At 61.0% G+C, this 54855-nt stretch carries 60 protein-coding genes (2 of these 60 cut by a window edge); 38 read left to right on the plus strand and 22 right to left on the minus strand.

The genetic code is table 11. The features are described 5' to 3' along the window. The 6 genes from RHM60_RS24570 to RHM60_RS24595 all read right to left on the minus strand — a co-directional run. Positions 1–355: the 5' portion of a response regulator gene (locus RHM60_RS24570; RefSeq protein WP_209980530.1), read on the minus strand. It extends 41 nt beyond the left edge of the window; 355 of the gene's 396 nt are visible here — the first part of the coding sequence; it begins with the start codon at positions 353–355; the stop codon falls past the left edge of the window. Between the two features lie 170 nt (positions 356–525). Next, positions 526–1857 carry a deoxyguanosinetriphosphate triphosphohydrolase gene (locus RHM60_RS24575; RefSeq protein WP_322213098.1) on the minus strand — a complete coding sequence of 444 codons (1332 nt, stop codon included), beginning with the start codon at positions 1855–1857 and terminating at the stop codon, positions 526–528. A 71-nt stretch (positions 1858–1928) separates the two neighbouring features. Next, a complete protein-coding gene (locus tag RHM60_RS24580) occupies positions 1929–3092 on the minus strand; it encodes an EAL domain-containing protein (RefSeq protein ID WP_209980534.1) in 1164 nt (387 codons plus the stop codon). Positions 3093–3195: 103 nt separating this feature from the next. Continuing rightward, positions 3196–3537, minus strand: a complete 342-nt coding sequence (locus tag RHM60_RS24585; protein ID WP_003233325.1) for a hypothetical protein — start codon at positions 3535–3537, stop codon at positions 3196–3198. Continuing rightward, on the minus strand, positions 3534–3923 hold the full coding sequence (locus tag RHM60_RS24590) for a phage holin family protein (RefSeq protein ID WP_057008373.1): 390 nt from the start codon (positions 3921–3923) through the stop codon (positions 3534–3536). Before RHM60_RS24590 ends, RHM60_RS24585 begins: the two co-directional genes overlap by 4 nt. A 3-nt stretch (positions 3924–3926) precedes the next feature. Beyond that, on the minus strand, positions 3927–4241 hold the full coding sequence (locus RHM60_RS24595; RefSeq protein WP_057008372.1) for a DUF883 family protein: 315 nt from the start codon (positions 4239–4241) through the stop codon (positions 3927–3929). 219 nt (positions 4242–4460) lie between these two features. On the opposite strand from RHM60_RS24595, the gene RHM60_RS24600 reads away from it, so the two are divergent. From RHM60_RS24600 to RHM60_RS24610, 3 genes are all read left to right on the plus strand, one after another. Continuing rightward, a complete protein-coding gene (locus RHM60_RS24600; RefSeq protein WP_209980535.1) occupies positions 4461–4697 on the plus strand; it encodes a glutaredoxin family protein in 237 nt (78 codons plus the stop codon). A 74-nt stretch (positions 4698–4771) separates the two neighbouring features. Further along, positions 4772–5107: a transcriptional regulator gene (locus RHM60_RS24605; RefSeq protein ID WP_209980536.1), complete on the plus strand. Its 336-nt coding sequence runs from the start codon at positions 4772–4774 to the stop codon at positions 5105–5107. A gap of 68 nt (positions 5108–5175) precedes the next feature. Further along, entirely contained in the window at positions 5176–6066 is an 891-nt protein-coding gene (locus RHM60_RS24610) for a pseudouridine synthase (RefSeq protein WP_322213105.1), read from the plus strand. 54 nt (positions 6067–6120) lie between these two features. On the opposite strand, the gene RHM60_RS24615 is transcribed toward RHM60_RS24610, so the two are convergent. Further along, positions 6121–6342, minus strand: coding sequence for a YgdI/YgdR family lipoprotein (locus RHM60_RS24615; RefSeq protein WP_015371619.1), 222 nt, complete (start codon positions 6340–6342; stop codon positions 6121–6123). Between the two features lie 81 nt (positions 6343–6423). After that, positions 6424–7026 carry a molybdenum cofactor guanylyltransferase MobA gene (mobA, locus tag RHM60_RS24620; RefSeq protein WP_231423571.1) on the minus strand — a complete coding sequence of 201 codons (603 nt, stop codon included), beginning with the start codon at positions 7024–7026 and terminating at the stop codon, positions 6424–6426. A 76-nt stretch (positions 7027–7102) separates the two neighbouring features. On the opposite strand from mobA, the gene moaB reads away from it, so the two are divergent. Beyond that, positions 7103–7642, plus strand: a complete 540-nt coding sequence (gene moaB, locus RHM60_RS24625; RefSeq protein WP_057008368.1) for a molybdenum cofactor biosynthesis protein B — start codon at positions 7103–7105, stop codon at positions 7640–7642. Next, on the plus strand, positions 7626–8852 hold the full coding sequence (gene glp / locus RHM60_RS24630) for a gephyrin-like molybdotransferase Glp (RefSeq protein WP_322213106.1): 1227 nt from the start codon (positions 7626–7628) through the stop codon (positions 8850–8852). The genes moaB and glp overlap by 17 nt, the downstream gene beginning before the upstream one ends. A 374-nt stretch (positions 8853–9226) precedes the next feature. Here glp and RHM60_RS24635 read toward each other — a convergent pair whose 3' ends face one another. Then, the gene (locus RHM60_RS24635; RefSeq protein WP_209980545.1) at positions 9227–9556 is read right to left on the minus strand and encodes an EscU/YscU/HrcU family type III secretion system export apparatus switch protein; all 330 of its coding nucleotides are present in this window, start codon (positions 9554–9556) and stop codon (positions 9227–9229) included. Then, a complete protein-coding gene (locus tag RHM60_RS24640; protein WP_322213107.1) occupies positions 9553–11130 on the minus strand; it encodes a flagellar hook-length control protein FliK in 1578 nt (525 codons plus the stop codon). The genes RHM60_RS24635 and RHM60_RS24640 overlap by 4 nt, the downstream gene beginning before the upstream one ends. A 199-nt stretch (positions 11131–11329) precedes the next feature. Here RHM60_RS24640 and ccmA point away from each other — a divergent pair, with 199 nt between their 5' ends. The 13 genes from ccmA (at position 11330) to RHM60_RS24705 (ending at position 20207) form a co-directional block, all read left to right on the plus strand. Next, a complete protein-coding gene (gene ccmA, locus RHM60_RS24645) occupies positions 11330–11965 on the plus strand; it encodes a cytochrome c biogenesis heme-transporting ATPase CcmA (protein ID WP_322213108.1) in 636 nt (211 codons plus the stop codon). Next, the gene (gene ccmB, locus RHM60_RS24650) at positions 11962–12630 is read left to right on the plus strand and encodes a heme exporter protein CcmB (RefSeq protein ID WP_209980551.1); all 669 of its coding nucleotides are present in this window, start codon (positions 11962–11964) and stop codon (positions 12628–12630) included. The genes ccmA and ccmB overlap by 4 nt, the downstream gene beginning before the upstream one ends. Positions 12631–12700: 70 nt before the next feature. Next, the gene (locus RHM60_RS24655; protein ID WP_322213110.1) at positions 12701–13456 is read left to right on the plus strand and encodes a heme ABC transporter permease; all 756 of its coding nucleotides are present in this window, start codon (positions 12701–12703) and stop codon (positions 13454–13456) included. Further along, positions 13453–13629 (plus strand): heme exporter protein CcmD, encoded by a 177-nt coding sequence (gene ccmD, locus RHM60_RS24660; RefSeq protein ID WP_322213111.1) that lies wholly within the window; start codon positions 13453–13455, stop codon positions 13627–13629. Before RHM60_RS24655 ends, ccmD begins: the two co-directional genes overlap by 4 nt. Next, positions 13626–14087 carry a cytochrome c maturation protein CcmE gene (ccmE, locus tag RHM60_RS24665; protein WP_231423579.1) on the plus strand — a complete coding sequence of 154 codons (462 nt, stop codon included), beginning with the start codon at positions 13626–13628 and terminating at the stop codon, positions 14085–14087. Before ccmD ends, ccmE begins: the two co-directional genes overlap by 4 nt. After that, the gene (locus RHM60_RS24670) at positions 14084–16072 is read left to right on the plus strand and encodes a heme lyase CcmF/NrfE family subunit (protein ID WP_322213112.1); all 1989 of its coding nucleotides are present in this window, start codon (positions 14084–14086) and stop codon (positions 16070–16072) included. Before ccmE ends, RHM60_RS24670 begins: the two co-directional genes overlap by 4 nt. After that, positions 16069–16605: a DsbE family thiol:disulfide interchange protein gene (locus tag RHM60_RS24675; RefSeq protein WP_209980561.1), complete on the plus strand. Its 537-nt coding sequence runs from the start codon at positions 16069–16071 to the stop codon at positions 16603–16605. The genes RHM60_RS24670 and RHM60_RS24675 overlap by 4 nt, the downstream gene beginning before the upstream one ends. After that, positions 16602–17075 carry a cytochrome c-type biogenesis protein gene (locus RHM60_RS24680; protein WP_209980563.1) on the plus strand — a complete coding sequence of 158 codons (474 nt, stop codon included), beginning with the start codon at positions 16602–16604 and terminating at the stop codon, positions 17073–17075. The genes RHM60_RS24675 and RHM60_RS24680 overlap by 4 nt, the downstream gene beginning before the upstream one ends. Further along, positions 17068–18252, plus strand: coding sequence for a c-type cytochrome biogenesis protein CcmI (gene ccmI / locus RHM60_RS24685; RefSeq protein WP_209980564.1), 1185 nt, complete (start codon positions 17068–17070; stop codon positions 18250–18252). The genes RHM60_RS24680 and ccmI overlap by 8 nt, the downstream gene beginning before the upstream one ends. Before the next feature lie 16 nt (positions 18253–18268). After that, positions 18269–18664, plus strand: coding sequence for a hypothetical protein (locus RHM60_RS24690; RefSeq protein WP_209980567.1), 396 nt, complete (start codon positions 18269–18271; stop codon positions 18662–18664). A gap of 173 nt (positions 18665–18837) precedes the next feature. Then, a complete protein-coding gene (gene phnN, locus RHM60_RS24695) occupies positions 18838–19440 on the plus strand; it encodes a phosphonate metabolism protein/1,5-bisphosphokinase (PRPP-forming) PhnN (RefSeq protein ID WP_322213116.1) in 603 nt (200 codons plus the stop codon). A gap of 162 nt (positions 19441–19602) precedes the next feature. Then, positions 19603–19791 carry a type II toxin-antitoxin system HicA family toxin gene (locus tag RHM60_RS24700; RefSeq protein WP_209980571.1) on the plus strand — a complete coding sequence of 63 codons (189 nt, stop codon included), beginning with the start codon at positions 19603–19605 and terminating at the stop codon, positions 19789–19791. A gap of 11 nt (positions 19792–19802) precedes the next feature. Continuing rightward, entirely contained in the window at positions 19803–20207 is a 405-nt protein-coding gene (locus RHM60_RS24705; RefSeq protein WP_209980583.1) for a type II toxin-antitoxin system HicB family antitoxin, read from the plus strand. Here RHM60_RS24705 and RHM60_RS24710 read toward each other — a convergent pair. Further along, the gene (locus RHM60_RS24710; protein ID WP_209980585.1) at positions 20204–21400 is read right to left on the minus strand and encodes an MFS transporter; all 1197 of its coding nucleotides are present in this window, start codon (positions 21398–21400) and stop codon (positions 20204–20206) included. The two genes, RHM60_RS24705 and RHM60_RS24710, sit on opposite strands and share 4 nt — an antisense overlap. Before the next feature lie 140 nt (positions 21401–21540). On the opposite strand from RHM60_RS24710, the gene RHM60_RS24715 reads away from it, so the two are divergent. Further along, positions 21541–22155 carry a DUF5666 domain-containing protein gene (locus tag RHM60_RS24715; RefSeq protein ID WP_209980587.1) on the plus strand — a complete coding sequence of 205 codons (615 nt, stop codon included), beginning with the start codon at positions 21541–21543 and terminating at the stop codon, positions 22153–22155. 64 nt (positions 22156–22219) lie between these two features. On the opposite strand, the gene RHM60_RS24720 is transcribed toward RHM60_RS24715, so the two are convergent. The 5 genes from RHM60_RS24720 to gcl all read right to left on the minus strand — a co-directional run bounded on the left by RHM60_RS24720 (position 22220) and on the right by gcl (position 27822). After that, positions 22220–23224, minus strand: a complete 1005-nt coding sequence (locus RHM60_RS24720) for a sulfate ABC transporter substrate-binding protein (RefSeq protein ID WP_209980589.1) — start codon at positions 23222–23224, stop codon at positions 22220–22222. A 94-nt stretch (positions 23225–23318) separates the two neighbouring features. Then, positions 23319–24143, minus strand: a complete 825-nt coding sequence (locus tag RHM60_RS24725; protein WP_209980591.1) for an ion transporter — start codon at positions 24141–24143, stop codon at positions 23319–23321. 136 nt (positions 24144–24279) lie between these two features. Then, complete coding sequence (locus RHM60_RS24730) at positions 24280–25170, minus strand: 2-hydroxy-3-oxopropionate reductase (protein ID WP_322213118.1); 891 nt, start codon at positions 25168–25170, stop codon at positions 24280–24282. An 83-nt stretch (positions 25171–25253) separates the two neighbouring features. Beyond that, a complete protein-coding gene (gene hyi, locus RHM60_RS24735) occupies positions 25254–26036 on the minus strand; it encodes a hydroxypyruvate isomerase (RefSeq protein ID WP_322213119.1) in 783 nt (260 codons plus the stop codon). Between the two features lie 10 nt (positions 26037–26046). Beyond that, positions 26047–27822, minus strand: a complete 1776-nt coding sequence (gene gcl / locus RHM60_RS24740) for a glyoxylate carboligase (RefSeq protein WP_209980599.1) — start codon at positions 27820–27822, stop codon at positions 26047–26049. Between the two features lie 251 nt (positions 27823–28073). Here gcl and RHM60_RS24745 point away from each other — a divergent pair, with 251 nt between their 5' ends. Then, positions 28074–28514, plus strand: a complete 441-nt coding sequence (locus RHM60_RS24745; RefSeq protein WP_322213120.1) for a heme-binding protein — start codon at positions 28074–28076, stop codon at positions 28512–28514. A 454-nt stretch (positions 28515–28968) separates the two neighbouring features. Here RHM60_RS24745 and RHM60_RS24750 read toward each other — a convergent pair whose 3' ends face one another. From RHM60_RS24750 to RHM60_RS24760, 3 genes are all read right to left on the minus strand, one after another. Continuing rightward, positions 28969–29574: a TetR/AcrR family transcriptional regulator gene (locus RHM60_RS24750; RefSeq protein WP_057008345.1), complete on the minus strand. Its 606-nt coding sequence runs from the start codon at positions 29572–29574 to the stop codon at positions 28969–28971. 224 nt (positions 29575–29798) lie between these two features. Further along, positions 29799–30587, minus strand: coding sequence for a VacJ family lipoprotein (locus RHM60_RS24755; protein WP_231423585.1), 789 nt, complete (start codon positions 30585–30587; stop codon positions 29799–29801). Continuing rightward, on the minus strand, positions 30580–31878 hold the full coding sequence (locus RHM60_RS24760; protein ID WP_209980607.1) for a serine/threonine protein kinase: 1299 nt from the start codon (positions 31876–31878) through the stop codon (positions 30580–30582). Before RHM60_RS24760 ends, RHM60_RS24755 begins: the two co-directional genes overlap by 8 nt. 237 nt (positions 31879–32115) lie before the next feature. On the opposite strand from RHM60_RS24760, the gene RHM60_RS24765 reads away from it, so the two are divergent. Then, positions 32116–32484, plus strand: coding sequence for a hypothetical protein (locus RHM60_RS24765; protein ID WP_209980608.1), 369 nt, complete (start codon positions 32116–32118; stop codon positions 32482–32484). A gap of 35 nt (positions 32485–32519) precedes the next feature. Here RHM60_RS24765 and RHM60_RS24770 read toward each other — a convergent pair whose 3' ends face one another. Beyond that, positions 32520–34073, minus strand: a complete 1554-nt coding sequence (locus RHM60_RS24770) for a glycosyl hydrolase family 17 protein (RefSeq protein WP_322213122.1) — start codon at positions 34071–34073, stop codon at positions 32520–32522. 332 nt (positions 34074–34405) lie between these two features. Here RHM60_RS24770 and RHM60_RS24775 point away from each other — a divergent pair, with 332 nt between their 5' ends. From RHM60_RS24775 to RHM60_RS24785, 3 genes are all read left to right on the plus strand, one after another. After that, the gene (locus tag RHM60_RS24775) at positions 34406–35257 is read left to right on the plus strand and encodes a glycine betaine ABC transporter substrate-binding protein (protein WP_209980612.1); all 852 of its coding nucleotides are present in this window, start codon (positions 34406–34408) and stop codon (positions 35255–35257) included. 260 nt (positions 35258–35517) lie between these two features. After that, positions 35518–35829 (plus strand): DUF485 domain-containing protein, encoded by a 312-nt coding sequence (locus tag RHM60_RS24780; RefSeq protein WP_003190001.1) that lies wholly within the window; start codon positions 35518–35520, stop codon positions 35827–35829. Next, the gene (locus tag RHM60_RS24785) at positions 35826–37484 is read left to right on the plus strand and encodes a cation acetate symporter (protein WP_209980614.1); all 1659 of its coding nucleotides are present in this window, start codon (positions 35826–35828) and stop codon (positions 37482–37484) included. The genes RHM60_RS24780 and RHM60_RS24785 overlap by 4 nt, the downstream gene beginning before the upstream one ends. Positions 37485–37665: 181 nt before the next feature. Here RHM60_RS24785 and gltA read toward each other — a convergent pair whose 3' ends face one another. Further along, positions 37666–38955 carry a citrate synthase gene (gene gltA, locus RHM60_RS24790; RefSeq protein ID WP_090407109.1) on the minus strand — a complete coding sequence of 430 codons (1290 nt, stop codon included), beginning with the start codon at positions 38953–38955 and terminating at the stop codon, positions 37666–37668. Positions 38956–39319: 364 nt separating this feature from the next. On the opposite strand from gltA, the gene sdhC reads away from it, so the two are divergent. The 11 genes from sdhC (at position 39320) to RHM60_RS24845 (ending at position 53342) form a co-directional block, all read left to right on the plus strand. Then, entirely contained in the window at positions 39320–39694 is a 375-nt protein-coding gene (gene sdhC, locus RHM60_RS24795; protein WP_016702211.1) for a succinate dehydrogenase, cytochrome b556 subunit, read from the plus strand. Further along, complete coding sequence (sdhD, locus tag RHM60_RS24800; protein ID WP_231423586.1) at positions 39688–40056, plus strand: succinate dehydrogenase, hydrophobic membrane anchor protein; 369 nt, start codon at positions 39688–39690, stop codon at positions 40054–40056. Before sdhC ends, sdhD begins: the two co-directional genes overlap by 7 nt. A gap of 3 nt (positions 40057–40059) precedes the next feature. Then, a complete protein-coding gene (gene sdhA, locus RHM60_RS24805) occupies positions 40060–41832 on the plus strand; it encodes a succinate dehydrogenase flavoprotein subunit (RefSeq protein WP_209980618.1) in 1773 nt (590 codons plus the stop codon). Between the two features lie 11 nt (positions 41833–41843). Continuing rightward, complete coding sequence (locus tag RHM60_RS24810; RefSeq protein ID WP_003172807.1) at positions 41844–42548, plus strand: succinate dehydrogenase iron-sulfur subunit; 705 nt, start codon at positions 41844–41846, stop codon at positions 42546–42548. 261 nt (positions 42549–42809) lie between these two features. Then, positions 42810–45641: a 2-oxoglutarate dehydrogenase E1 component gene (locus tag RHM60_RS24815; RefSeq protein ID WP_003233241.1), complete on the plus strand. Its 2832-nt coding sequence runs from the start codon at positions 42810–42812 to the stop codon at positions 45639–45641. A gap of 44 nt (positions 45642–45685) precedes the next feature. Beyond that, positions 45686–46906 (plus strand): 2-oxoglutarate dehydrogenase complex dihydrolipoyllysine-residue succinyltransferase, encoded by a 1221-nt coding sequence (gene odhB, locus RHM60_RS24820; RefSeq protein WP_322213138.1) that lies wholly within the window; start codon positions 45686–45688, stop codon positions 46904–46906. Positions 46907–47005: 99 nt separating this feature from the next. After that, positions 47006–48442, plus strand: coding sequence for a dihydrolipoyl dehydrogenase (gene lpdA, locus RHM60_RS24825; protein ID WP_209980623.1), 1437 nt, complete (start codon positions 47006–47008; stop codon positions 48440–48442). Positions 48443–48646: 204 nt separating this feature from the next. Next, a complete protein-coding gene (sucC, locus tag RHM60_RS24830) occupies positions 48647–49813 on the plus strand; it encodes an ADP-forming succinate--CoA ligase subunit beta (RefSeq protein WP_003233235.1) in 1167 nt (388 codons plus the stop codon). Beyond that, entirely contained in the window at positions 49813–50694 is an 882-nt protein-coding gene (gene sucD / locus RHM60_RS24835; protein ID WP_003233233.1) for a succinate--CoA ligase subunit alpha, read from the plus strand. The genes sucC and sucD overlap by 1 nt, the downstream gene beginning before the upstream one ends. Positions 50695–51124: 430 nt before the next feature. After that, on the plus strand, positions 51125–52438 hold the full coding sequence (brnQ, locus tag RHM60_RS24840) for a branched-chain amino acid transport system II carrier protein (RefSeq protein ID WP_057008332.1): 1314 nt from the start codon (positions 51125–51127) through the stop codon (positions 52436–52438). Between the two features lie 169 nt (positions 52439–52607). Then, entirely contained in the window at positions 52608–53342 is a 735-nt protein-coding gene (locus RHM60_RS24845) for a DUF599 domain-containing protein (protein ID WP_209980625.1), read from the plus strand. 95 nt (positions 53343–53437) lie between these two features. Here the strand turns inward: RHM60_RS24845 and RHM60_RS24850 are convergent, their stop codons facing one another. Then, complete coding sequence (locus tag RHM60_RS24850) at positions 53438–53680, minus strand: hypothetical protein (RefSeq protein ID WP_003233227.1); 243 nt, start codon at positions 53678–53680, stop codon at positions 53438–53440. Between the two features lie 157 nt (positions 53681–53837). Here RHM60_RS24850 and RHM60_RS24855 point away from each other — a divergent pair, with 157 nt between their 5' ends. The 3 genes from RHM60_RS24855 to htpG all read left to right on the plus strand — a co-directional run. Continuing rightward, the gene (locus RHM60_RS24855; RefSeq protein ID WP_209980626.1) at positions 53838–54314 is read left to right on the plus strand and encodes a PaaI family thioesterase; all 477 of its coding nucleotides are present in this window, start codon (positions 53838–53840) and stop codon (positions 54312–54314) included. Continuing rightward, complete coding sequence (locus RHM60_RS24860; RefSeq protein ID WP_322213143.1) at positions 54311–54763, plus strand: PaaI family thioesterase; 453 nt, start codon at positions 54311–54313, stop codon at positions 54761–54763. The genes RHM60_RS24855 and RHM60_RS24860 overlap by 4 nt, the downstream gene beginning before the upstream one ends. Before the next feature lie 89 nt (positions 54764–54852). Beyond that, a protein-coding gene (gene htpG, locus RHM60_RS24865) for a molecular chaperone HtpG (protein WP_322213144.1) crosses the window boundary here: on the plus strand, positions 54853–54855 show its 5' end (the start). It continues 1902 nt past the right edge of the window; the window shows 3 of its 1905 coding nt (coding positions 1–3); the start codon lies at positions 54853–54855; the stop codon falls past the right edge of the window.

Below are 54855 nucleotides of genomic sequence, written 5' to 3' on the forward strand. Positions count from 1 at the left end.
CCTTGTTTAATGGTTTCGGTAAATAACCAAGAATGGGCAGGCCGCGTTGCAAGGCTTGCAGGGTCAGGTTGGAGAGCTCCATCGCCGGCAATCCGCTCAGTAGAATGGCACCGGTGATGAAATGCTGGCGGCTGGCAATTTCCACCAGCTCCAGCCCCGGCAGGTCAGGCAGGCACTGGTCGCAGAGCATAAGATCGAAAGGGGCTGTGGCGGTGCACATCGAATGGATGGCTTGTTCAGCGTTTTCTGCGAGGGTCAGTTGCTCGAAGCCGAAGCTTTTGAGCAGGCATTGGGTGGCCAGGAGTTGAAAGGGATGATCCTCCACCAACAGGATTCGAACGGTGCGAGCGGGCATGGAAGGCACACGGGGCAGTCAAGCGGCGATAGGGGGGCTTGGGAATGACTCGCTGAGTCGGCCAGAAGCGTGCGCGATTATTCTTTGGATAACTGCGCGAATTCGATCAGGCCGCTCTGTTAGCGTCGTAGGCAATTTCTGCTCAGATAACAGGCGGCGTGATCCCATGCTCACTTCGGGCTCGAACGCCCAGTCATCTCCCGTGCCATTTGCGTGGCGTAGCTGTCGGTCATGCCGGCGATAAAGTCGATCATTCGCAGGAACGAGGCGTGCAGCGGCCAGGCCGGGTCCGGCGCACTGTTGCCCAGCAGGTCGAGGATGCGCCGGTTCTTGAACGACGGCGTACGCCCGCCATGCTGCTCAAGGGCGGCACCGCAAAAAGCGTTCAGCAGGATTTCCAGCGTGGTGTAGGCGCCGATTTCATGCAGGGTCTTGCGCTTGTCCTGGAATATTTTCTTGCGCGCCATGTCCTTGGCATCCAGTACGCAGCGCTTGGCCGGGCCGTGCATGTGCTCCACCAGATCGCCCGGCAGGGTGCCGGCCAACAAGGCGTCCTGCTGTTCAACGAAGGCGCGCGCGGCTGCGTTGGTGAGGTGCTCGATGGCCTTGCCGCGCAGGATTGCCAGCTTGCGCCGCCGCGAATCCTCGGCGCCCAGCTGCCGGTAGGTCTGCGGCAGGTCGTCGCCCACCAGGTCGAGCAGCAATGACTCGACCTCGGCGTATTGCAGCAGCTCCATTTCCAGGCCGTCTTCCAGGTCGATCAAGGCATAGCAGATGTCGTCTGCGGCTTCCATCAGGTAAACCAGCGGATGGCGAGCCCAGCGTTGTTCCTCAAGTTGCGGCAGGCCGAGCTTGTGGGCGATCTGTTCGAGGATCGGCAGCTCGCTCTGATAACAGCCGAACTTGTGCTTCTTGTAGCCCAGGGCATCGGCGTGGCGTGCGGTCCAGGGGTATTTCAGGTAGGTGCCCAGGGTGGCGTAGGTCAGGCGAGTGCCACCGTCGAACTGGTGGTATTCCAGCTGGGTGAGGACGCGAAAGCCCTGGGCATTGCCTTCGAAATTGAGGAAATCGTTGCGCTCGGCGTCGCTCATGTCGTCCAGCCAGCCACGCCCGGCGGCCTGCTGAAACCAGTGGCGGATGGCGTCTTCGCCCGAATGACCGAACGGCGGGTTGCCGATGTCGTGGGCCAGGCAGGCCGATTGCACCACCATGCCCAGGTCGCTCGGGTCGCACCAGTCGGGCAGGGCGCTGCGCAGGGTTTCGCCCACGCGCATGCCCAGGGAGCGGCCGACGCAGCTGACTTCCAGGGAGTGGGTCAGGCGCGTGTGGATGTGGTCGTTACTCGACACCGGATGCACCTGGGTCTTGCGGCCCAGGCGGCGGAATGCGCCGGAGAAAATGATGCGGTCATGGTCTTTGTGAAACGGGCTGCGGCCTAGTTCTTCGGGGCTGTGCAGGGGTTTTCCAAGACGTTCGCGGGTCAGCAGGGTGGGCCAATCCAAGGCGGTTACTCTCCGTGCGGTGAATGACCCGCCCAGCTTCCCGGTTCCGCCCTGGCGGGGCAAGCAAAAATCTACAGACCGGCTGCATCGATGTCGATTAACAGCAAACGCTGACCGTTGTCGAAGAATTGTCCGGCCGTGAGGCAGTACTGGTTGGTGGTGGCGTCGCGGTAGGTCGAGGACAGGATCAGGCGCCGCTCTTCCCAGCCTTCGGCCAGCAAGTGATAGAAGTACGGGCGCCATGACCAGTTGTGGCCCAGGTAGTGGCTGTCGCTGTGCCAGGCAGACTCGCGCCATTCGATATTGGGTGTGAGCTGGGTGCCGTGGCGGTCGCACTGGTAGAACCGCAACAGCCAGGGGAAATCCGTCAGCGGCGGTAATTGGTTCAGCGGCGCCTGGCCCTGGGCCCAGCCCTGCAGGATGCTCATCAGCTGCGTCAATTGCTCGCGCAGGTGCATGACGCGCCCGCGTTCTGCCAGCTTCTGCTGCACGTACGCGTTGCGCAGGTGGGCAAAGCGCGGCACGAAGGTATCGGTGGCAAACCAGTCCAACTGTGCCTGGGCAAACAGGTAGCCCTGCACATAGCGCGAGCCACATTCCAGGGCGAAGCTCAGTTGGGCTTCGGTTTCCACGCCTTCGGCGATGATCCAGCAGCCGGTCTTTTCCGCCATCTGCGCCAGTGCCCGCACGACATCGCTGCTCGGCCCGCCTTCGGCCGCCGCCTGGAACAGCCGCATGTCCAGCTTGAGGATGTCCGGCTGCAGCGCCAGCACCCGGTCGAGCTGGGAATAGCCGGCGCCAAAGTCATCAATGGCGATACGCGCACCGGCCTCGCGATAACGCACCACTACATCGGCCAGGCGCTGGATATTGCCGCCCAGCTCGGTGATCTCGAACACAATGCGTCGTGGGTCGACACCGTGGGTCTGCAGCTGCTTCAGGCTCGGCAGTGCCTGGCCCGGGCGCAGGCGATTGATCCAGCGAGGCGAGATATTCAGGCTCAGGAACCAGTCCTGCGGCGCTTCATGCAGGCGGCTCAGGGCGTTATCGCGGATCCGCCGGTCCAGGCGACGCAACGCCGCTCCCGGCGTGCGTGGGTCGGCGAACAGCGGGCCTACCGATTGCAGGCTCCCGTCAGCCTGGCGCAGGCGACCCAAGGCTTCGACGCCGGCAATGCGCCCGGTTGCGGTATCGATAAACGGTTGGAAACAGGCGAGCGGTTGCCCGTCGATCACGGGGCCTCCTTAGCACGTGGGCAAAAAAAGACCCGACCCTCGATATCGAGGGCCGGGCCGTTTCTATCTTTGACGATACTTGCAAGATTGCAGCCAGCAACGCTTAGCGTTTGCGTGAAGCGCCTGCCATCGCCAGTTTGATCAGCGGGATCAAGCCGGCGCCCAGCCGCACCAAGCGTGTCACGCTGCTGATGCTGCCGCTTTTGGCACCCTTGCCGGTGAAGAATCCCATCAGGGTCACCGCTGCCATACCCCACAGTGGCGCGTGCTTGACGCCCAGGCTGTCCTGCCAGTTATGACGCATGTCGCGCATTTTGTGCAGGGGCGCCATCAATTGCTGGGACTCGTGGCGAATCTCCTGGCGGTGCATTTCCATGCGCAGGCGAATCAACGCCTTGCGCATGTCACGGCGGGAGTCGGTGTTCACAACTTCATTGCGGCTCATGGCAACAGGCGCTCCCGATCATTGGCCAGCTCTTCGAGGGTGGCGTGGAACGGCGTGGATTCGTCGAACACCGCCGCTTTCAAACGCACCCCGCAGAAGGCTGCAGCCAGGCTGTAGAACACACACAGGCAGATAATGCCGGTCAGACGATAACCGGTGTCCCACACCAGGATCATCACCAGGGTCGACAGCCCCACCAGTAATAGCAGCGCAAACACCAGCGCCAGGCCGGCGAACAGCAGCAGGCTGACGGTACGGGCTTTCTGTTCCTGCAATTCGATGCCAAACAACTCGACGTGACTGTGCAGCAAGCCCAGTACGGCTGCGCCCAGACGTCGTGAAGTCGAACCTTGGCCCGTGGACGAGCCGCTTTCGCCGATAGCCATGATTTAGCGCCTTGTAGCCAGCAGACCGATCAAAAAGCCTACGCCGGCAGCGATGCCGACAGACTGCCAGGGGTTGGCCTGCACGTAATCTTCAGTCGCGGTGACGGCCGCCTGCCCGCGCTCGCGCAGGGAATCTTCGGTGGTTTGCAGGGTTTCGCGAGCCTTGAGCAGGCTCTCGTGGATCTTGCTGCGCAGCTCGTCAGCCTGGTCGCCGGCGAGGATGGCGGTGTCGTCCAGCAGCTTTTCGGTATCGCTTACCAGGGTTTGAAAATCCGCCATGAGTATCTCTTGGGCGGTCTGTGCTGTTTTTCTGGCCATGGTTATCTCCGTGATGGGCTGATCGGTACGTGTGGTTTCGAGTCGCGGGCGGTGCCGAAGGTTCAGTGTAATTGTCTGCCGACGCTTTTGCCGCACCTTGGTGCGCGGGCCTCGCGGTTGCGCTGAATGCGGGCGGTGGGGCCGTGAGCCTTGCAAGGCTGTGCCGTGCACCTGAAACGCTTAGAATGAGTGCCTGTTTTTTGATCAGGTCCCCACATCATGCTGCCTGAATGCCAGCTGTTCGGCACCCTGAGTTGCCATCTTTGTGAGATAGCCGAGGCCGAAATCATGCCGTTGGTCGAACACGGGTTGTGGGTCGAACGGGTGGATATCACCGCTCCCAAGGACCTTACCGACCTCTACGGCCTAAGGATTCCGGTACTTCGCCGGGTGGACACGGGGGCCGAACTCGACTGGCCGTTCGACACTGCCCAGGTGATTGCCTTCCTCGGCTGACATACAGGCCATGGCGGATTTCCGAATATTACTTTACTGTATGTTTGTACAGCGATTGAATTGAGGGAACGCCCGTGGTGAATGTTGAACAACTGAAAAGCAGCGTCAATCGCATGTCCGTCGACATTGTGCGCGATGCGGTGAGCGAGCTGCGCCTGGACGGCCTGGTCACGGAAGGCAAGACGCCGTTCAACAAAGTGCACTTCAACACCTGCTTTGCGGAAATCGAGGCATTGTTTCAGCGTGCCGGTTATCACAAACAGTTGGATGTGGTGGGTTACCAGGGCTTGTTGTATGCGCTCTATGATCCTGGCCGCTGGGAAGCGGTAGACGTGTTGCGCTGGCTCAAGGAGTTCACCGAAGCCGCCAGTGCCTCGCCGATTCTGCGCACGCAGTTGGCCAAGGCCTGAGATCTGCCCTAGGCTCAATCCCGCTCCATGCGGGATAATGCCGGCCTGTTTCAGCCAAGGTCTCACGCATGTCCACTTCCGGTTTTTCCGCCTCCCGGCACCAAGCCAGTACCTTGTATTTGCCTCCTGGCCGCTGGCCTACGGTGCTCGAATGCCTGTGTGCGCATTTTCCGGCGATCAGTCGTGAGCAATGGCTGGACCGTATCGCCCGTGGCAGGGTGCTGGACAGCGACGGCAAGGCGATCGACACGCAACTGCCCTACAGAGAGGGCTTGTGCATCCATTACTTTCGTGAAGTGCCCAACGAGAAAGTGATCCCGGTGCAGGAAACCATCCTCTACGCCGACGAACATCTGGTGGTGGCCGACAAACCGCATTTTTTGCCGGTCACGCCTGCCGGTGAGTACGTCGAACAGACCCTGTTACGCCGTCTGATTCATCGCCTGGACAACCCTTCGCTGGTGCCCCTGCATCGGATTGACCGACACACCGCCGGGCTGGTGCTGTTTTCTGCCAACCCCCGCAGCCGCTCGGCCTATCAGCAACTGTTTCCCACGCGGCGCATCGACAAATTCTACGAAGCCATTGCCCCGGCCTTACCCGACCTCGTCTTTCCCCTGGTGCACAAAAGTCGCCTGGTGGAGGGCCAGCCGTTCTTTCGCATGCAGGAAGGACCTGGCGTCAGCAATACCGAAACGGCGGTGGAAGTGCGCGAAAAAAACGCAGGATTGTGGCGCTACGGCCTGTTTCCCGTCACCGGCAAGAAGCACCAGTTGCGCGTGCACATGACGGCGCTCGGCGCGAGTATCTGCAACGATCCGTTCTATCCGAACGTGATCAAGGATGCCGAAGACGACTATGCCAACCCCCTCAAACTGCTGGCCCAGGGCGTGCGGTTTATCGACCCGGTCACCGGACAGCAACGCAGTTTTCGCAGCGGTATTACCCTCGACTGGTAACCCGCACAAACAAAAAGGCCCGCGCGAGGCGGGCCTTGTGTGCAAGCCGTGGGCTTACAGCTCTTTAACGGTACGAACCTGGTCTTTATTCAGGCGGGTGCGCTTGCCGTCCAGTTGTTCGAACTCGTAGAAGCCCGACGACTTGTCGAACGACGGGGTATCGACGGCCTGGATTTCGCGACCGTCATTCAGGGTGATCACTGTCGGCGAGGCGCAACCGGCGAGGGTGGCAAGGCCCAGTGCAAGCATGAGAGCGGCGATGGTCCGTTGAGTCATGAGTTTGTCTCCGAGAGAATACTGCTTCTTAATGGCTGACCTTGAGACGTGTAAGACGCCTGCAAGTTCCTTGTGCGAGGCTCATTCTGACACGCCGGACCTTTGAAGCAACAGGTCCGGCGTATTCAGGTTGGCCAGGCGCGGGTCATCAGTCGGGCACTGCAGGCCGATTGCACCGCATTGCAGGAAGATTCTGCGCGGGCTGCGCTCACCGGCGTCCCAGGCCCGTTGCACTTCGGCTCCGAGCGCCGTGGGAATAATGCAGATCAAGGGTTCCCAGTATTCGCCATGGCGCACCATGACCGGCAGCCGAGGATTGCGTTGCGCCGTCTCACGAAGGTCGGCAAGCAATCGCGCATCGATCTGCGGTACGTCGCACGGGAGTATCAGCAAATGCGCATGACGTGCGGCGGCCAGTCCCACACGAATGCCTGCCAAAGGCCCGGAAAAATCCGCATCGTCGTCGCTTACCAGTTGATCGGCATACGGCGCGTACCGTTCATGGTTACGGTTGCACGAGATGATCAGGTCATCGGTGAGCGGTCGCGTCAGGCGCTGCAGGTGGGCGATCAGGGGCTGGCCGCGCCAGTCCAGCAGGCCCTTGTCCTGACCGCCCATGCGCTGGCCGCGGCCTCCGGCCAGCAGCAGGACCGAGCAGGGCATTGGGGAAGAATCAACAGACATGGCGGCTCCGCAGCGGCAGCTCAACAGGGGCCTGTGATATAACACCGGGCTGTTCCTTCGACAACCGGACCGAGCCATGAAAGCCAAGGCTGATGCGCCTTTCGTACCCCTGAATATTGCCGTACTGACTGTCAGCGACACCCGCACCCTGGACACCGACACCTCGGGCCAGGTCTTCGTTGACCGTCTCACCGCCGCCGGCCACCGTCTGGCCGAACGCGTATTGCTCAAGGACGACCTCTACAAGATTCGCGCCCAGGTGGCCCACTGGATCGCCGAAGACGTGGTGCAAGTGGTATTGATCACCGGCGGCACCGGCTTCACCGGCCGCGACAGCACCCCCGAAGCCGTAAGCTGCCTGCTCGACAAGCAGGTCGATGGCTTTGGCGAACTGTTCCGCCAGATTTCCGTGGCCGATATCGGCACTTCCACCGTGCAGTCCCGCGCCCTCGCCGGCCTGGCCAATGGCACGCTGGTGTGCTGCCTGCCGGGTTCCACCAACGCGGTGCGCACCGGCTGGGACGGCATCCTCGCCGAGCAACTGGATAACCGCCATCGGCCCTGCAACTTCGTGCCCCATTTGAAGCAGGCCGAGCCCTGTGAATCACGTGGGTAAGCCCGGCAAGACCGGCGCCCTGATGCCGGTGGAAGAAGCCCTGCAACGCTTGCTGGACATGGCTGACGCAGCGCGCATTAGCGAGCGCGAAGTGCTGATGCTGGCTGACGGCGATGGCCGTGTGCTGGCGCAGGATTTGGTGTCCACCCTCGACCTGCCACCCTGGCCCAACAGCGCCATGGACGGCTACGCGCTGCGTCTGGCGGACTGGAATGGCGAGCCATTGGCGGTGAGCCAGCGCATCTTCGCCGGCCAGGCGCCGACGCCGCTGGCGGCAGGCACTTGTGCACGGATCTTCACCGGTGCGCCGCTGCCGGAGGGCGCCGACTGCGTGGAAATGCAGGAAAACGCGGTGGTTCACGCCGATGAGCGCGTGAGTTTCAGCGAGCCGTTGCAGGCGCAGCAGAACATCCGCCCCCAGGGCCAGGAAACCACCGTCGGCGAAAAGGTTCTCACCGCCGGCACGCGCCTGGGCCCCATAGAGCTGGGGCTGGCTGCGTCGCTTGGACGTGATCGCCTGGACGTGGTGCGCCGCGTGCGCGTGGCCGTGTTGTCGACCGGTGATGAGTTGATCGAACCCGGGCTGCCCCTGGGCCCAGGCCAGATCTACAACAGCAATCGCCGCGTATTGTGCAGTTGGCTGACGCGCATGGGCTGTGAAGTGATCGACGCCGGCATCCTCCCGGATGATCTTGAACAGACCCGTACGCGCCTGGCAGGCCTTGGCAGCGTCGACCTGATCCTGTCCACCGGCGGTGTTTCCGTAGGCGAAGCGGACTTCCTTGGCATCGCTCTGCGTGAAGAGGGCGAACTGGCCCTGTGGAAGCTTGCGATCAAACCCGGCAAGCCGCTGACGTTCGGACATTTTCGTGGCGTGCCGGTGATCGGCCTGCCCGGCAATCCAGCGTCGACCCTGGTGACCTTCGCGCTGCTGGCCCGGCCTTACCTGTTGCGCCGCCAGGGCGTGCCTGACGTCGAGCCGCTGCGTTTCAACGTACCGGCGGGATTCGTCTGGCCCAAGCCCGGCAACCGCCGCGAATACCTGCGCGGGCGCATCGAGCAGGGCCAGGCGATCATCTACCGCAACCAGAGCTCCGGCGTGCTGCGCAGTGCGGCGTGGGCCGAGGGTTTTGTGGAAGTGCTGGAAGGCACCACGCTGGCTCTCGGAGACCGCGTCAGCTTCATCCCTTTGAGCGAAGTCTTGAACTGACCACCGATCCCACTGTGGGCGAGGGTAAGCCCTCGCTTGTATCAAATAAAAAATAACCTGTTGATTTTAAAGCCTGAAATTTCAAGTAACCCAATCTCTGTGGCGAGCGGGCTTGCCCCGCGTTGGGGTGCGAAGCGCCCCCAATCGAGCAAAACGCGGTGTACCTGATACGGCTCAGCGCCTGGCTTTGGGGCTGCTGCGCAACCCAACGCAGGACAAGCCTGCTCGCCACAGGGAATCTGCGCTTAACTGAACGGCATTAGGGCAAGCCCGCTCGCCACAGAGAACGCGCCCGCCACAGAGGCGCCAGTTTGCTGCGCAAACGTGCTAAATCGAAGATTTGGCGCAGCCTCCCACATTGAGTTATGGGTGCTTCAGTAATCGTCGCCGCGTTCGGTAACGTCGCGCTCCACCGGCCCTGCATCCGGGTCGTAGCCCACCGGGAATTTACCTTTCAGCGTCCACGCAAACGCGATGATCTCCGCGATGGTGCGGTACAACTCTTCGGGAATACTGTCGCCCAGTTCCATGCGCGCCAGCAGCTTCACCAGCTCGGCATTCTCATAAATGGGCACTTCGTTTTCCCGGGCCAGCTTGAGAATGGCTTCGGCCAAGGCGTCGTCGCCCTTGGCGGTGAGGGTCGGTGCCTGCTGGCCGTCGTACTTGAGGGCAATCGCCTGGCGGGGTGAGTGGGCGTCATTCATGCGGTTTCATCCACCCAGCGTTGTTCCAGTCCGGTTTTGGGGCCGCGTGGCGGTGTGCCCAAATGGCAATCGAGGTCGCCGACGTTGATGCCGGATGTCACCAGGCGTTCGCGCAACGTGCCCAGATGGCTTTCGATCAGGCTGGCCGTAAAGGGGCGTGTCGCCCACAACTGGCTGGACAGTTTGCCCTGGCTCAACTGCGCCTGGACCTGCAACGGCCCCAGCGGCTCCATGTCGAACGCCAGCTCGACGCGCCAGAGCATCTGCCTGGCGTCCTTGCTGGCCTTGCGTTCGGGCTCATCCTTGTCCGGCGCGGGCTCTTCGCGCTGGAACTTGACCTGCAACGGCACGATGTCCTGCAGGTTGCGCAGGGGGATTTCCATTTGCCAGGTGCTTTGCAGGCGGCCATCGGCGGTGAGGCCGGTTTGTTCCAGGCTCGACAGTTGATGGCTCTGTAGCCGGGAAATCGCTCCGGCTGCCAGGCGCAGCAGGTTTTCCAGGTCGCCTTCGCCTTCCAGTTTCGCCATCAGCCGCTCGGGCAACGGGAAGCCGGCGGGCGCCTGGCGCGCGCCGACCTGTCCGAGCGTACCGAGCGGGCTGCGCACGAAATTCGGCATGGCCTGGGCCAGTGTGTTGGCGGCAAGAATGGCGCCCAGGTGGGTGGACGCGGGCAGGGCGGGCAGCAGGTCGGCGACCAGGCGCAGCAGCGCGCCTTTCATATCCAGTGGTGGAATCTGCGGGTTTTGCCCGACCAGTAATCTGGCTTCAAGAAAAGCACCGCTGTTCTGGATCACTTGCGCCAGCACCTTGGGATTGCTCACCTGGGCCAGATCCGGCAATGCCGCCAACAAGCGGTCGGCCGCTGCGCGCAGATCGGCTGAGACGCTGTCGCCACGGGGCAGGTTCTGCAGGGCGGTGAATACCGCATCCAGCGAGCCCTGACGACTTTGCTGGGTCGCGAGCTGCTGGGTGACGGCCAGTTGGTCCTGAAGCCCGCTCAGCGGCACAAAATTCAGCGTTTGCGCATTCTGCACCACGGCGCTGAGCAAGCTGCCCACCCGCAACGGCTGCGGGCTCTCCACCGTCAGGGTGGCGCCAGCCAAGGCATTATTGAGCACCGTGACCAGCGAGCGGTAGACCGCCGGTTGCGCAGTGCCCTGGGGCAGCACCTGGGTGGTCAGCACCTTGGCCTGCAACAGCGTGCCGACCGGCAACTGCTCGGTGTCGAGACTGGTCAGGGCGGCGACATTGGCGCTCATGGCCTGCTGCAGACTCAACGTCAGGTTGCCTGCCTGCGTCTGGCTGACTGCGACGTTACTGCCCAACGGCAGCGGTTGCGGGCTGCTGGCCTGCACCAGCGTCTGGCGGCCGCCGTCGAGCGTCAGCTTGAGCAGCAACTGAAACGCCTCACCGCCTTGTTTGAGCGCGATGACTTCGGCATTCGCGGTTTTTCCCGCGTCGATCAGCCCGACCTGTGGCTCCAGCAGTTTCAGCAACTGGCCCACCGCGGGCGCAGCACTGGGCCCTGCCGCCGGGACGGGAGCAAGCGTGGGAAGGTTGATTTCACCGGTCATCGTGCGCGCCATCTCTGGGGAAATTGCCCTCTTTAGCGTAGGACATCGCATGTATAATGCCGCCCGTGCGCACAGAGAGCGCTAAAAACCTCACAACCATTTGATCCCGCTCTCTAAATCAGTCGCCAAAGCCGTTATTGTGCTGCTCTCTATAACGGCCGCCGCACCGCCGACTTGAACCGTAAAGGCCCACGATCTTTTGACCAGCCCTCTTCTTGAAGCCATAGCGCTTGCCTGTGAACGCGACCTGCGCCTGCTGTTCGAACACCTCGAATTGCGGATCGCGGCGGGCGACATGGTGCAGGTCAGCGGCCCCAACGGCAGCGGCAAGACCAGTCTGCTGCGCCTGCTCGCGGGGTTTATGCAGCCGACTGCAGGCGTGGTGCGGCTCAACGGCAAACCGCTGGACGAGCAACGCCGCGAGCTTGCACGCAACCTGATCTGGATCGGCCACGCCGCCGGGATCAAGGATGTGCTCAGCGCTGAAGAAAACCTTGGCTGGCTCTGCGCCCTGCATCGCCCGGCCAGTCGCGACGCGATCTGGCAGGCCCTGGCCGCTGTCGGCCTCAAGGGCTTTGAAGACGTGCCGTGCCACACCCTGTCCGCCGGCCAGCAACGTCGGGTGGCGCTGGCGCGTCTGTATCTGCCCGGCCCGCCGTTGTGGATCCTCGACGAGCCGTTCACCGCCCTGGACACACAAGGCGTCGCCCAACTCGAAAAGCATCTGGGCAGGCACTGTGAGCAGGGCGGCAGCGTAGTGCTCACCACGCACCACACCCTCGCGCACACGCCCGCCGGTTACCGCGAGCTGGACCTGAGCCGGTGGCCGGCATGAGTGTGTTCGCCCTGCTGGTCGCCCGCGAGGCGCGGCTGTTGTGCCGCCGCCCGGCCGAGTTGGCCAACCCCCTGGTATTCTTCGCCATCGTCATTGCGCTGTTCCCTTTGGCAGTCGGCCCCGAGACCGGGCTATTGCAAACCTTGTCCCCGGGACTGGTGTGGGTGGCCGCGCTGTTATCCGTGCTGCTGTCGCTGGACGGGCTGTTTCGCAGTGATTTCGAAGACGGCTCCCTGGAGCAGTGGGTCCTTTCGCCGCACCCGTTGCCGCTTCTGGTATTGGCCAAGGTGCTGGCACACTGGGTGTTTTCCGGCCTGGCGCTGGTGTTGCTTGCGCCGCTGCTGGCGATGATGCTGGGCTTGCCCGTCGAGTGTCTGCCGGTATTGTTACTGTCTTTGTTGCTCGGCACGCCGGTGCTCAGCCTGCTGGGGGCGGTGGGCGCTGCGTTGACCGTCGGTTTGAAGCGCGGCGGCCTGCTGCTGGCCCTGTTGATTCTGCCGTTGTATATCCCGGTGTTGATCCTCGGCAGCGGCGCGTTGCAGGCCGCGCTCATGGGGCTGCCGGCCAGCGGTTACCTGTTGTGGCTGGGCAGCCTGACCGCCCTGGCGGTAACCCTGACACCCTTTGCCATAGCGGCCGGCCTGAAAATCAGCGTTGGCGAATAATGAGGTCTGGCTCGGCCAGTAAAGACCCTAAGCGTTTTGCCACGGCAAGACGCAACCGTGAGAAACAGCAATGAACTGGACCTGGTTTCACAAGCTCGGCTCGCCCAAATGGTTTTACGGCATCAGCGGCAAGCTGCTGCCGGCGTTGAGCATCGCCGCACTCCTGCTGATCGGCATCGGCCTGGTCTGGGGCCTGGCCTTCGCACCGCCGGACTATCAGCAAGGCAACAGTTTTCGCATCATCTATATCCACGTACCCGCCGCCATGCTGGCGCAGTCCTGCTACGTGATGCTGGCGGTGTGCGGCATCGTCGGCCTGGTGTGGAAGATGAAGCTGGCCGACGTGGCCCTGCAATGCGCTGCGCCCATCGGTGCGTGGATGACCGCCGTGGCATTGGTGACGGGTGCGATCTGGGGCAAACCCACCTGGGGTTCGTGGTGGGTGTGGGATGCGCGCCTGACCTCGATGCTGATCCTGCTGTTCCTGTATGTCGGCCTGATTGCCCTGGGCAACGCGATCAGCAACCGTGACAGCGCGGCCAAGGCCTGCGCGGTGCTGGCCATTGTCGGCGTGATCAACATCCCGATCATCAAATACTCGGTTGAGTGGTGGAACACCCTGCACCAGGGCGCCACCTTCACCCTCACCGAAAAACCGGCAATGCCCGTGGAAATGTGGGCGCCACTGCTGCTGATGGTGCTGGGCTTCTACTGCTTCTTCGGCGCCGTGTTGCTGCTGCGCATGCGCCTTGAAGTGCTCAAGCGTGAGGCCCGCGCCAGTTGGGCCAAGGCCGAAATACAGCGCTGCCTGGGAGTGCGCCCGTGAGCTTTGCCTCGTTCAGTGATTTTCTCGCGATGGGCCACCACGGCCTGTATGTGTGGACGGCCTACGGCATCTGCCTGGCGGTGCTGGCCCTCAACGTCTGCGCGCCGATCCTGGCCCGCAAGCGTTACCTGCAACAAGAGGCGCGTCGTTTGCGCCGGGAGACCGAAAAGTGAATCCGCTGCGTAGAAAGCGCCTGTTGATCATCCTCGCCATCATGGCCGGCGTCGGCATTGCCGTGGGCCTGGCATTGAGTGCGCTGCAGCAGAACATCAACCTCTTCTATACGCCGACCCAGATCGCCAACGGCGAAGCGCCTCTGGACACGCGAATCCGCGCCGGCGGCATGGTGGAAAAGGGCTCGTTGAAACGTTCCGGCGACTCCCTGGACGTGACCTTCGTGGTCACCGACTTCAACAAGGCCGTGACCATCACCTATCGCGGTATCCTCCCGGATTTGTTCCGTGAAGGCCAGGGCATCGTTGCCCTGGGCAAGCTCAACGCCAGGGGCGTGGTGGTGGCCGATGAAGTGCTGGCCAAGCACGACGAGAAATACATGCCCCCCGAGGTGACCAAAGCCCTTAAAGACAGCGGCCAATCCGCGCCAACCCCGGCCAGGGAGGTTAAGCCATGACGTCCGCACTCTTTATTCCGGAGCTTGGCCAGTTGGCGATGATCCTCGCCCTCTGCTTCGCCGTCGTGCAGGCCGTGGTGCCGTTGCTCGGCGCCTGGCGCGGCGACCGGCTGTGGATGAGCCTGGCGCAGCCGGCCGCCTGGGGCCAGTTTGCCTTCCTGCTGTTCGCGTTCGGTTGCCTGACCTACGCCTTCATGACCGACGACTTTTCCGTCGCCTACGTCGCCAACAACTCCAACAGCGCCTTGCCCTGGTACTACAAGTTCAGCGCCGTGTGGGGTGCCCACGAAGGCTCGCTGTTGCTGTGGGCCTTGATCCTCGGCGGCTGGACCTTCGCCGTGTCGGTGTTCTCGCGCCAATTGCCGCAGGTGATGCTGGCCCGCGTGCTGGCGGTGATGGGCATGATCAGCATCGGTTTCCTGCTGTTCCTGATCATGACCTCCAACCCGTTCAGCCGCATCCTGCCGCAGATCCCGATGGACGGGCGCGACCTTAATCCGTTGCTGCAGGACATCGGCCTGATCGTGCACCCGCCGATGCTCTACATGGGCTACGTCGGGTTCTCCGTGGCCTTCGCCTTCGCCATCGCTGCCTTGCTCGGCGGACGCCTCGATGCGGCCTGGGCACGCTGGTCGCGGCCATGGACCATCGTCGCCTGGGCCTTCCTCGGCATCGGCATTACGCTGGGTTCGTGGTGGGCCTACTACGAACTCGGCTGGGGCGGCTGGTGGTTCTGGGACCCGGTGGAAAACGCCTCGTTCATGCCCTGGCTGGTGGGCACTGCGCTGATTCACTCGCTGGCGGTCACGGAAAAGCGCGGCGTGTTCAAAAGCTGGACGGTGTTGCTGGCAATCGCCGCGTTTTCCCTCAGCCTGCTCGGCACGTTCCTCGTGCGTTCGGGGGTGCTGACGTCGGTGCACGCGTTCGCGTCCGACCCAGCGCGGGGCGTGTTCATCCTGATCTTCCTGCTGTTCGTGGTCGGCGGCTCTCTGACCCTGTTCGCCCTGCGCGCACCGGTGGTCAAGAGCCAGGTGGGCTTCAACCTGTGGTCGCGGGAAACCCTGCTGCTGGGCAATAACCTGGTGCTGGTGGTGGCCGCCTCGATGATCCTGCTCGGCACCCTGTATCCGCTGGTGCTGGATGCCCTGAGCGGCGCCAAGCTGTCAGTTGGCCCGCCGTATTTCAACGCGTTGTTCATTCCATTGATGGGCCTGCTGATGGTGGTGATGGCAATCGGCATGCTGGTGCGCTGGAAAGACACCCCGCTGAAGTGGCTGGCCGGCATGCTGCTGCCGGTGCTGCTGGGCAGCGTGGCCCTGGCGGTGATCGCAGGCATTGCCTATGGCGACTTCAATTGGGCGGTGCTCGCCACCTTCCTGCTGGCGGGCTGGGTATTGCTCGCCGGTGCGCGCGACCTCGTCGACAAGACGCGCCACAAAGGCTTGATCAAAGGCCTGCCGGGCCTCACTCGCAGTTACTGGGGCATGCAGATTGCGCACCTGGGCATTGCGGTGTGCGCGCTGGGCGTAGTGCTGTCCAGCCAGAACAGCGCCGAGCGCGACCTGCGCCTGGCGCCGGGCGAATCGATGGACCTGGCCGGTTACCGGTTTATTTTCGAAGGCGCCAGGCACTTCGAGGGGCCGAACTTCACCTCCGACAGAGGCACCGTGCGCGTCATCCGCAGCGGCAAGGAAGTGGCCGTGCTGCACCCGGAAAAACGCCTGTACACGGTGCAGAGTTCGATGATGACCGAAGCCGGCATCGACGCCGGTTTTACCCGAGACCTGTATGTGGCCCTGGGCGAACCGTTGGGCGAGGGCGCCTGGGCGGTGCGCGTGCACGTCAAACCGTTCGTGCGCTGGATCTGGTTCGGTGGCCTGCTCACCGGCGCAGGCGGTTTGCTGGCGGCGCTTGACCGGCGTTATCGCATCAAAGTCAAAACCCGGGTGCGCGAAGCCCTCGGCCTGCAAGGAGCTGCGGTATGAAGCGAGGGTTGATGCTGGTGCCACTGGTGCTGTTTCTGCTGGTGGCGGTGTTTCTCTATCGCGGGCTGTACCTGAACCCCGCCGAGTTGCCGTCGGCCATGATCGGCAAGCCGTTTCCCGACTTCTCGTTGGCCAGCGTGCAGGGCGATAAAACCCTGACCCGCGCCGACCTGCTGGGCAAGCCGGCGCTGGTCAACGTGTGGGGCACCTGGTGCATCTCCTGCCGCGTCGAGCACCCGGTGTTGAACAAGCTGGCCGAGCAGGGCGTGGTGATCTACGGCATCGATTACAAGGACGACAACGCCGCCGCGCTGAAATGGCTGGCCGAGTTTCACAACCCTTATCAACTGAATATTCGCGATGACGACGGCAACCTCGGGTTGAACCTTGGCGTGTACGGCGCTCCGGAAACCTTCTTCATCGATGCCAGGGGCGTGATCCGCGACAAGTACGTCGGCGTGATTGACGAGGCGGTGTGGCGCGAGCAACTGGCCGCGAAGTACCAGGCGCTGGTCGATGAGGCCAAGCCATGAAGCGCCTGCTTGCCGCTGCCGTGCTGGTCCTGGGATTGGCCGGTGTGGCCCACGCTGCCATCGACACCTATGAATTTGCCAGTGACGCCGAGCGCACGCGGTTTCGCGAACTGACCAAAGAACTGCGCTGCCCCAAGTGCCAGAACCAGGACATCGCCGACTCCAACGCGCCCATCGCCGCCGACCTGCGCAAAGAGATCTTCCGCATGCTGGGGGAGGGCAAGGACGACCAGCAGATCATCGACTTCATGGTCGACCGCTACGGTGATTTCGTGCGCTACAAACCGGCCCTCAACGCCAAAACCGCGCTGCTCTGGTTTGGGCCTGCCGGGTTGTTGCTGACGGGGCTGGTCGTCATGGCGGTGATCGTGCGTCGTCGGCGTGCTGCACCGACCGATGGATCCGACGCGCTGTCCCCTGAGGAGCGCAAACGTCTCGACCACTTGCTGGATGCCAAGACCGATGATTGATTTCTGGCTCGCCGCCGGCTTGCTGCTGTTGACCGCCCTGAGTTTTCTGTTGATTCCCGTGTTGCGCGACCGGCGTGCCCAGCGTGAAGAGGATCGCACCGCCCTGAACGTCGCGCTGTATCAGGAGCGCCTCGCCGAGCTGCAAGTGCAGCAGCAGGAAGGCGTACTTAACGCTGCGCAATTGGAGACCGGCCGTGCCGAAGCTGCGCGCGAATTATTGGCCGACACTGAAGGCGTGCAGCCGCCCCGCGAGTCGCGCCTGGGCAAACCGCTGCCATTGTTGGCGGCGTTTCTGGTCCCGGTGCTGGGCGTTGCGCTGTACTTGCACTACGGCGCCAGCGACAAGGTTGAACTGACCCGCGAATTCTCGCGGCCGCCGGTGTCCATGGAAGACATGACCCACCGCCTGGAGCGCGCCGCTGCGGCCCAGCCCGACTCGGCCGAAGGCCTGTATTTCCTTGGCCGCGCCTATATGGGTCAGGGCCGTTCTGCCGATGCCGCCCGGGTGTTCGAACGCACCGTGGCCCTGGCCGGGCGCCGGCCGGAACTGCTCGGGCAGTGGGCGCAGGCGCAGTATTTTGCCGACAACAAACAATGGTCGCCCAGGATTCAGGCACTCACGGACGAAGCGTTGAAGCTGGACCCGAAGGAAGTCACCAGCCTCGGCCTGCTTGGCATCGCCGCGTTCGAGGGCCAGCGCTATCAGGCAGCCATCGACTACTGGAACCGCCTGTTGGCGCAGTTGCCGGCCGAAGACAACTCCCGCGCCGCACTGCAGGGTGGCATCGACCGCGCGGCGCAGAAACTCAAGGAGGGCGGCGGCGTGGTGGCGCAAAAGTCGGTGATGACGGTGCGCGTGGACCTGTCCGCCGAGGTAAAAGCCAACGTCCTGCCCACCGACAGCGTGTTCATCTTCGCCCGCGCGGTAAAGGGCCCGCCCGCGCCGCTGGCGGTCAAGCGTGTGACCGTCGCCGAGCTGCCGATCACCGTCGAACTGGGGGATGCCGACGCGATGATGGCGTCGTTGAAACTGTCCAACTTCCCTGAAGTCCAACTGGTTGCGCGCATATCCCGGGCAGGTATTCCAACCGCCGGCGAGTGGATCGGCCGCAGCCAACCCCTGGCCAGCAGCACCACTGCGTTGCAGCCGCTGACCATCGACAGTCCGGACCCGTAACTTCGAGGAAACGCCCATGACCGCCATTGCACGCATCACCCTGCTCAGCCTCGTACTCGGCTTGAGTGCCTGCGCGGTCCACCGCCCACCTCCGGTGCCCACCGGCCCGACCATCCCGCCAACGGGCCCGTCGACGCAGCCGAGCACTCAACCTTCCGGCCCGGTCACGCCACAGCCCAAGCCTGTGCCGAGCAAATCCCCAACCTTCGCCCCGCCACCTGGCGCCGCCAGCCACTGGGACGGCAAGATGCAGGTGTATGTGCTGGAAGAGCAGCCCGACACCTTCTACCGCCAGCGCACCTACTATCGCTGGAGCAACGGCTGGAGCCGCTCCATCAGCCCGAACGGGCCATGGGAAGAAACCGACGTGCAGGGCGTGCCGCCGGGCTTGAGCAAGCAGTACGCGCAATGACAAAAGGCGACCTTCGGGTCGCTTTTTCCATCTCGCAAGCCAGTTCCTACAGGAAATTCTATTCGGCCATCAAACCGAGGTATTCCCGACTCCGCCTGCCAATGGGTGTATGGCGGTCCGCGCTCCGGTAAGGTAGCCCCCATGTCTGGAAAACAAGCAAACAGGGTGTATTGATGGCCGGCAGGTTGATCTATCTCATCGGGCCGTCGGGTTCGGGCAAGGACAGCCTGTTGGACGCCGCACGCTCACGCCTGGCCGAGCGCGGTTGTCGCATCGTGCGCCGCGTCATCACGCGTTCGGCGGAGGCGGTGGGCGAGGCGGCGCAGGGTGTGACCCCGGAGCAGTTTGCCGCGCTGCAGGCGCAGGGCGCATTTGCCCTCAGTTGGCAGGCCAATGGGTTGTCCTACGGCATCCCGCGCGAGATCGACGATTGGCTGGCGGCGGGGGAGGACGTGCTGGTCAACGGCTCCCGTGCGCATCTGGCGCAAACCCGCGAGCGCTACCCGGGCATGGGGGTGCTGTTGCTGGCGGTGGATCACACCCTGTTGCGCCAGCGCCTGATCGCGCGGGGGCGTGAGTCGTTGGCCGATATTGAGGAACGGCTGGCGCGCAATGCGCGGTTCACGGCGCAGATGATCGCCGGCAATGACGCCGGGTTGTACGTACTCGACAATTCCGGCGCTCTGGAAGATACCGTCGAACATCTCTTGTCAGTCCTGCTGAAAATCCAGCGTGGGAGGGGGCTTGCTCCCGATGGCGGTGGAACCGTCGCCTGATGAATTGACTGACCGAGCAAGCCCCCTCCCACACTGGATCTGCATCGTCCTTCGCTATCCCAATATCCCGTCACATAACCGGCAGTCACCCAAGTGAATGTTGTGCTTGAGTAAAGATAACTCTAGGGTTATTTTTAATCGAGCCAAGCCAAGGAGGCCGAGGTGCAAAGCAGGGTGTTGATCAAGGAACTGCAAGAAGCAGGTTGGGTGCTGGATCGCGTCACGGGCAGCCATCATATTTTTACCCACCGCTATAACCCGTACACGATCCCGGTGCCCCATCCCAAAAAGGATCTGCCGCTTGGCACCGTCAGCAGCATCAGAAAACGCGCCGGTCTGTTTCAGTTTTAAGGAGAGCATGCATGCAATACCCAATCTGTATCGAATGGGGCGATGACTTCACCGCCACCGGCATCCAGATCCCCGACATTCCCGGCGCTGTTACCGCCGGAGACAGTTTTGAAGAGGCGTACAACGCAGCGGTGGAAGTCGCGCACATCATGCTGCAGGAGATTGCCGCAGAGGGTGGGGTGATTCCAATGCCGACGTCGGTGGCCAATCACCACGCCGACGAAGCGTACGCCGGCATGGGCTGGGGGATGCTGGAGCTGGACATTTCGCCCTATCTGGGCCGGACCGAGAAGGTCAATGTGACCTTGCCCGGTTATGTCATCCAGCGTATCGACCGCTATGTGCGCGAGCACAAGGTCAAAAGCCGCTCGTCATTTCTGGCGGACGCGGCCTTGGAGAAGTTGGTGCGCTCCTAGGCGGTAGCGACCGCCGCGTGCCGTGATGCACTCAAAAAGCGCAGCAACGCCAGCAACGGGAATGCGCTGCCCACCAGCATGACGCCCAGCCAGCCGCCGTGTTCATACACGCTGCTGGCAATCGCCGAGCCGAAGGCGCCGCCGATGAAGATGCTGGTCATGTACAGCGCATTCAGGCGGCTGCGGCTATTGGCGTCGAGGGCGTAGATGGCGCGCTGGCCGAGCACCATGTTCATCTGTACGCAGAAATCCAGCACCACGCCGGTCACAGCCAGGCCGATGACGCTGTACAACGGATGCACCAGCGCCGGCAGGAAGCTCAACGCGGCAAACAGCATGGCCAGCAGCGAGGCGCGATGGGTGTGGCCCGCGTCGGCCAGACGGCCGGCAATGGGCGCGGCGATGGCGCCGATGGCGCCCACCAGGGCGAAGAGTGCGATCTGTGTCTGGCTCAGACCGTGGCTGCGCACCAGCTCCAGCGGAGCGGCGGTCCAGAACAGGCTGAAGGTGGCGAACAGGCAGCCCTGGTAAAACGCGCGCTGGCGCAGTAGCGGTTGTTCACGCAGCAGGGTGCCCAGGGAGCGCAGTAATTGGCCGTAGCTGGCGCTGTGGTCGGGTTGACGCTTGGGAATGGTCAGCATCAGCACCACGCTGATAAACGCCATCAACGCGGCGGCCGCCATGAACATCGCGCGCCAGCCGAAGTGGTCGGCCACCAGGCTGGACACCGGCCGTGCGAGCAAAATGCCGAGTAGCAAGCCGCCCATGATGCTGCCCACCACCCGGCCACGCGATTCGGCGGGCGCGAGGTGCGCGGCCAGCGGGATCAGGATCTGCACCGACACCGAACTGAAGCCGATCAGCAGCGATACCAGCAGGAACAGGTTCGGCTGCTCGGTAAATGCCGCGCCCAGCAGGCTGGCGATGGCGACCACGGTGGTGGTGATCATCAGCTTGCGGTTTTCCAGCAGGTCACCCAACGGCACCAGAAAAAACAGGCCCAGGGCATAGCCGATCTGCGTCAGCGACACGATCAGGCTCGCCATCGCGGGCGTCAGGCCGATGTCCGGCGCGATCAGTTCGATGATCGGTTGTGCGTAGTAGATGTTGGCCACAATGGCGCCGCAGCAAAACGCAAACAGCATCACCATGCCTCGGGTCATGCTGCTTGTAGCGTGGGACGTAGCGTTCATGGTGTTCTCATAAAGCAAGGGAGGATGACGGGCGAGAGTAGAGACAACGCCCTGGGACGAGTAGGCTGTTCGGCGTGATATTACTTATGTCGGGCAATGATACATTCAGTCACAACTGCCGAAACAGGAAATCCACTGCGATGAAGATCACGTTAAACAAGATGATTTTGGCCTCAACCCTTGCCGCTGCCATGGCGGTGGGCCTGGCGCACGCGGCCGAGGCCCCGCGCGTTGGCGTCCGCGGCGCCATCACTGCGATGGACGGGGATGCCATGCACGTCAAGGTCAATAGCGGCGAAGACGTCGTCGTGCACCTCACCCCGGCCACCCAGGTACGCGCTGTGACCCTGACCAAAATTGATCAGATCAAGCCGGGCAGCTACATCGGCTCGGCTGCCATGCCCAATGCCGACGGCACCCTGACCGCCCTTGAAGTCCACGTATTCCCCCCGGCCATGGCCGGCACGGGTGAAGGGCATCGCGCGTTCGATTTAAAGGAAGGCAGCAGCATGACCAATGGCACCGTCGGCGACCTGGTGGTCAGCAACGGACGCACGTTGACCGTCAGATACAAGGGCGGCGAGCAGAAGATCGTGGTGCCGGATGATGTGCCGATCGTCAACCTTGAGCCTGGGGATCGCACGTTGCTCAAGCCGGGCGTGAAGGTGGTGTTGTTCGCGTCGCAGGGGGCGGGCGGGAAAGTCACTGCCCAGGCGATCTCTGCCGGGAAGGATGGCGTGACACCGCCGATGTAATTGGCGAATGCAAAACCAATGTGGGAGCAGGCAAGCCAGCTCCCACAGTTATGACCGCGTTTGATTATTGACCGGAGTAGATCTGGTCAAACACGCCGCCATCATTGAAGTGGGTCTTCTGCACGGTGCGCCAGTCGCCAAAGGTCTTCTCCACCGACAGGAAGTCGACTTTCGGGAAACGGTCGGTGTACTTGGCCAGCACTGCCGGGTCACGTGGGCGCAGGTAGTTGTTGGCGGCAATTTCCTGACCTTCGGGCGACCACAGGTACTTCAGGTAGTCTTCGGCGGCTGCGCGGGTGCCTTTCTTGTCGACGACCTTGTCGACCACCGACACTGGCGGCTCGGCCTCGGCAGAGACGCTTGGGTAGATCACTTCGAACTGATCGCGGCCGAATTCACGGGCGATCATTTCCGCTTCGTTCTCGAAGGTCACCAGCACGTCGCCGATCTGGTTGGTCATGAACGTGGTGGTCGCGGCGCGGCCACCGGTGTCCAGCACTGGCGCCTGTTTGAACAGCTTGCCGACAAACGCCTTGGCCTTGTCTTCGTCACCACCGTTCTTGAGTACATAGCCCCAGGCCGACAGGTAGGTGTAGCGGCCGTTACCGGACGTCTTGGGGTTGGGCACGATCACTTGCACACCGTCTTTCAACAGGTCCGGCCAGTCTTTCAGGGCTTTCGGGTTGCCCTTGCGCACGATGAACACGGTGGCCGAGGTGAACGGCGCGCTGTTGTTCGGCAGGCGGGTGACCCAGTTGTCCGGTACCAGTTTGCCGTTATCGACCAGGGCATTGATGTCGGTGGCCATGTTCATGGTGATCACGTCGGCCGGCAGCCCATCGATGACCGAGCGCGCCTGTTTGCTGGAGCCGCCGAAGGACATCTGCAGGGTCAGCTTGTCGTTCGGGTGCTCGCTGTCCCAGTGTTTCTGGAAGGCTGCGTTGTAGTCCTTGTAGAAATCGCGCATCACGTCGTAGGAGACGTTGAGCAGTGTGACGGGGGCTGCCTGCACGGCGCCCGCGAGGGCAAGGCCGGCGGCCAGGAGAGAGGCGCTAACGAGTTTTTTCACTGCTCATTCCTTGTTGTTCGAGAAGAGGGGAGGCACTTTGCCAGCGACTATAGCGGCACCCGCATAGCGCCTTAAAGATTAAAAAGAACTTTGCTTATTCCACTTTCTTGAAAAGATTGCTGCCACAGCGCGAACAGAACGCTGCGTTGGGCTCATGGCTGTCTTTCTTGCACACCGGGCAGTCGGTTTGCAGCTGTTCACCGCGCATCGCGCTGGCCAGTTCAGCGGTGAAAATCCCGGTGGGCACGGCGATGATCGAGTAACCGGTGATCATCACCAGTGACGAAATCACCTGGCCCAGCGGGGTCCTGGGCACGATATCGCCAAAGCCCACGGTGGTCAGCGTCACGATCGCCCAGTAGATGCCCTTGGGAATGCTGGTAAAGCCGTGTTCCGGGCCTTCGATCACGTACATCAGGGTGCCGAACACGGTCACCAGGGTGCACACGCTGACCAGGAACACCACGATCTTCTGCTTGCTGCCGCGCAGCGCCGCCATCAGGTAGTTGGCCTGCTTGAGGTAGGGGCTGAGCTTGAGTACGCGGAAAATCCGCAGCATGCGGATGATGCGGATGATCAACAGGTACTGCGCGTCGCTGTAATACAGCGCGAGGATGCCGGGCACGATGGCCAGCAGGTCCACCAGCCCATAAAAACTGAAGGCATAACGCAACGGCTTGGGCGAGCAATACAGGCGCAGGCAGTACTCGACGGCGAAGATCAGCGTGAAGCCCCACTCGATATAGGCCAGCACATTGGCGTAGTTCTGGTGGACCTGGTCGATGCTGTCGAGCATCACGATCACCAGGCTGGCGAGAATGATCAGCAGCAGGATGCCGTCAAAGCGCCGCCCGGCCACGGTGTCGCTCTGGAAAACCATGACGTAGAGCCGCTGACGCCAATCGTTATTGCTGTGCATAAAGAACGCCCGAATCGAAGGTCGGGCAAGCCTAGGGGGATTCGAAGGGGCTGTCCATGCGGCGGCGGGTTTTGGGTGAGTCAGAGCGACCGTGGTGGACCCATCGCGAACAAGCCCTCTCCCACAGGGACTGCATTTATCCTTCGCGAATCGAGAAGTTCGCCAGGTGCTCGAGGCCCTTGATCAGTGCCGAATGGTCCCAGTTGCCACCGCCGAGTGCCTTGCAGGTGCTGAACACCTGCTGGGTGGCGGCGGTATTGGGCAGGTTGATCCCCAGCTCCTTTGCCCCGGCCAGCGCCAGGTTCAAATCCTTCTGGTGCAGGTTGATACGAAAGCCCGGGTCGAAGGTGCCGTTGATCATGCGTTCGCCGTGCACTTCGAGGATTCGGGAGGCGGCAAAGCCGCCCATCAGCGCTTCACGCACCCTGGCCGGGTCGGCGCCGTTTTTTGCCGCGAACAGCAATGCTTCGGCCACCGCCTGGATGTTCAGCGCCACGATGATCTGGTTGGCCACCTTGGCCGTCTGGCCATCGCCATTGCCGCCGACCAGCGTGATGTTCTTGCCCAGGCTCTGCAGCAGCGGCAGGGCGCGCTCAAAGGTCTGCGGCTGACCACCGACCATGATGCTCAGGCTGCCGGCCCTGGCGCCGACCTCACCGCCGGACACCGGTGCGTCGAGGTAGTGCGCGCCGGTCTCATTGATCTTTGCCGCAAAGGCTTTGGTGGCAGTGGGGGAGATCGAGCTCATGTCGATTACCACCTTGTCTGGCGACAGCCCGGTGGCCACGCCGTTGGCACCGAACAGCACGTCCTCGACCTGCGGCGTGTCGGGCACCATCACGATGATGAACTCGGCCTCCCGCGCCACCTGCTGCGGGGTGGCCAGGGCCACGGCGCCGGCGCTGATCAGTTCAGCCGGCGCCTTGCTGTGGTGTTCGCAGAGAAACAATTGATGACCAGCCTTTTGCAGGTTCGCAGCCATGGGCAGGCCCATGATGCCGGTGCCGATAAAACCGATGTTAGCCATGAAAAAATCCTCTTTTTATTACACAGCAGGTCCCATGTGGGAGGGGGCTTGCCCCTCCCACATTTGGTTCTGTGTTGTGTTTGTTAGATCGCGTTGTGAGTTTTGAGCCAACCCAAACCAGCTTCGGTGGTGGTCGACGGCTTGTATTCACAGCCGACCCAACCCTGGTACCCGATGCGGTCCAGATGTTCGAACAGGAAGCGGTAGTTGATCTCGCCGGTGCCCGGCTCGTTGCGCCCTGGGTTGTCGGCCAGTTGGATGTGGTTGATCACCTCCAGGTGAGTGGCCATGGTCCGGGCCAGGTCGCCCTCCATGATTTGCATGTGGTAGATGTCGTATTGCAGGAACAGATTGTCACTGCCCACCTGCTCGCGGATCGCCAGGGCTTGCGCGCTGTTGTTGAGGTAGAACCCCGGGATGTCGCGGGTGTTGATCATTTCCATCACCAGCCGGATGCCCGCCGCCTGAAGGTGTTCGGCGGCGTACTTGAGGTTGGCGACAAAAGTCTGCTCCACGGTTTTATCGTCCACCCCTTCGGGGCGAATGCCCGCCAGGCAGTTGACCTGGGTATTGCCCAGCACCTGGGCGTAGGCGATGGCGAGCGTGACCCCGGCGCGGAACTCCTCGACCCGGTCAGGGTGGCACGCGATGCCGCGCTCACCCTTGGCCCAGTCACCGGCCGGCAGGTTGAACAGCACCTGCGTGAGGCCGTTGGCCTCGAGTTGCGCCTTGATTTCGGTGGAGCCGAACTCGTACGGGAACAGGTATTCGACGCCGGTGAAACCGGCGTCGGCGGCCGCCTTGAAACGGGCGAGGAAATCCTGTTCGGTAAACAGCATGGACAGGTTGGCGGCAAAGCGCGGCATAGGGTTCTCCTTAATCGAGCAGGGCAATGGCAGTCGGCGCATCGTTGCCGACCAGCGCCAGGTCTTCGAATTCATTGACGGCGTTGATCTCGGTGCCCATGGAAATATTGGTCACGCGCTCCAGAATAATCTCAACGATCACCGGTACCTTGAATTCTTCGATCATTTCCTGCGCCTTGCGCAGCGCCGGCTGGATCTGGCCCGGCTCGAACACCCGCAGCGCCTTGCAGCCCAGGCCTTCGGCGACGGCCACATGGTCGACGCCATAGCCGTTCAGCTCCGGCGCGTTGAGGTTGTCGAAAGACAGCTGCACGCAATAATCCATGTCAAAGCCGCGCTGGGCCTGGCGTATCAAGCCCAGGTAGGAATTGTTCACCACCACATGGATATACGGCAGCTTGAACTGTGCGCCCACCGCGAGTTCTTCGATCATGAACTGGAAATCATAGTCGCCCGACAGCGCCACCACCCTGCGGCTCGGGTCAGCTTTGACCACGCCGAGGGCCGCCGGAATGGTCCAGCCCAGGGGGCCGGCCTGGCCGCAGTTGATCCAGTGGCGGGGTTTATAAACGTGCAGGAATTGCGCGCCGGCAATCTGCGACAGGCCGATGGTGCTGACGTAGCAGGTGTCTTTGCCGAACACCTGGTTCATCTCTTCGTACACCCGCTGCGGCTTGACCGGCACGTTATCGAAGTGGGTCTTGCGCTGCAGGGTGGCCTTGCGTTGCTGGCAGTCATGCAGCCAGGCGCTGCGGTCCTTGAGTTTGCCGGCGGCTTTCCATTCGCGGGCCACCTCGATGAACATCGTCAGGGCGGCGCCGGCGTCGGAAACAATACCCAGGTCCGGGGTGAATACGCGGCCGATCTGCATCGGTTCGATGTCGACATGGATGAACGTGCGCCCCTCGGTGTACACCTCCACCGAGCCGGTATGGCGGTTGGCCCAGCGGTTGCCGATGCCCAGCACCAGGTCTGACTTGAGCAGGGTCGCGTTGCCATACCGGTGCGAGGTTTGCAGGCCGACCATGCCCACCATCTGCGGGTGATCATCCGGGAGGGTGCCCCAGCCCATCAGGGTCGGAATCACCGGGATGCCGGTCAGTTCGGCGAACGCCACCAGCAAGTCGCTGGCGTCGGCATTGATCACGCCGCCGCCGCTCACCAGTAACGGGCGTTCGGCCGCATCGAGCAGGGCCAGGGCCTTTTCCACCTGAAGGCGGGTGGCCAGCGGCTTGGCCAGTGGCAGCGGCTGGTAGGCGTCGATGTCAAATTCGATCTCGGCCATCTGCACATCGAACGGCAGGTCGATCAATACCGGGCCGGGGCGGCCGGAGCGCATTTCATAAAAGGCCTTCTGGAACGCGTAGGGCACCTGGCCCGGCTCCAGCACGGTGGTCGCCCACTTGGTCAGCGGCTTGACGATGCTGGTGATGTCGACGGCCTGGAAGTCTTCCTTGTGCAGGCGGGCACGGGGCGCCTGGCCGGTGATGCACAGGATCGGGATGGAGTCGGCCGACGCGCTGTAGAGGCCGGTGACCATGTCGGTGCCCGCCGGACCCGAAGTGCCGATACACACGCCGATATTGCCGGCCTTGGTGCGGGTATAGCCCTCGGCCATGTGCGAGGCGCCTTCAACATGGCGAGCAAGGATGTGATCGATGCCGCCAATTTTCTGCAAGGCCGAATACAGCGGGTTGATCGCGGCGCCTGGGATACCGAAGGCGGTGTTCACGCCCTCGCTACGCATCACCAGTACGGCGGCTTCGATTGCTCTCATTCTGCTCATTTTTTTGTCGCCTCGTATTTTTATAATTGTATACAAGTTGCGTTTGGTCGGAGTTTATTCACGGCGGGCTGTGCAGGTCAATGCATTTTATGAGCAGGCTTTTACGTCTTTCGACGTTTTATGTGCGGTGTTTAGAGGCTTTGTTGGGGTTTTTTGTATACAAAAATAATAGTAAATGTATTCTGTTTTTATTCGCGGCTTGATCAAACAGGCCTTGAGCGCATCCTGATAACAAGAAAAAGGACGGCACCATGAGCGCGTTAAGCTTGAAACTCGCTACTCAATTGACCTGCCACGCTATCGCCGCCGGCCGTGCGATGTCCGCCGCACCGCTGACCATCGCGGTACTCGACAGCGGCGGCCATCTGATCACCCTTCAACGTGAAGACGGCGCCAGCCTGCTGCGCCCGCAGATCGCCACCGGCAAGGCCTGGGGGGCTATTGCAATGGGCAAGGGCTCACGCCTGCTGGCGTTGGACGCACAGCAGCGCCCGGCGTTTATCGCCGCATTGAACAGCCTGGGACGCGGCAGCGTGGTGCCGGCACCGGGCGGGGTGCTGATTCGGGATAGAGCGGGCGTGGTGCTGGGGGCGATCGGGATCAGCGGGGATACGTCGGATATTGATGAGCGGTGCGCGATTACGGCGATTGAGGGGCTGGGGTTGCTGGCGGACGCGGGGGTGCCAGATTGACTGGATTATCTTCAGGGCCCCATCGCAGGCAAGCCAGCCCCCACATTGGGCGGTGTAATCCTGTGGGAGTCCCCACTACCTCTTCGACGTAGCGCTGTCGCGCAGCAAACTGGGGCCTCTGTGGCGAGCGGGCTCGCCCTAATGCCGTTCAGTTAAGGAAAATGTGTGGGCGTATTGTGGCGAGCGGGCTTGCCCCGCGTTGGGGTGCGAAGCGTCCCCAATCGAGCAAAACGCGGTGTACCTGATACGGCTCAGCGCCTGGCTTTGGGGCTGCTGCGCAGCCCAACGCAGGACAAGCCTGCTCGCCACAGGGAATCTGCGCTTAACTGAACGGCATTAGGGCAAGCCCGCTCGCCACAGGAATGTGGCTGCCTGGAACTTAAGGTTTAAAATCAATACGTTATTTTGTGTTTGATAAGAGCTGGCTTGCCTGTGATGGCCTCGCCCGGATCTATCAGTCCGGCTCACATCCCTTCAACACCAACCGGATAATCGTCTGCGCCGCCGCCTCATAGTCGGCCTCATCCAGCCTGGCCTTGCCGGTCACGGCTGAAATCTGCCAGTCGAAATCCGCATAGGTCTGGGTGGCCGCCCAGATGCTGAACATCAGGTGATGGGGATCGATCGCTGCGATCAACCCGCGATCCACCCAGCTCTGGATGCAGTCGATATTGTGCCTGGCCTGGGCATTCAGTTGTTCGACTTGCTCCCCGCTCAGGTGCGGCGCGCCGTGCATGATTTCGCTGGCGAATACTTTGGAGGCGAAGGGCAGGTCGCGGGAGATGCGGATTTTCGAGCGAATGTAGTTGCTCAATACCTCCTTGGGGTCGCCTTGGGGATTGAACGGCGTGGAGGCGGCCAATATCGGCTCGATGATGCTCTCGAGCACCTCGCGGTAGAGGTTGTCCTTGGACTTGAAGTAGTAGTAGACGTTGGGCTTGGGCAGTCCGGCCTTGGCGGCGATGTCGCTGGTTTTGGTTGCGGCGAAGCCCTTGTCGGCAAACTCCTCGCTCGCCGCCCGCAGGATCTTTTCTTTATTGCGCTCGCGAATGGTGCTCATAAACCAGAGATTTCCTTGCCAGGACAGGCGGTTGCGCATGGTAGCACCGGCCATCCGCGAGCCTCAACAATGTGCCCCCCAAGGGGGGCGCCTGAGTCTGCATCGCGTTCACTTTGAAAGGCTGCTCAAGGGTGGTCGTGGCGGAATATTTAATTGGGTACTTGTCTGTTTAAAAGGCAAAAAAAAGGCCATTCGGTTGAATGGCCTTTTTTTATCGACGCGGTTTACTCGGCAATCTGCAACTTGCGCGATTCGGTGTAGATATACCGCACCTTCTCATACTCGAACGGCGAGTTCATCTGACCGTAGCGGAAGCTGGTCTGATAACGCCGGTCTACTGCTCGCAACGCCCAGATTTCCGGGTGGTTGGAGCTGACTTCGGCCACGTTCAGGAAGTTGATCTGGTTTTCGGCGGTGTAGTCCACCAGTAGCCCGGTGGTGTCACGCAGGTTCGACGGACCGAAGATCGGCAGCACCAGGTACGCGCCGCCGGGCACGCCGTAGAAACCCAGGGTCTGGCCGAAGTCTTCGCTCTGGCGCGGCAGGCCCATGGCGGTGGCCGGGTCCCATAGGCCGGCGATGCCGATGGTGGTGTTGACCAGTAGACGCCCGGTGGTTTCCAGCGAGCGGTGGCCCTTGAGCTGCAGCAGGCTGTTGAGCAGGTTGGGCACATCGCCCAGGTTGTTGAAGAAGTTGCTCACGCCGGTGCGCAGGAAACTGGGCGTGACGTAGCGATAACCGTCGACCACCGGCAGGAACACCCATTGGTCGAAGCGGTAGTTGAAGTGGTACACGCGGCGGTTCCACGACTCCAGCGGGTCGTACACGTTGAGGGCGGTGAGCGACGAACGCTCGAACTCGCGCTGGTCAAGGCCCGGGTTGAACTTGAGCTTGGTCAGCGGTTCCTTGAAGCCATCGGCGTCGACCTTGACTGGCTCATGGGCCTTGCTGTTGTCGGCATTGGCCACGCCTGCGCACATCAGGGCGGCAAGCAGCAGAAGATATTTAGCCACGGAAGAACTCCAGCATGGCGTCGGCGTTGACGCGGTAATTAAGGTTGCCGCAGTGGCCGCCCAGCGGGTAGACGGTCAAGCGATCGCCGAAGGTTTTACGCAGGAAACCCAGGTCGCCAGGGCCGAGGATCACGTCATCGGCATTGTGCATCACCGCGATTTTCGGGCTGTCATGCAGGTAGTCCTTCAGCGCGTACAGGCTGACCTGATCGACCAGTTGCAGCAGGCTGCCGCCATCGGAGCGCGCACGCCACATCGGAATGACTTGCTCGGTGAGGTAGCAATCGAAGTCGCATTGCAGCGCGCGCTTGAGGAACGGCGTGAGGCTGGTGCCTTCGGTGATCGGATATTTGGGTGGAATGATCAGGCCACGGCGGTTGATCAGGTCCGAAGTAAAGGCAATGTCGGCGGCCGAGAAACGGAACGAGGTGCCGATCAGCATGGCCATCTGTTCGTTGGTCAGGTGCTGCTTGGATTGCTGGAAGTCGTAGAGCAGGGCGTCGTTGAGGTCGATGTAGCCCTTTTGCTGGAAGTAACGGGTGAGCTTGTTCAGCACCAGCTCATAGAAGGTGGTGGTGTTGTTGATGCCCTTGACCTCGGTCTGCACCAGCTTGTCGAGGTTGGTGATCGAGGTATAGAGGTTGACCGGCGGGTTGAGCAGCAGCACTTTCTTGAAGTTGAAGCTGCGGCGGGTCTCGTCGAGCTTGCTGACGAATGCCGCATCCAGCGCACCCAGGCTGTAACCGGTGAGGTAGAAGTCGGTCACTGGCAGCGAGGCATTCTGCGCACGCACGGCCTGCATCACGCGGTACATGTCTTCGGCGTCTTCCTGGGTGATGCCCGGGGTGGCGAAGCGCGAGGCGGCGCTGATGAAGTCGAAGCTGGTGGGCGACGAGAGTTGCACCACGTGGTAGCCGGCCTGGTAATACAGTTTTTTCAGGTATTCGTTGATGCTGCTGTCGAACCGCGCGCCGGTGCCGGCGATCAGGAAGATCAGCGGCGCGGCGTGGTCCTGCTTGGCGATGCGATAGGTGAGTTTCTTCACCGCCCAGAAGTTGTCCGGCAGGCTGAACTCGCGCTCGGGGCGCATGTTCAGGGTGTGGTCGGACTGGTTGATCTCGTCGTCGCTCGGCAGGGTGGGCCGAAGATCAGGCGGGGTGGTCGCGATGGTCGCTTCGAACGGGTTGGTCAAAGGGTAGCCATAGCTGGCCTGGTCGATATCGACGGCCAGTGCTGACGCACTCAAAAATAGGCTGCCCAGCAAGGCAGCGCAGCGCAAGGAACGGAGCATGACTGGATCCCTAAGAGGAAAAGGTGCTGAATGAAGTTCGCAGGCTATGACCACCACGTAATCGCCGAAGTGCCATCACTCGGCACCAAAATGTCGGAAAATTACATCAGAATTGGGCTATAGCAGGCAGAAGATACACTTTGCCACGCATTGGTGAACACTAATTGTGTGTATGTCCCTTGCCAACGGCCGGCGGGGGATTAAGCTGAGCGCCGTTTTCGCCTATCGGAGTGCCCCATGTCCCGCCGCTTCCCGTTGATTTTGCTACTGATTGCCCTGCCGTTATGGCTGGCTGCCAGTTATGGCGCACGCTATGGTTTTATGGAAGATGCGCAGTGGGTCGGCCTCTGCGCCGACGAGGCCAGTCGCTGGGAATGCCAGGTGCGTTCGAACCTTGGGTTGATGATTCACTTCCAGGTGCTTGGCTGGCTGACATTGGTGCCGGCGGTACTGGCGTTCTTCGTGCCGGGACGCACGGGGCTGGGGTTGGCGCTGTTGGCCTTGCTGTTCGGGGTGCCCGCGCTGGTGTTGTACAACGCCAGTTTTGCAGTGTTTGCGCTGGTGATTGCGGGGTTGCGGTTGGTCAGGACGCCGCGCGGTGCCTGACAGGCCTCATCGCGGGCGTGCCTGCGATAGCGGTTTCAGACCTTGCGCACCCTCAGGCACCGCCACAACGCCACAGCCATCAGCAGGCTGACCACCGCCCAACCCCAAGCCTGCTGGTTCAGCAAACCCTCTCGGTACAATTGCGGCGCAATGCCTACACCGATGATCAGGGCCAGCAGCAGCATCTCCCGACGTGGCCCGCCCACCGGGCGCACCAGGTACACCAAAGCCGGCAGCACCAGTGCCGCGCTGGGAAAGCTGCGATAGCGCGGGTCGAACACCATGGCGAGCATCATCACCGCGCCGGCGAACCCGGCCATCGCCACCAGCCAGCCTCCACGTCGCTCCATCCAGGCGAACGCCCGCTCACGCCAACCCTCGCGGGCACTCAGGGCGAGGGCCGCGTGAGTCAGCACCAGCAGGTTCAACACCACCAGCACGGCGGCCCAGGCCCATTCATCGGTAGAGCGTGCCGTGACGCGGGCCAGCTCAGCCCAGGTGCCGATTGAGCATGCGGCGACGGCGCCCAGCAGTGGCAGCGCAAGTGCGTTGCGCGTGCTGCGTACGCGGCCGCCCAGTACCAACGCAGCTAACAAAATGACGCCTCCGACGCCCAGCCACACTCGCCAGTACGGCACATTGCTCACCGGTCCGGCGAGGATGCCCTTTTCCTGGCGATCGGCATCGAACAGCCCCCAATAGCCGCCCACGGCACCTTCATTGAGACGTTTCCACGGCTGGTCAAAGGCTTCGATCAGGTTGTAGTGCCAGCCATTGGCTTCGGCCATGGCGACGAAGCCGCGCATGAACTTCGCCTGGTTGACCCGACTCGGCACGGCAGTCTCGCGCTGGCGGCCCTGGCTCGGCCAGCCGGTTTCGCCGATCAGTATGTCCTTGTCGGGGAAGTTGTGACCGAAGGTCTGGCGCACATCGCCCACATGCTTGAGGGCCTGGTCGATGCCGGATGGGTCATCTTCCCAGTACGGCAGCAGGTGAATGGTGAGGAAATCCACGGCCGGAGCGATTTCCGGGTGCTGCAGCCAGAATTCCCACACATCGGCGTAGGTCACTGGCTGTTTGATCTGGCTTTTGACGGTGTGGATCAGCTTCACCAGTTGCGTGGCGGTGACTTCCTTGCGCAGCAGCGCTTCGTTGCCGACGATCACTGACGTCACTACGTCTGGGTTGGCGTTGGCGGCGGCGATCAGCAACTCGACTTCTTTTCTGGTGGCGATCGGGTCACTGCTGACCCAGGCGCCAATCATCAGCTTCAGCCCGTGCTTGCGTGCCAGCGCCGGTATGGCCTCAAGGCCGTACATCGAATAAGTGCGGATGCACTCAAAGCGCGTGGCCAGCAGGGCGAGGTCGGCGTCCACGCGCTCGGGGCGCAGCGTGAACGGCTGGTCATAAGGCGATTGGTCCTTGTCGAACGGCGTGTAGGACGCGCATTGCAGCTTGTGGCTGGCGCTGGCGACGTCCGGCAGCACCACGGAACGGCCCAGGCCGTACCAGTAACCAACGAGGGCCAGCAGGCCGAGGAGCAAGGCAAGGCAATAGGGCAGGGCAGGGAAGCGGGCAGTGGCGGGCATGGTCGGCTTTTCTGGGGGAGCAAAGGCGCGCATCTTACCCGGATTTGTCCCGTCCCAGTGGGGCTGCATACTTTTGACATGCAAAGTTCGAGCGGGATATTGGCGTTAAACCCTACAAAGCGTCCTACTGGCTATGTGATGTCGTTTCTTGCTTACCCAAGGTCGCTGACAGAGCAGGTCGAATGCCCGCTCAGGTTGATGATCAAAACGTCAGCACTCCACTGATGGCGTACCACCGTGATCGACGCGCGTGATGGGGGCGCGGTGCACCCTATAACAACAGGTTGACGTCGCTCGGCATCCGCCGGGCGCAGCACTTTCGGGGAAGTACTATGAAGATGCGACGACTCTTGGGCGCAGCTGCCACTCTGGTAGTTGCGATGGGCTCCACACTGGCCAGTGCCGACAGCAAGACCCTGAGTATCGGCTACGTGGACGGCTGGTCCGACAGCGTTGCCACCACTCACGTGGCGGCTGAGGTGATCAAGCAGAAGCTCGGCTACGACGTAAAACTGCAAGCGGTCGCCACCGGGATCATGTGGCAGGGCGTCGCCACCGGCAAGCTCGATGCCATGCTCTCCGCCTGGCTGCCGGTGACCCACGGTGAATACTGGACCAAGAACAAGGACAAGGTGGTCGACTACGGCCCCAACTTCAAGGATGCGAAGATCGGCCTGATCGTGCCGGAGTACGTCAAGGCCAAGTCCATCGAAGACCTCAAGACCGACACCACCTTCAAGAACAAGATCGTCGGCATCGACGCCGGTTCAGGCGTGATGCTCAAGACCGACGAAGCGATCAAGGCCTACGGCCTGGACTACAAGCTGCAGGCCAGCTCCGGCGCAGCAATGATCGCCGAACTGACCCGTGCCGAAGACAAGCAGGAGTCCATTGCGGTCACCGGTTGGGTGCCACACTGGATGTTCGCCAAGTGGAAACTGCGTTTCCTGGAAGATCCAAAAGGGATTTATGGGGCTGCTGAAACCGTCAACAGCATCGGCAGCAAGGGCCTGGAGAAGAAAGCGCCGGAAGTCGCAGCCTTCCTGAAGAAATTCCAGTGGGCCTCCAAGGATGAAATCGGCGAGGTCATGCTCGCGATCCAGGAAGGCGCCAAGCCTGATGCTGCGGCCAAGGACTGGGTCGCCAAGCACCCGGACCGCGTCGCTGAATGGACCGCTAAATAACCCCCGGCCTTGATGCAACCCCTTGTGGGAGGGGGCTTGCTCCCGATTGCGACATGTCGGCCACCGATGTTTTGGCTGACCCACCGCAATCGGGAACACGCCCCCTCCCACATTATTTTCGTGCCCCGCAAATGTTTCTGCACCCTTCCAATCCCTCGCTACACTCCCTCTACTACTAAGGTCGTCTGGAACCTGTTCCACAGCCGCATACAGTGGCCATGTTCCAATAATAAAAAAGCTGTGCTGCGAGGATAAAAATAATGAACGACAGCATTTACCTCTCGATTCAAAACAGCCCGCGCTTCAAGGAGCTGGTGAGAAAAAGGGAAAGGTTCGCCTGGATTCTCTCGGCGATCATGCTCGGGCTCTACTCCGCTTTCATCCTGTTGATCGCCTACGGGCCACAAGTGCTGGGGGCCAAGATCAGCCCCGGTTCGTCGATTACCTGGGGCATTCCCCTGGGCGTCGGGCTGATTGTGTCCGCCTTCATCCTGACCGGCATTTACGTGCGCCGGGCCAATGGCGAGTTTGATGACCTGAACAATGCGATTCTCAAGGAGGCTGCGCAATGATCCGGCGTCTACTGGCACTCTTCGGCGCTTCGCTGTTTGCTCCCGCCCTTTGGGCGGCGGACGCATTGACCGGCGAAGTGCACAAGCAACCCCTCAACGTCTCCGCCATCGTGATGTTTGTCGCGTTCGTCGGTGCCACCCTTTGCATCACCTACTGGGCGTCCAAGCGCAACAAGTCGGCGGCCGACTACTACGCGGCCGGCGGCAAGATCACCGGTTTCCAGAACGGCCTGGCGATCGCCGGCGACTACATGTCGGCGGCGTCCTTCCTGGGGATTTCCGCCCTGGTGTTCACCTCCGGCTACGACGGCCTGATCTATTCGATCGGCTTCCTGGTGGGCTGGCCGATCATTCTGTTCCTGATCGCCGAGCGCCTGCGTAACCTGGGCAAATACACCTTTGCCGACGTGGCGTCCTATCGCCTCGGGCAAACCCAGATTCGCAGCCTGTCGGCCTGTGGTTCGCTGGTGGTGGTGGCGTTCTACCTGATCGCGCAGATGGTGGGCGCGGGCAAGCTGATCCAGTTGCTGTTCGGTCTGGACTACCACGTAGCGGTGATCCTGGTCGGCATCCTGATGTGCATGTATGTGCTGTTCGGCGGCATGCTGGCGACCACCTGGGTGCAGATCATCAAGGCGGTGCTGTTGCTGTCCGGTGCTTCGTTCATGGCGCTGATGGTGATGAAGCACGTCAACTTCGACTTCAACATGCTGTTTGCCGAGGCGATCAAGGTTCACCCCAAAGGTGAAGCGATCATGAGCCCTGGCGGCCTGGTGAAAGACCCGATTTCGGCATTCTCCCTGGGCCTGGCACTGATGTTCGGTACCGCCGGCCTGCCGCACATCCTGATGCGCTTCTTCACCGTGAGTGACGCCAAGGAAGCGCGCAAGAGCGTGTTGTACGCAACCGGCTTCATCGGCTACTTCTACATCCTCACCTTCATTATCGGTTTTGGCGCAATCCTGCTGGTCAGCACCAACCCGGCGTTCAAGGATGCGGCCGGCGCTCTGCTGGGCGGTAACAACATGGCGGCGGTGCACCTGGCCAACGCGGTGGGCGGCAGTATCTTCCTGGGCTTCATCTCGGCCGTGGCGTTTGCCACCATCCTCGCGGTGGTGGCCGGCTTGACCCTGGCCGGTGCGTCGGCGGTGTCCCATGACCTGTATGCCAGCGTGATCAAGAAGGGCAAGGCCAACGAAAAGGATGAGATTCGCGTGTCGAAGATCACCACCGTGGCCCTGGGTGTATTGGCGATTGGCCTGGGTATCCTGTTCGAAAGCCAGAACATCGCGTTCATGGTGGGCCTGGCGTTCTCCATTGCTGCCAGCTGTAACTTCCCGGTGCTGCTGCTTTCCATGTACTGGAAAAACCTCACCACCCGTGGCGCCATGATCGGTGGCTGGCTGGGTCTGATCAGCGCCGTAGGCCTGATGGTGCTGGGCCCGACCATCTGGGTCTCGATCCTGCATCATGAAAAAGCCATCTTCCCGTACGAGTACCCGGCGTTGTTCTCGATGATCATCGCGTTCGTGGGGATCTGGTTCTTCTCCATCACCGACAAGTCGGCGGCGGCAGAGAAAGAGCGTGCGCTGTACTTCCCGCAGTTTGTGCGTTCGCAGACTGGCCTGGGAGCGAGTGGGGCGGTGAATCATTGATGCAGTTGCAAGTGGCAAGCTACAAGCTGCAAGTTAGAAGCAGTGCTGTGTAGAGAGATACCCCTGTAGAGATGCAGGGGTATTTTTTTTGCTTGCGGCTTATAGCTGGAAGCTTGCAGCTCACTAAATCCCAGCCAAAAAAAAACGGCCTCATCAAGAGGCCGTTTTTTCTGGCTGGGATTTAGTGCCGATCTTCCAGCTTGGTAATGTCACGCGACTCGTAGCCGGTGTACAGCTGGCGCGGGCGGCCAATCTTGTACGGGCTGGAGAGCATTTCCTTCCAGTGGGAGATCCAGCCCACGGTCCGCGCCAGGGCGAAGATCACGGTGAACATGCTGGTTGGAATGCCGATGGCCTTGAGGATGATCCCCGAGTAGAAGTCGACGTTCGGGTACAGCGAGCGTTCGATGAAGTACGGGTCGGTCAGGGCGATCTCTTCCAGGCGCATGGCCAGTTCGAGTTGCGGATCGTTCTTGATGCCCAGCTCTTTCAGTACTTCGTCGCAGGTCTGCTTCATCACGGTGGCGCGCGGGTCGCGGTTCTTGTAGACCCGGTGACCGAAGCCCATCAACTTGAACGGATCGTTCTTGTCCTTGGCCTTGGCGATGAATTTGTCGATGTTGGACACATCGCCGATTTCATCGAGCATGGTCAACACGGCTTCGTTCGCACCGCCGTGGGCAGGGCCCCAGAGTGCGGCGATACCGGCGGCGATACAGGCAAACGGGTTGGCACCCGAGGAGCCTGCCAGGCGCACGGTGGACGTCGAGGCGTTCTGCTCGTGGTCGGCGTGGAGGATGAAGATCCGGTCCATGGCCTTGGCGAGCACCGGGCTGATCGGTTTGATCTCGCACGGGGTGTTGAACATCATGTGCAGGAAGTTTTCTGCATACGTCAGGTCGTTGCGCGGGTACATCATGGGTTGGCCCATGGAGTACTTGTAGACCATCGCGGCCAGGGTCGGCATCTTGGCAACCAGGCGGATCGCGGAAATTTCGCGATGCTGCGGGTTATTGATGTCCAGGGAGTCGTGATAGAAGGCCGAGAGGGCGCCGACCACGCCGCACATGACGGCCATCGGGTGGGCGTCGCGACGGAAGCCGTTGAAGAAGGTCTTCAATTGCTCATGAACCATGGTGTGGTTCTTCACGGTGCTGACGAACTGGGCTTTCTGCTCGGCTGTTGGCAGTTCGCCATTTAGCAGCAGGTAGCAGGTTTCCAGGTAGTCCGACTGTTCAGCGAGTTGCTCGATCGGGTAGCCCCGGTGCAGCAGAATGCCATTGTCGCCATCGATATAGGTGATCTTCGACTCGCAGGAAGCGGTCGACATGAAGCCTGGGTCGAAAGTGAAACGGCCCGTGGCCGTCAGGCCCCGTACGTCGATAACATCGGGACCAACGGTGCCGGTTAAAATGGGCAGCTCGACGGGGGCTGCGCCCTCGATGATCAACTGCGCTTTTTTGTCAGCCATGTGGCCTCCTATTTATGCTTCAAATCATCAGACAGCCCCCCACGCAGGGCCCGCACCACTATAGTGAGATAAATTCAGAAGTCAATTTGCCTAAAGTCTTGCTCCAGAAGGCTTTAACCATACTTTTTCGTCGAAATTGACTGCCGTTTACGCCTTTTATACCGCCAGCGCAATCCGCTATTAGGGTGAGGAGCGCGCGTTGTCATTAGTAGCCTAACTGTCTATACTCGGCCACCGACCGCCAAGGGCTTTTGGGCTTGCTTTCATTGGGGGTCGCACTCCCTGGGTGGTGCTTACCTGACCAGTCGCACTCCCCAACAACTTTGCCCTGATTGTTAGGGGCTCTTCAGTGTGAAAAAAAGCCGTGAATAGCCAACGACCTGTAAACCTAGACCTAAGGACCATCAAACTCCCAGTCACTGCATACACGTCGATTCTTCACCGAATCTCCGGCGTCATTCTCTTCGTCAGCCTGGCCATCATGCTCTATGCATTGGACAAGTCGCTGAGTTCGGAAGAGGGCTTCGGCGAGGTGAAAGCGTGTTTGACCAGTCCGCTAGCCAAGCTAGTGATTTGGGGCATCCTGTCCGCTTTGCTGTATCACCTGGTCGCCGGTGTGCGCCATCTGATCATGGACATGGGCATCGGTGAGACGCTGGAAGGCGGTAAGCTGGGCTCGAAAATCGTTATCGCCGTTTCCGTGGTGGTGATCGTGCTGGCAGGAGTTTGGATATGGTAACTAACGTCACGAACCTGTCGCGTTCGGGCCTCTATGACTGGATGGCACAGCGTGTGTCTGCGGTCGTTCTCGCGGCTTATTTCATTTTCCTGATCGGATACGTCGTCGCCAATCCAGGCCTCGGCTATGCCCAATGGCATGACCTGTTCTCACACAACGGCATGCGAATCTTCAGTCTGCTGGCCCTTGTGGCCCTGGGCGCTCACGCCTGGGTCGGCATGTGGACCATCGCGACCGACTACCTGACGCCGATGGCGCTGGGCAAGTCCGCGACCGCAGTCCGTTTTCTCTTTCAGGCAGTCTGCGGCATCGCGATGTTCGCTTACTTCGTCTGGGGTGTGCAGATTCTTTGGGGTATCTGATTCATGGCTAACATTCCAACTATTTCCTTTGACGCCATCATTATTGGTGGCGGCGGTGCCGGCATGCGCGCTGCGCTGCAGCTGGCCCAGGGCGGTCACAAGACTGCCGTGATCACCAAGGTGTTCCCGACCCGTTCCCACACCGTATCGGCCCAGGGTGGCATCACCTGCGCCATCGCTTCCGCCGACCCGAACGATGACTGGCGCTGGCACATGTACGATACCGTCAAGGGTTCCGACTACATCGGTGACCAGGACGCTATCGAATACATGTGTCAGGAAGGCCCGGCTGCGGTGTTCGAGCTGGACCACATGGGTCTGCCGTTCTCCCGTACCGAGCAAGGTCGTATCTACCAGCGTCCATTCGGCGGCCAGTCGAAGGATTACGGTAAAGGCGGGCAGGCTGCCCGTACCTGCGCCGCATCCGACCGTACCGGTCACGCGCTGCTGCACACGCTTTATCAGGGCAACCTGAAAGCCGGCACCACGTTCCTGAACGAGTACTACGCTGTCGATCTGGTGAAGAACGGCAAGGGCGAGTTCGTCGGCGTGATCGCCATCTGCATCGAAACCGGTGAAACGACCTACATCCGCGCCAAGGCTACCGTGCTGGCGACGGGCGGTGCAGGCCGTATCTATGCGTCCACCACCAATGCACTGATCAACACCGGTGACGGCGTTGGCATGGCGCTGCGTGCCGGCGTGCCAGTGCAAGACATCGAAATGTGGCAGTTCCACCCGACCGGCATCGCCGGCGCCGGTGTACTGGTAACCGAAGGTTGCCGTGGTGAAGGTGGTTACCTGATCAACAAGCACGGCGAGCGTTTCATGGAGCGTTATGCTCCCAACGCCAAGGACCTTGCCGGTCGTGACGTTGTGGCCCGTTCAATGGTTAAAGAGATCATCGCCGGCAACGGCTGTGGCCCGAACGGCGACCACGTACTGCTCAAGCTCGATCACCTGGGCGAAGAAGTGCTGCACAGCCGTCTGCCAGGTATCTGCGAGTTGTCCAAGACCTTCGCACACGTTGACCCGGTGGTTGCGCCGGTGCCGGTCGTTCCAACCTGCCACTATATGATGGGCGGCGTGCCTACCAACATTCATGGCCAGGCGATCACCCAGAACGCCGACGGCGTGGACGAAATCATCCACGGCCTGTTCGCGGTAGGCGAAGTGGCTTGCGTATCGGTACACGGTGCCAACCGTCTGGGCGGCAACTCGCTGCTCGACCTGGTGGTATTCGGCCGTGCGGCCGGCCTGCACCTGGAAAAAGCGTTGACCGACGGCATCGAATACGATGACGCCACCGACGCCAACATCGAAGCGGCCCTGTCGCGCCTGAACGCGCTGAACGAGCGCACCGATGGCGAAGACGTCGCTACCCTGCGTCGCGAGCTGCAAAGCTGCATGCAGAACTACTTCGGTGTGTTCCGTACCGGCGAATACATGCAGAAGGGCATCGCCCAGTTGGCGGATCTGCGCCAGCGCATCGGCAACGTCAAGATCAACGATAAGAGCCAGGCATTCAACACCGCTCGTATCGAAGCCCTTGAGCTGCAAAACCTGTTGGAAGTGGCTGAAGCGACGGCGATCGCCGCCGAGGTTCGTAAAGAATCCCGTGGTGCTCATGCCCGTGAAGACTTTGAAGACCGTGACGACGAAAACTGGTTGTGCCACACCCTGTACTTCCCGGGTGACAAGCGCGTAACCAAGCGTGCCGTGAACTTCTCGCCGAAGACTGTTCCGACGTTTGAACCGAAAATTCGGACTTACTAAGGGTGGCTGCCATGTTGAAAGTCAGTGTTTACCGCTACAACCCTGATCAGGACGCTGCGCCGTTCATGCAGGAATTCCAGGTCGATACCGGTGGTAAGGACCTGATGGTGCTGGACGTGCTGGCCCTGATCAAAGAGCAGGACGAGGGTTTCTCCTATCGTCGCTCTTGCCGTGAAGGTGTCTGCGGTTCCGATGGCATGAACATCAACGGCAAAAACGGTCTGGCGTGCATCACGCCGCTGTCGGCCGTGGTTAAAGGCAACAAGCTGATCGTTCGTCCACTGCCAGGTTTGCCGGTTATCCGTGACCTGGTTGTCGATATGAGCATCTTCTACAAGCAATACGAGAAAGTTAAGCCGTTCCTGCAGAACGACACGCCGGCTCCGGCCATCGAGCGTCTGCAGTCCCCTGAAGAGCGTGAAAAGCTCGACGGTCTGTACGAGTGCATCCTGTGCGCCTGCTGCTCGACCTCGTGCCCGTCCTTCTGGTGGAACCCGGACAAGTTCCTGGGTCCAGCCGCTCTGCTGCAAGCGTATCGCTTCCTGGCAGACAGCCGTGACACCAAGACATCCGAGCGTCTGGCTTCGCTGGATGACCCGTTCAGCGTATTCCGCTGCCGCGGGATCATGAACTGCGTCAACGTATGTCCCAAAGGCCTGAACCCGACTAAGGCCATTGGTCACATCCGCAACATGCTGCTGCAAAGCGGCGTGTAACCGGCGTTGTAACAAGGCAGGACCGTTGTGCCCGTAAATGCTGCGGCGCAGGCTTCAACCGGCGCCGTAGTTTTAACTTGAGCAGCGACTTACAAAGCCGCAGCTCTTATTTTGAAGAAATGAGACAAGCAGGGGCATTCGGGTTGGTACCCGAACTATCAGCGTGATCCTAAGTGGCTTGTTTTGGTCGCTGCACTTGGCCTTTTGCAAGCAAACTCGGTGTTTTCGCCGGTGGTGTCCCCAAATCGAGGGTGACCAAGCATGCAAGAAAGCGTGATGCAGCGCATGTGGAACAGCGGCTATCTTTCAGGTGGTAACGCTGCCTATGTGGAAGAGCTTTATGAGCTCTACCTGCACGACCCTAACGCTGTGCCAGAAGAATGGCGCACCAAATTTCAGACGTTGTCTTCAGACGGCAACGCTGCCACCGATGTATCGCACGCAACAATTCGCGATCAGTTCGTGCTGCTGGCCAAGAACCAGCGCCGCGCCCAACCGGTTTCCGCCGGCAGCGTGAGCAGTGAGCACGAGAAGAAGCAAGTTGAAGTACTGCGACTGATCCAGGCTTACCGGATGCGTGGCCACCAGGCGGCCCAGCTTGACCCGCTGGGGCTCTGGAAGCGTCCTGCACCGGCTGACCTGTCGATCAATCATTACGGCTTGACCAATGCCGATCTTGATACGACCTTCCGTGCCGGCGACCTGTTCATCGGCAAAGAGGAAGCGAGCCTACGCGAAATTCACGAAGCGTTGCAGCAGACATATTGCCGCACCATCGGCGCTGAATTCACGCACATCACTGATTCCGAGCAACGCCACTGGTTCCAGCATCGCCTCGAAGGCGTGCGTGGCCGTCCGGTGCTGTCCGCCGATGTACGCAGCCACCTGCTCGAACGCGTGACCGCTGCTGAAGGTCTGGAAAAATACCTGGGCACCAAATACCCGGGCACCAAGCGTTTCGGCCTGGAAGGCGGCGAAAGCCTGATTCCGATGCTCGACGAGCTGATCCAGCGTTCCGGTTCCTACGGCACCAAGGAAGTCGTGATCGGCATGGCTCACCGTGGTCGCCTGAACGTGTTGGTCAACACCTTCGGCAAGAACCCGCGCGAGCTGTTCGACGAGTTCGAAGGCAAGAAAAAGGTCGAGCTGGGTTCCGGTGACGTCAAATACCACCAGGGCTTCTCGTCCAACGTCATGACCTCGGGCGGTGAAGTTCACCTGGCCATGGCGTTCAACCCCTCCCACCTGGAAATCGTTTCTCCAGTGGTCGAGGGTTCGGTGCGTGCTCGCCAGGACCGTCGCAACGACGCCACCGGTGAGAAAGTGCTGCCTATTTCCATCCACGGTGACGCGGCATTCGCCGGTCAAGGCGTGGTCCTGGAAACCTTCCAGATGTCGCAGACCCGTGGCTTCAAGACGGGCGGCACCGTACACATCGTCATCAACAACCAGGTAGGTTTCACCATCAGCAACCCGCTGGACGCGCGCTCTACCGAGTACGCCACCGACGTTGCCAAGATGATTCAGGCGCCGATTCTCCATGTAAATGGCGATGATCCGGAAGCCGTGCTGTTCGTGACCCAACTGGCCGTCGACTACCGCATGCAGTTCAAGCGTGACGTGGTGATCGACCTCGTGTGCTACCGCCGTCGCGGTCACAACGAAGCGGATGAGCCAAGCGGCACCCAGCCGTTGATGTACCAGCAGATCACCAAGCAGCGCACCACCCGTGAACTGTATGCCGAAAGCCTGACCAAGGCCGGCATCGTTGACGAAGCCCGTGTGCAGGCGAAGATCGACGAATACCGCAACGCGCTGGACAACGGCCTGCACGTGGTGAAAAGCCTGGTCAAGGAACCGAACAAAGAGCTGTTCGTCGACTGGCGTCCATACCTGGGTCACACCTGGACGGCGCGTCACGACACTTCGTTCGACCTCAAGACCCTGCAGGAACTGTCGGCCAAGCTGCTGGAAATTCCGGATGGCTTCGTCGTACAGCGCCAAGTGTCGAAGATCTACGAAGACCGTCAGAAGATGCAAGTCGGCGGCCTGCCGATCAACTGGGGTTACGCTGAAACCATGGCGTACGCGACCCTGGCGTTCGAAGGTCACCCAATCCGCATGACCGGCCAGGACATTGGCCGTGGTACGTTCTCGCACCGTCATGCTGTGTTGCACAACCAGAAAGACGCGGGCACCTACGTTCCGCTGCAGAACCTGTACGAAGGTCAGCCGCGTTTCGACCTGTACGACTCGTTCCTGTCGGAAGAAGCCGTGCTGGCGTTCGAATACGGTTACTCCACCACCACGCCGCAGGCGCTGGTGATCTGGGAAGCCCAGTTCGGCGACTTCGCCAACGGTGCCCAGGTGGTGATCGACCAGTTCATCACCAGCGGCGAGCACAAGTGGGGCCGCCTGTGCGGTCTGACCATGCTGCTGCCGCACGGTTATGAAGGGCAGGGGCCGGAGCACTCTTCGGCCCGTCTGGAGCGTTACCTGCAACTGTGCGCCGAGCACAACATTCAGGTATGCGTGCCGACGACCCCGGCGCAGATCTACCACTTGCTGCGTCGCCAGGTGATCCGTCCGCTGCGCAAGCCGTTGATCGTGCTGACGCCGAAATCGCTGTTGCGCCACAAGCTGGCCATTTCGACCCTGGAAGACCTCGCCGAAGGTTCGTTCCAGACCGTTATTCCAGAAATCGACACACTCGATCCGGCCAAGGTGACACGCCTGATCCTGTGCAGTGGCAAGGTCTACTACGACCTGCTGGAAAAACGCCGTGCCGAAGGCCGCGAAGACATCGCCATCGTGCGTATCGAGCAGCTTTACCCGTTCCCGGAAGATGACCTCATGGAGATCATCGCGCCTTACACCCAGCTCACGAATGTGGTGTGGTGTCAGGAAGAACCGATGAACCAGGGCGCCTGGTACAGCAGCCAGCATCATTTGCGTCGCAGTATCGGCAACCACAACCGGGCGCTGAACCTGGAGTACGCCGGTCGTGATGCTTCTGCTGCACCTGCGTGTGGTTATGCGTCGATGCACGCCGAGCAGCAGGAAAAACTGCTGCAAGATGCTTTCACTGTTTAACGCCTTCGCGCTGACTGAAACCGAATTTTAAGGACCCACAGATAATGGCTATCGAAATCAAAGCCCCGTCATTCCCGGAATCGGTTGCCGATGGCACCGTTGCCACCTGGCACAAGAAACCAGGCGAGGCCGTCAAGCGTGACGACCTGATCGTCGACATCGAGACTGACAAGGTTGTACTGGAAGTGTTGGCCGAAGCCGACGGCGTACTGGGCGCCATCGTTGCGCAAGAGGGCGATACCGTTCTCTCGAACCAGGTACTGGGTTCGATCGAAGAGGGCGGCGCTGCCGCTCCGGCGCCTGCTGCCGCTGCTGCACCGGCTGCACCTGCCGCCGCCGCACCGGCTGCCGCTGGCGAAGATCCAATCGCAGCCCCGGCTGCGCGTCAATTGGCCGAAGAAAACGGCATCAACCTGGCGTCCGTCAAGGGCACCGGTAAAGATGGCCGTGTGACCAAGGAAGACGTGGTTGCCGCTGTTGAAGCCAAGAAAAACGCACCTGCTGCAGCACCGGCCAAGGCTGCCGCTCCGGCCGCCGCTGCGCCAGTGTTCGCCGCCGGCGACCGCACCGAGAAGCGCGTGCCGATGACCCGAGTGCGTGCCACCGTGGCCAAGCGCCTGGTTGAAGCACAGTCGAACATGGCGATGCTGACCACCTTCAACGAAGTCGACATGACCGAAGTCATGGCCCTGCGTTCGAAGTACAAGGACCTGTTCGAGAAGAGCCACAACGGCGTGCGCCTGGGCTTCATGTCGTTCTTCGTGAAAGCGGCCACCGAGGCGCTGAAGCGCTACCCGGCAGTCAACGCTTCCATCGACGGCACCGATATCGTTTACCACGGCTATGCAGACGTCGGCGTTGCCGTGTCCAGCGACCGCGGCCTGGTGGTGCCGGTACTGCGTAACGCCGAACTGATGAGCCTGGCTGAAATCGAAGGCGGCATCGCCGGCTTCGGCAAGAAAGCCCGTGACGGCAAGCTGACCATCGACGAGATGACCGGTGGTACCTTCACCATCACCAACGGTGGTACCTTCGGTTCCATGATGTCGACGCCGATCGTCAACCCGCCGCAAGCCGCGATCCTGGGCATGCACAACATCCTCCAGCGTCCGATGGCCATCAACGGCCAGGTTGTGATCCGCCCGATGATGTACCTGGCGCTGTCGTACGATCACCGCCTGATCGATGGTAAAGAAGCCGTGACTTTCCTGGTGACCATCAAGAACCTGCTGGAAGACCCGGCTCGCTTGCTCCTGGATATCTGATTGGAGCAGCTTCAAGTTGCGAGCTGCAAGCTGCAAGTAAATGCAGTTTGGCTTGCAGCTTGAAGCTTGACGCTTGAAGCTAATAGAGGATCTATTTTCATGACACAGAAATTTGACGTCGTAGTGATTGGTGCCGGTCCTGGCGGCTATGTTGCCGCCATCAAGGCCGCACAATTGGGCCTCTCGACTGCTTGCATCGAAAAATACACCGACAAGGAAGACAAACTGGCACTGGGCGGTACCTGCCTGAACGTTGGTTGCATTCCTTCCAAGGCGCTGCTGGACAGCTCCTGGAAATTCCACGAAGCCCAGGACGGTTTCGCGATCCACGGCATCAACCATGCCGGCGTTACCATGGACGTGCCGGCGATGATCGGCCGCAAGGCCAACATCGTCAAAGGCCTGACCTCCGGCGTTGCCACCCTGTTCAAGGCCAACGGCGTCACTTCCCTGCAAGGTCACGGCAAATTGCTGGCCGGCAAGAAGGTTGAAATCACCAAGCCGGACGGTTCGGTCGAAGTCATCGAAGCCGAGAACGTGATTCTGGCCCCAGGCTCGCGTCCAATTGACATTCCACCGGCTCCCGTCGACCAGAACGTGATCGTTGATTCGACCGGCGCCCTGGAATTCCAGGCAGTGCCAAAGCGTCTGGGCGTGATTGGCGCCGGTGTTATCGGCCTGGAACTGGGTTCGGTCTGGTCCCGTCTGGGTTCCGAAGTCACCGTGCTGGAAGCCCTGGACACATTCCTGCTGGCTGCCGACACCGCCGTTTCCAAGGAAGCCTACAAGACCCTGACCAAACAGGGTCTGGACATCAAGCTGGGCGCCCGCGTGACCGGTTCCAAGGTCAACGGCGAAGAAGTCGTGGTGACCTACACCGATAAAGACGGCGAGCAGACCATCACCTTCGACAAGCTGATCGTGGCCGTAGGCCGTCGTCCGGTAACCACCGACCTGCTGGCTTCCGACAGCGGCGTGAACATCGATGAGCGTGGTTTCATCCACGTTGACGATCATTGCGCCACCACCGTGCCTGGCGTTTACGCCATCGGCGACGTGGTACGCGGCATGATGCTGGCGCACAAGGCGTCCGAAGAAGGCATCATGGTTGTCGAGCGCATCAAGGGTCACAAAACCCAGATGAACTACGACCTGGTGCCATCGGTTATCTACACCCACCCGGAAATTGCATGGGTCGGCAAGAACGAACAGCAGTTGAAAGCTGAAGGCGTAGAAGTTAACGTCGGCACCTTCCCGTTTGCCGCTTCTGGCCGTGCCATGGCAGCCAACGACACCGGTGGTTTTGTCAAAGTCATCGCTGATGCCAAGACTGACCGCGTATTGGGCGTCCACGTGATTGGCCCGAGCGCTGCAGAACTGGTTCAGCAAGGCGCAATCGGTATGGAATTCGGCACCAGTGCCGAAGACCTGGGCATGATGGTCTTCTCCCATCCGACCCTGTCCGAAGCGTTGCACGAAGCAGCGTTGGCGGTGAATGGCGGCGCCATCCACATCGCCAACCGCAAGAAGCGCTAAGCGAGATAATAAGAAACCACGGCGGAGTTGCCCGTCGTGAGTCTTGCGCGCAAGGCTCACCGCGGAATATCCGCTGGACGCAGCCTTGTGCAGCTTTACGGGCCATGAGCCCCGCAGGTTGCGCAAGCAGCAGTCACAGGTGGCGCGGCACTCATAATGAGCGCAGCGCCGAATGCGCAGTACCTAACGAAGACGGTAAAAAGCATGAATCTTCACGAGTATCAGGGTAAGCAGCTGTTCGCTGAATACGGCCTGCCAGTATCCAAGGGCTACGCAGTAGACACCCCGGAAGCAGCAGCAGAAGCTTGCGACAAGATCGGCGGCACTGAATGGGTGGTCAAAGCCCAGGTCCACGCTGGTGGTCGCGGTAAAGCGGGCGGCGTCAAGCTGGTTCGCAGCAAAGAAGACGCCAAGGCCTTCGCACAGCAGTGGCTGGGCAAGCGTCTGGTGACTTACCAGACTGATGCCAATGGCCAGCCAGTCACCAAGATCCTGGTTGAATCGTGCACTGATATCGCTAAAGAGCTGTACCTGGGCGCTGTCGTTGACCGTTCGAGCCGTCGCATCGTGTTCATGGCTTCCACCGAAGGTGGCGTGGACATCGAAAAAATCGCTCACGAAACCCCAGAAAAAATTCTGAAAGCCACCATCGATCCACTGGTTGGCGCTCAGCCGTTCCAGGGTCGCGAGCTGGCTTTCCAGCTGGGCCTGGAAGGCAAGCAAGTTGCCCAGTTCGCCAAGATCTTCGTGGGTCTGGCCAAACTGTTCCAGGATCACGATCTGGCCCTGCTGGAAGTGAACCCGCTGGTGATCAAGGCTGACGGCGATCTGCACTGCCTGGACGCGAAGATCAACATCGACGCCAACGCCATGTACCGTCAGCCAAAGCTGAAGACTTTCCACGATCCGTCGCAGGACGATCCGCGCGAAGCGCACGCTGCCAAGTTCGAACTGAACTACGTAGCCCTGGAAGGTAACATCGGTTGCATGGTCAACGGTGCCGGTCTGGCCATGGGTACCATGGACATCGTCAACCTGCATGGCGGCAAACCAGCCAACTTCCTCGACGTAGGCGGCGGTGCCACCAAAGAACGCGTAACCGAAGCGTTCAAGATCATCCTGTCCGACTCCAACGTCGCCGCAGTATTGGTCAACATCTTCGGCGGCATCGTTCGTTGCGACATGATTGCCGAAGGCATCATCGGCGCAGTGAAAGAAGTCGGCGTTAAAATCCCGGTTGTTGTGCGCCTTGAAGGTAACAACGCTGAACTGGGCGCCAAAGTACTGGCAGAAAGCGGTTTGAACATCATCGCGGCTACCAGCCTGACCGACGCTGCTCAACAAGTTGTCAAAGCTGCGGAGGGCAAGTAATGAGCGTCCTGATCAATAAAGACACCAAAGTTATCTGCCAGGGTATTACCGGTTCGCAAGGTAGCTTCCACACCCAGCAAGCCATCGAATACGGCACCAAGATGGTTGGCGGCGTAACGCCAGGCAAAGGCGGCACCGAGCACCTGGGCCTGCCAGTGTTCAACACCGTGAAAGACGCTGTAGAAAAAACTGGCGCTACCGCCAGCGTGATCTACGTTCCTGCGCCTTTCTGCAAGGACTCCATCCTGGAAGCGGCATTCGGCGGCATCAAGCTGATCGTCTGCATCACCGAAGGCATTCCTACCCTGGACATGCTGGACGCCAAGGTTAAGTGCGACGAGCTGGGCGTAGTCCTGATCGGCCCTAACTGCCCAGGCGTGATCACCCCAGGCGAATGCAAGATCGGCATCATGCCAGGTCACATTCACTTGCCAGGTAAAGTCGGTATCGTTTCCCGTTCCGGCACCCTGACCTACGAAGCTGTGAAGCAGACCACTGACGCCGGTTTCGGTCAGTCGACTTGCGTCGGCATCGGCGGTGACCCGATCCCGGGTTCGAACTTCATCGACATCCTGAAGCTGTTCCAGGAAGACCCGAAGACCGAAGCGATCGTGATGATCGGTGAGATCGGCGGTTCGGCTGAAGAAGAAGCGGCGGCCTACATCAAGGCCCACGTGACCAAGCCGGTTGTTTCCTACATCGCTGGTGTGACTGCCCCTGCCGGCAAGCGCATGGGCCATGCAGGCGCAATCATCTCCGGCGGCAAAGGCACTGCAGACGAGAAATTCGCTGCACTGCAGGACGCAGGCGTTAAAACCGTGCGTTCGCTGGCAGATATCGGCAAGGCCCTGGCCGAGCTGACCGGTTGGGCTGTCAAGTAAGCCTCGCGCTTAACTGACGCTTCACCACACAAAGGCCACCTTCGGGTGGCCTTTGTGCGTTCTGGAAAGACCCATTTATCGAAATGTACTCGATCCAGGGTGGGAGGGGGCTTGCTCCCGATAGCGGTGTGCCAGTGACAGATACAGTGACTGACACACCGCTATCGGGAGCAAGCCCCCTCCCACCTGGACCGGTATCGCCAAATTAAGTGTGAAAACGCGACATTAAAATGTCGCTTATCGGACAGTGCGCCCCGCAACAGTGCGTTTGTCAGCCTATTTCTGTACCCTGACGGCCTCTTTATGCGCCCGCCTCCCAAAAGGAAGCCGCGCGCTGGACAGGTCGGCCCCCATCAGGGCCGGCAGCCTTTCCCTCATCCACAGGGAAGCCCTCTCTAAATTCCGATTCAGTAGTGTGGTATTTCCTCAAATGAAAGTGTTGAAAAGCCAGGATATCCTGGCGCTGGGCTTCATGACGTTTGCGCTGTTCGTGGGCGCCGGCAACATCATCTTCCCGCCTATCGTTGGTTTGCAGTCCGGGCCTCACGTCTGGATGGCGGCGCTGGGGTTCCTCATCACCGCAGTGGGTTTGCCGGTGGTCACCGTGATTGCCCTGGCCAAGGTCGGCGGCGGCATGGACGCATTGAGCAGTCCCATCGGCAAGATCGCCGGCGGCCTGCTCGCGGCAGCGGCGTACCTGGCGGTAGGCCCGCTGTTCGCCACTCCGCGTACTGCGACCGTGTCGTTTGAAGTCGGCCTGGCGCCGCTGACCGGCGAAAGCCCACTGGCGCTGTTCCTCTACAGCTCTGTGTATTTCCTTGTGGTGTTCTTCGTGTCTTTGTATCCAGGGCGTCTGCTGGATACCGTCGGCCGTTTCCTTGCGCCATTGAAGATCATCGCGCTGGCGATCCTCGGCATTGCCGCGTTTGCCTTGCCAGCCGGTGAAGTGGGCGTCGCCACCCCGGAATATGTCGCCGCACCGTTCTCCCAGGGCTTTATCAACGGCTACCTGACCATGGACACCCTGGGTGCACTGGTGTTTGGTATCGTCATCGTCAACGCGATCCGCTCCCGCGGCGTCGAATCGCCCAAGCTGATTACCCGCTACGCGATCATCGCCGGGCTGATAGCCGGTGTCGGCCTGGCGCTGGTGTACATCAGCCTGTTCCGCCTGGGCTCGGGCAGCCATGCCGTGGCGGCGGGCGCCAGCAATGGCGCGGCCGTGCTGCATGCCTATGTGCAAAGCACTTTCGGCTCGCTGGGCAGCGGCTTTTTGGCTGTGCTGATCTCCCTGGCGTGCCTGGTGACGGCCGTGGGCCTGACCTGCGCGTGCGCCGAATACTTCAGCAAAGTCCTGCCGCTGTCCTACAAGACACTGGTGGTGATCCTGGCGCTGTTCTCGCTATTCGTGTCCAACCTGGGCCTGACCAAGCTGATTGCGTTCTCCATTCCGGTACTCACCGCCATCTACCCGCCGTGCATCGTGCTGGTGGCGCTGAGCTTCTGCAAAGACTTCTGGCAGGAGCAGGGCCGTATCGTCGGCCCGGTGATGCTGGTGTCGTTCATTTTTGGCGGCATCGACGCGCTCAAGGGGGCCGGCCTTGCCGATTGGATGCCCGCGCAGCTGACGCACCTGCCATTGAGCGAGCAGGGGTTGGCGTGGCTGGTGCCGTCGGTGATGACGCTGGTCGTGGCGGTGGTGGTGGATCGCATGCTTGGCAAGCGCAGCGAAGCGATCGCCTGACACGGCGACACGGTTGCACAGAAATGCCCCGTATCAATCGATACGGGGCATTTTTTTGCCTGCTTATGGACAAGGTTCTAGAGTTGCAACGCGCTCAGTGTGGGAGCGGGCTTGCTCGCGCCCACATTTTGACTGTGTTGCCCATATTTTCTTGTTTATCAGGACCCCTATGTCGTTCATCGAAACCAACCAAGTCCATATGCTCGCCGCCCTCTGGTTCGTGCTGTGCTGGGGCGGGTACACCCGTTATGCCCTCTGGAAAGCACGCGATACCGCATGCCTGGCCAGTGTGCTGCATCTGTATCGCGAAGACTGGATGCGCCGCATGCTGCTGCGCGACAACCGCATTGCCGACGCCAGCGTGATCGGCAACCTGGAGCGCAACGCCTCGTTCTTCGCCTCCAGCACCTTGATCATCCTCGCCGGCATCCTCACCGTGCTGGGCGCCTCGGAGCGTGCCGTGTCGCTGCTGGCGGACATTCCCATGGTGCAGCAGGCGTCCCAGGGCATGTCGGAAATCAAGCTGCTGTGCCTGGCGCTGGTGTTCGTCTACGCGTTTTTTACGTTCAGCTGGTGCATGCGCCAGTACAACTTCGCAGCGGTGCTGGTGGGGTCGGCGCCGATGATTGGTGAGCGCCAGGTGTCCGAACAGGAGCGCAAGGCATTTGCGCTACGGGCGGCGCGGGTCATCTCCATGGCCGCCAACCAGTTCAACTTCGGCCTGCGCGCTTATTACTTTGGCATGACCATGCTGGCGTGGTTTGTCAGCCCCTGGCTGTTCATGTTGATGAGTGCCGGGGTAGTGGTGGTGTTGTATCGCCGCGAGTTTCATTCCGATGTGCTGCAAGTGATGGTGTATACGCAGACGGACACGCCGCCGGAGGCGCTCAAGGACGCAGTCTAGTGTGGGGCGCGTCGAATTTTAAAAACGCCGGACAAAGAAAAGCCCGCTATTGAAGCGGGCTCTCTTTTACAACCAGGCTACATCAGACCGCGGTATCAGGAACCGGTCGAAGGCGTGGCTTCTTTTGCAGCGGCTGCGTTCGATTCGGCCTGAGCTTTGGCAGCTTCGGCGTTTTCTTTTGCAGCGTCGTTCACTTTATCCTGAGCCTTCGCCATATCTTTCTGAGCTTGCTCAGAGTGCGAAGCGGCATCTTGTGCTTTGTCTTCGGATTTCTTGTCGCAGGCAGCGAGGCCAAGGGCAGCAGCCAACATCATGGAAACAGCTAAAGTCTTGCGCATGGGGTGTTTCTCCTTATTGAAGATATCTTCTGGCCTTTCGAGCCTGGGGGCTCAGCATTAGTTCCTTTTATTGCGCAGATATATAAACAAAGGCTGCCAAGGAACTTAAACCCGCACTGCCTGTTCCGCGGATTACTGAAAACAAGAGTCTAGACCAATGACCGGAAATTCACTGCTGGAGCGTGCGACACGCTTTGTTTACGCATTGCGCCATTGCCAGATACTCGGCATTACCGTACATGACGCCAACGACACGGGCATGACGCTGCGGCTGCCCTATGGGCCAGCTATCGTGGGCGATCCCGAGACCGGGATCATCCACGGTGGCGCGCTCACCTCCCTGATGGACACCACCTGCGGCATCGCCACCCTGTGCGTACTGCCCGAATTCGAGGTGTGCCCGACCCTCGACCTGCGCATCGACTATATGCACCCGGCCGCACCGCACCAGCCGGTCTATGGGTTTGCCCAGTGCTATCGGGTCACCGCCGACGTGATCTTCACCCGCGGCTTCGCCTACCAGGACGATCCGCAGCAACCCATCGCCCATGTGGTGGGCACGTTCATGCGCATGGGCAAGCTGCTCAAGGGCGCACAGGGCCTGAGCGCCACCCTCGACGGAGAGCAGGCATGACGCACCGCTTCCAGACCCGCCTCGAACAGGCCCACGTGCGCGGCGATTACGCGGCGCTGCTCGAACTGATCCCTTACGCCAAACTGATCGGCATCGAATGCACCCGCCAAGGCGATGAATTGCTGTTCCGGTTGCCGGCCAATAAGGACAACATTGGTAACCCCATATTGCCGGCGCTGCATGGCGGGGTGATTGCCGGCTTCATGGAGCTGTCGGCGGCGCTGCATTTGCTGGTGTCTACCGGCGCGCCGGGTCTGCCGAAAATCATCGATTTTTCCCTGGATTACCTGCGCGCCGGGCAGTTTCGCGACACCTACGCCACCTGTCAGGTATGGCGTCAGGGCCGGCGGGTGGCCAACGTTTCGGTCACCGCCTGGCAAAGCACGGCGGCAGAACCGATTGCCACGGCCCGTGCGCATTTCAAAATCGAGGCGCCTTGCGCCCCTTGAAATCCTCCCGTTAGCCCCCAACTTTGATGACAACCCGCCGCCAACCCTTTCGGGCGCGGCCATTGCCATCCAATTGGAGTTTGATGACCATG

The organism is Pseudomonas sp. MH9.3 (assembly GCF_034354675.1).
Lineage (GTDB): Bacteria > Pseudomonadota > Gammaproteobacteria > Pseudomonadales > Pseudomonadaceae > Aquipseudomonas.

What these genes read in the sequence shown, in the direction of transcription:
- RHM60_RS24585 (WP_003233325.1), bottom strand. Translation starts at nt 3,537, where the DNA reads ATGAGCCGCAATGAAGTTGTGAACACCGACTCCCGCCGTGACATGCGC.
- RHM60_RS24590 (WP_057008373.1), bottom strand. Translation starts at nt 3,923, where the DNA reads ATGGCTATCGGCGAAAGCGGCTCGTCCACGGGCCAAGGTTCGACTTCA.
- RHM60_RS24595 (WP_057008372.1), bottom strand. Translation starts at nt 4,241, where the DNA reads ATGGCCAGAAAAACAGCACAGACCGCCCAAGAGATACTCATGGCGGAT.
- RHM60_RS24600 (WP_209980535.1), top strand. Translation starts at nt 4,461, where the DNA reads ATGCTGCCTGAATGCCAGCTGTTCGGCACCCTGAGTTGCCATCTTTGT.
- RHM60_RS24610 (WP_322213105.1), top strand. Translation starts at nt 5,176, where the DNA reads ATGTCCACTTCCGGTTTTTCCGCCTCCCGGCACCAAGCCAGTACCTTG.
- RHM60_RS24615 (WP_015371619.1), bottom strand. Translation starts at nt 6,342, where the DNA reads ATGACTCAACGGACCATCGCCGCTCTCATGCTTGCACTGGGCCTTGCC.
- mobA (WP_231423571.1), bottom strand. Translation starts at nt 7,026, where the DNA reads ATGTCTGTTGATTCTTCCCCAATGCCCTGCTCGGTCCTGCTGCTGGCC.
- moaB (WP_057008368.1), top strand. Translation starts at nt 7,103, where the DNA reads ATGAAAGCCAAGGCTGATGCGCCTTTCGTACCCCTGAATATTGCCGTA.
- RHM60_RS24635 (WP_209980545.1), bottom strand. Translation starts at nt 9,556, where the DNA reads ATGAATGACGCCCACTCACCCCGCCAGGCGATTGCCCTCAAGTACGAC.
- RHM60_RS24640 (WP_322213107.1), bottom strand. Translation starts at nt 11,130, where the DNA reads ATGACCGGTGAAATCAACCTTCCCACGCTTGCTCCCGTCCCGGCGGCA.
- ccmB (WP_209980551.1), top strand. Translation starts at nt 11,962, where the DNA reads ATGAGTGTGTTCGCCCTGCTGGTCGCCCGCGAGGCGCGGCTGTTGTGC.
- RHM60_RS24655 (WP_322213110.1), top strand. Translation starts at nt 12,701, where the DNA reads ATGAACTGGACCTGGTTTCACAAGCTCGGCTCGCCCAAATGGTTTTAC.
- RHM60_RS24670 (WP_322213112.1), top strand. Translation starts at nt 14,084, where the DNA reads ATGACGTCCGCACTCTTTATTCCGGAGCTTGGCCAGTTGGCGATGATC.
- RHM60_RS24675 (WP_209980561.1), top strand. Translation starts at nt 16,069, where the DNA reads ATGAAGCGAGGGTTGATGCTGGTGCCACTGGTGCTGTTTCTGCTGGTG.
- RHM60_RS24680 (WP_209980563.1), top strand. Translation starts at nt 16,602, where the DNA reads ATGAAGCGCCTGCTTGCCGCTGCCGTGCTGGTCCTGGGATTGGCCGGT.
- ccmI (WP_209980564.1), top strand. Translation starts at nt 17,068, where the DNA reads ATGATTGATTTCTGGCTCGCCGCCGGCTTGCTGCTGTTGACCGCCCTG.
- RHM60_RS24690 (WP_209980567.1), top strand. Translation starts at nt 18,269, where the DNA reads ATGACCGCCATTGCACGCATCACCCTGCTCAGCCTCGTACTCGGCTTG.
- phnN (WP_322213116.1), top strand. Translation starts at nt 18,838, where the DNA reads ATGGCCGGCAGGTTGATCTATCTCATCGGGCCGTCGGGTTCGGGCAAG.
- RHM60_RS24705 (WP_209980583.1), top strand. Translation starts at nt 19,803, where the DNA reads ATGCAATACCCAATCTGTATCGAATGGGGCGATGACTTCACCGCCACC.
- RHM60_RS24710 (WP_209980585.1), bottom strand. Translation starts at nt 21,400, where the DNA reads ATGAACGCTACGTCCCACGCTACAAGCAGCATGACCCGAGGCATGGTG.
- RHM60_RS24715 (WP_209980587.1), top strand. Translation starts at nt 21,541, where the DNA reads ATGAAGATCACGTTAAACAAGATGATTTTGGCCTCAACCCTTGCCGCT.
- RHM60_RS24725 (WP_209980591.1), bottom strand. Translation starts at nt 24,143, where the DNA reads ATGCACAGCAATAACGATTGGCGTCAGCGGCTCTACGTCATGGTTTTC.
- RHM60_RS24730 (WP_322213118.1), bottom strand. Translation starts at nt 25,170, where the DNA reads ATGGCTAACATCGGTTTTATCGGCACCGGCATCATGGGCCTGCCCATG.
- hyi (WP_322213119.1), bottom strand. Translation starts at nt 26,036, where the DNA reads ATGCCGCGCTTTGCCGCCAACCTGTCCATGCTGTTTACCGAACAGGAT.
- gcl (WP_209980599.1), bottom strand. Translation starts at nt 27,822, where the DNA reads ATGAGCAGAATGAGAGCAATCGAAGCCGCCGTACTGGTGATGCGTAGC.
- RHM60_RS24745 (WP_322213120.1), top strand. Translation starts at nt 28,074, where the DNA reads ATGAGCGCGTTAAGCTTGAAACTCGCTACTCAATTGACCTGCCACGCT.
- RHM60_RS24750 (WP_057008345.1), bottom strand. Translation starts at nt 29,574, where the DNA reads ATGAGCACCATTCGCGAGCGCAATAAAGAAAAGATCCTGCGGGCGGCG.
- RHM60_RS24760 (WP_209980607.1), bottom strand. Translation starts at nt 31,878, where the DNA reads ATGCTCCGTTCCTTGCGCTGCGCTGCCTTGCTGGGCAGCCTATTTTTG.
- RHM60_RS24765 (WP_209980608.1), top strand. Translation starts at nt 32,116, where the DNA reads ATGTCCCGCCGCTTCCCGTTGATTTTGCTACTGATTGCCCTGCCGTTA.
- RHM60_RS24770 (WP_322213122.1), bottom strand. Translation starts at nt 34,073, where the DNA reads ATGCCCGCCACTGCCCGCTTCCCTGCCCTGCCCTATTGCCTTGCCTTG.
- RHM60_RS24775 (WP_209980612.1), top strand. Translation starts at nt 34,406, where the DNA reads ATGAAGATGCGACGACTCTTGGGCGCAGCTGCCACTCTGGTAGTTGCG.
- RHM60_RS24780 (WP_003190001.1), top strand. Translation starts at nt 35,518, where the DNA reads ATGAACGACAGCATTTACCTCTCGATTCAAAACAGCCCGCGCTTCAAG.
- RHM60_RS24785 (WP_209980614.1), top strand. Translation starts at nt 35,826, where the DNA reads ATGATCCGGCGTCTACTGGCACTCTTCGGCGCTTCGCTGTTTGCTCCC.
- gltA (WP_090407109.1), bottom strand. Translation starts at nt 38,955, where the DNA reads ATGGCTGACAAAAAAGCGCAGTTGATCATCGAGGGCGCAGCCCCCGTC.
- sdhD (WP_231423586.1), top strand. Translation starts at nt 39,688, where the DNA reads ATGGTAACTAACGTCACGAACCTGTCGCGTTCGGGCCTCTATGACTGG.
- sdhA (WP_209980618.1), top strand. Translation starts at nt 40,060, where the DNA reads ATGGCTAACATTCCAACTATTTCCTTTGACGCCATCATTATTGGTGGC.
- RHM60_RS24810 (WP_003172807.1), top strand. Translation starts at nt 41,844, where the DNA reads ATGTTGAAAGTCAGTGTTTACCGCTACAACCCTGATCAGGACGCTGCG.
- RHM60_RS24815 (WP_003233241.1), top strand. Translation starts at nt 42,810, where the DNA reads ATGCAAGAAAGCGTGATGCAGCGCATGTGGAACAGCGGCTATCTTTCA.
- odhB (WP_322213138.1), top strand. Translation starts at nt 45,686, where the DNA reads ATGGCTATCGAAATCAAAGCCCCGTCATTCCCGGAATCGGTTGCCGAT.
- lpdA (WP_209980623.1), top strand. Translation starts at nt 47,006, where the DNA reads ATGACACAGAAATTTGACGTCGTAGTGATTGGTGCCGGTCCTGGCGGC.
- sucC (WP_003233235.1), top strand. Translation starts at nt 48,647, where the DNA reads ATGAATCTTCACGAGTATCAGGGTAAGCAGCTGTTCGCTGAATACGGC.
- sucD (WP_003233233.1), top strand. Translation starts at nt 49,813, where the DNA reads ATGAGCGTCCTGATCAATAAAGACACCAAAGTTATCTGCCAGGGTATT.
- brnQ (WP_057008332.1), top strand. Translation starts at nt 51,125, where the DNA reads ATGAAAGTGTTGAAAAGCCAGGATATCCTGGCGCTGGGCTTCATGACG.
- RHM60_RS24845 (WP_209980625.1), top strand. Translation starts at nt 52,608, where the DNA reads ATGTCGTTCATCGAAACCAACCAAGTCCATATGCTCGCCGCCCTCTGG.
- RHM60_RS24850 (WP_003233227.1), bottom strand. Translation starts at nt 53,680, where the DNA reads ATGCGCAAGACTTTAGCTGTTTCCATGATGTTGGCTGCTGCCCTTGGC.
- RHM60_RS24855 (WP_209980626.1), top strand. Translation starts at nt 53,838, where the DNA reads ATGACCGGAAATTCACTGCTGGAGCGTGCGACACGCTTTGTTTACGCA.
- RHM60_RS24860 (WP_322213143.1), top strand. Translation starts at nt 54,311, where the DNA reads ATGACGCACCGCTTCCAGACCCGCCTCGAACAGGCCCACGTGCGCGGC.